Origin of the sequence: Pontibacter rufus, assembly GCF_015694705.1 — a bacterium.
In the GTDB taxonomy this organism is placed as follows: domain Bacteria; phylum Bacteroidota; class Bacteroidia; order Cytophagales; family Hymenobacteraceae; genus Pontibacter; species Pontibacter rufus.
Window position 1 is genome coordinate 115,343 of record NZ_JADQDR010000011.1, and the last position, 57,671, is coordinate 173,013.

The 57,671-nt window shown below is 48.8% G+C and carries 43 protein-coding genes and 1 riboswitch (2 of these 44 running past the window's edge); of the genes, 25 read left to right on the forward strand and 18 right to left on the reverse strand.

Translation table 11 applies throughout. The annotated features are described in order from the left end of the window. On the forward strand, window positions 1-235 hold the end of the coding sequence (locus tag I2I11_RS17535; protein WP_196269106.1) for an adenylate/guanylate cyclase domain-containing protein. The gene continues 812 nt to the left of window position 1, outside the view; the window shows 235 of its 1,047 coding nt (coding positions 813-1,047); the start codon falls outside the window, past its left edge; it ends in the stop codon at window positions 233-235. A gap of 178 nt (window positions 236-413) precedes the next feature. Beyond that, the gene (locus I2I11_RS17540) at window positions 414-704 is read left to right on the forward strand and encodes an isoamylase early set domain-containing protein (RefSeq protein WP_196269040.1); all 291 of its coding nucleotides are present in this window, start codon (window positions 414-416) and stop codon (window positions 702-704) included. 131 nt (window positions 705-835) lie between these two features. Here the strand turns inward: I2I11_RS17540 and I2I11_RS17545 are convergent, their stop codons facing one another. Beyond that, the gene (locus I2I11_RS17545; protein ID WP_196269041.1) at window positions 836-1,222 is read right to left on the reverse strand and encodes a hypothetical protein; all 387 of its coding nucleotides are present in this window, start codon (window positions 1,220-1,222) and stop codon (window positions 836-838) included. A gap of 487 nt (window positions 1,223-1,709) precedes the next feature. After that, the gene (locus I2I11_RS17550) at window positions 1,710-3,926 is read right to left on the reverse strand and encodes an acylase (RefSeq protein ID WP_196269042.1); all 2,217 of its coding nucleotides are present in this window, start codon (window positions 3,924-3,926) and stop codon (window positions 1,710-1,712) included. A gap of 59 nt (window positions 3,927-3,985) precedes the next feature. Here I2I11_RS17550 and I2I11_RS21450 point away from each other — a divergent pair, with 59 nt between their 5' ends. Next, window positions 3,986-4,120, forward strand: coding sequence for a hypothetical protein (locus I2I11_RS21450; RefSeq protein WP_255531393.1), 135 nt, complete (start codon window positions 3,986-3,988; stop codon window positions 4,118-4,120). A 269-nt stretch (window positions 4,121-4,389) separates the two neighbouring features. On the opposite strand, the gene I2I11_RS17555 is transcribed toward I2I11_RS21450, so the two are convergent. Beyond that, window positions 4,390-5,715: an MFS transporter gene (locus I2I11_RS17555; RefSeq protein ID WP_230680396.1), complete on the reverse strand. Its 1,326-nt coding sequence runs from the start codon at window positions 5,713-5,715 to the stop codon at window positions 4,390-4,392. Window positions 5,716-6,231: 516 nt separating this feature from the next. Between I2I11_RS17555 and I2I11_RS17560 the strand changes: the two genes are divergently transcribed. From I2I11_RS17560 to I2I11_RS17570, 3 genes are all read left to right on the forward strand, one after another. Beyond that, window positions 6,232-7,467: a multidrug effflux MFS transporter gene (locus I2I11_RS17560; protein ID WP_196269043.1), complete on the forward strand. Its 1,236-nt coding sequence runs from the start codon at window positions 6,232-6,234 to the stop codon at window positions 7,465-7,467. A 200-nt stretch (window positions 7,468-7,667) separates the two neighbouring features. Further along, window positions 7,668-9,497, forward strand: a complete 1,830-nt coding sequence (locus I2I11_RS17565; RefSeq protein WP_196269044.1) for a glycoside hydrolase family 2 protein — start codon at window positions 7,668-7,670, stop codon at window positions 9,495-9,497. 588 nt (window positions 9,498-10,085) lie between these two features. Beyond that, window positions 10,086-12,017, forward strand: coding sequence for a right-handed parallel beta-helix repeat-containing protein (locus I2I11_RS17570; protein WP_196269045.1), 1,932 nt, complete (start codon window positions 10,086-10,088; stop codon window positions 12,015-12,017). Between the two features lie 46 nt (window positions 12,018-12,063). On the opposite strand, the gene I2I11_RS17575 is transcribed toward I2I11_RS17570, so the two are convergent. Next, window positions 12,064-14,715, reverse strand: a complete 2,652-nt coding sequence (locus I2I11_RS17575; RefSeq protein ID WP_196269046.1) for an alpha-L-rhamnosidase-related protein — start codon at window positions 14,713-14,715, stop codon at window positions 12,064-12,066. Between the two features lie 273 nt (window positions 14,716-14,988). On the opposite strand from I2I11_RS17575, the gene I2I11_RS17580 reads away from it, so the two are divergent. From I2I11_RS17580 to I2I11_RS17595, 4 genes are all read left to right on the forward strand, one after another. Next, window positions 14,989-15,666 carry a response regulator transcription factor gene (locus tag I2I11_RS17580; protein WP_196269047.1) on the forward strand — a complete coding sequence of 226 codons (678 nt, stop codon included), beginning with the start codon at window positions 14,989-14,991 and terminating at the stop codon, window positions 15,664-15,666. After that, window positions 15,663-16,928, forward strand: a complete 1,266-nt coding sequence (locus I2I11_RS17585; protein ID WP_196269048.1) for a sensor histidine kinase — start codon at window positions 15,663-15,665, stop codon at window positions 16,926-16,928. Before I2I11_RS17580 ends, I2I11_RS17585 begins: the two co-directional genes overlap by 4 nt. A gap of 300 nt (window positions 16,929-17,228) precedes the next feature. Next, on the forward strand, window positions 17,229-17,672 hold the full coding sequence (locus I2I11_RS17590; protein ID WP_230680397.1) for a PepSY-like domain-containing protein: 444 nt from the start codon (window positions 17,229-17,231) through the stop codon (window positions 17,670-17,672). Window positions 17,673-17,764: 92 nt separating this feature from the next. Beyond that, a complete protein-coding gene (locus tag I2I11_RS17595) occupies window positions 17,765-18,667 on the forward strand; it encodes an SdiA-regulated domain-containing protein (RefSeq protein WP_196269049.1) in 903 nt (300 codons plus the stop codon). Between the two features lie 239 nt (window positions 18,668-18,906). Here I2I11_RS17595 and I2I11_RS17600 read toward each other — a convergent pair whose 3' ends face one another. The 6 genes from I2I11_RS17600 to I2I11_RS17625 all read right to left on the reverse strand — a co-directional run bounded on the left by I2I11_RS17600 (window position 18,907) and on the right by I2I11_RS17625 (window position 33,596). Beyond that, complete coding sequence (locus I2I11_RS17600; RefSeq protein WP_230680398.1) at window positions 18,907-20,913, reverse strand: hypothetical protein; 2,007 nt, start codon at window positions 20,911-20,913, stop codon at window positions 18,907-18,909. 19 nt (window positions 20,914-20,932) lie between these two features. Continuing rightward, a complete protein-coding gene (locus tag I2I11_RS17605; RefSeq protein WP_196269050.1) occupies window positions 20,933-22,804 on the reverse strand; it encodes a 3-keto-alpha-glucoside-1,2-lyase-like domain-containing protein in 1,872 nt (623 codons plus the stop codon). A gap of 56 nt (window positions 22,805-22,860) precedes the next feature. Beyond that, window positions 22,861-25,167, reverse strand: coding sequence for a GH92 family glycosyl hydrolase (locus I2I11_RS17610; protein WP_196269051.1), 2,307 nt, complete (start codon window positions 25,165-25,167; stop codon window positions 22,861-22,863). Between the two features lie 611 nt (window positions 25,168-25,778). Continuing rightward, the gene (locus I2I11_RS17615; protein ID WP_196269052.1) at window positions 25,779-27,467 is read right to left on the reverse strand and encodes a RagB/SusD family nutrient uptake outer membrane protein; all 1,689 of its coding nucleotides are present in this window, start codon (window positions 27,465-27,467) and stop codon (window positions 25,779-25,781) included. 31 nt (window positions 27,468-27,498) lie between these two features. Continuing rightward, the gene (locus I2I11_RS17620) at window positions 27,499-30,591 is read right to left on the reverse strand and encodes a SusC/RagA family TonB-linked outer membrane protein (RefSeq protein ID WP_196269053.1); all 3,093 of its coding nucleotides are present in this window, start codon (window positions 30,589-30,591) and stop codon (window positions 27,499-27,501) included. 803 nt (window positions 30,592-31,394) lie between these two features. Continuing rightward, window positions 31,395-33,596: a hypothetical protein gene (locus I2I11_RS17625; RefSeq protein WP_196269054.1), complete on the reverse strand. Its 2,202-nt coding sequence runs from the start codon at window positions 33,594-33,596 to the stop codon at window positions 31,395-31,397. Between the two features lie 235 nt (window positions 33,597-33,831). On the opposite strand from I2I11_RS17625, the gene I2I11_RS17630 reads away from it, so the two are divergent. Next, complete coding sequence (locus I2I11_RS17630) at window positions 33,832-34,029, forward strand: hypothetical protein (protein WP_196269055.1); 198 nt, start codon at window positions 33,832-33,834, stop codon at window positions 34,027-34,029. Window positions 34,030-34,235: 206 nt separating this feature from the next. Here the strand turns inward: I2I11_RS17630 and I2I11_RS17635 are convergent, their stop codons facing one another. From I2I11_RS17635 to I2I11_RS17650, 4 genes are all read right to left on the reverse strand, one after another. Continuing rightward, window positions 34,236-35,006: a 3-keto-disaccharide hydrolase gene (locus I2I11_RS17635; protein WP_196269056.1), complete on the reverse strand. Its 771-nt coding sequence runs from the start codon at window positions 35,004-35,006 to the stop codon at window positions 34,236-34,238. 282 nt (window positions 35,007-35,288) lie between these two features. After that, window positions 35,289-35,969, reverse strand: coding sequence for a gluconate 2-dehydrogenase subunit 3 family protein (locus I2I11_RS17640; RefSeq protein ID WP_196269057.1), 681 nt, complete (start codon window positions 35,967-35,969; stop codon window positions 35,289-35,291). Between the two features lie 21 nt (window positions 35,970-35,990). Beyond that, window positions 35,991-37,730 (reverse strand): GMC family oxidoreductase, encoded by a 1,740-nt coding sequence (locus I2I11_RS17645; RefSeq protein WP_196269058.1) that lies wholly within the window; start codon window positions 37,728-37,730, stop codon window positions 35,991-35,993. 355 nt (window positions 37,731-38,085) lie between these two features. Further along, on the reverse strand, window positions 38,086-39,123 hold the full coding sequence (locus I2I11_RS17650) for a LacI family DNA-binding transcriptional regulator (protein WP_196269059.1): 1,038 nt from the start codon (window positions 39,121-39,123) through the stop codon (window positions 38,086-38,088). A 267-nt stretch (window positions 39,124-39,390) separates the two neighbouring features. On the opposite strand from I2I11_RS17650, the gene I2I11_RS17655 reads away from it, so the two are divergent. The 14 genes from I2I11_RS17655 (at window position 39,391) to I2I11_RS17720 (ending at window position 51,690) form a co-directional block, all read left to right on the forward strand. Further along, window positions 39,391-40,368: an isoaspartyl peptidase/L-asparaginase family protein gene (locus I2I11_RS17655; protein ID WP_196269060.1), complete on the forward strand. Its 978-nt coding sequence runs from the start codon at window positions 39,391-39,393 to the stop codon at window positions 40,366-40,368. Window positions 40,369-40,398: 30 nt separating this feature from the next. Further along, window positions 40,399-40,962: a hypothetical protein gene (locus tag I2I11_RS17660; protein ID WP_196269061.1), complete on the forward strand. Its 564-nt coding sequence runs from the start codon at window positions 40,399-40,401 to the stop codon at window positions 40,960-40,962. A 115-nt stretch (window positions 40,963-41,077) separates the two neighbouring features. Next, on the forward strand, window positions 41,078-41,842 hold the full coding sequence (locus tag I2I11_RS17665) for a copper homeostasis protein CutC (protein ID WP_196269062.1): 765 nt from the start codon (window positions 41,078-41,080) through the stop codon (window positions 41,840-41,842). A 477-nt stretch (window positions 41,843-42,319) separates the two neighbouring features. Beyond that, window positions 42,320-42,871 carry a peptide-methionine (S)-S-oxide reductase MsrA gene (gene msrA / locus I2I11_RS17670; RefSeq protein WP_196269063.1) on the forward strand — a complete coding sequence of 184 codons (552 nt, stop codon included), beginning with the start codon at window positions 42,320-42,322 and terminating at the stop codon, window positions 42,869-42,871. A gap of 70 nt (window positions 42,872-42,941) precedes the next feature. Further along, complete coding sequence (locus tag I2I11_RS17675) at window positions 42,942-44,405, forward strand: M48 family metalloprotease (RefSeq protein ID WP_196269064.1); 1,464 nt, start codon at window positions 42,942-42,944, stop codon at window positions 44,403-44,405. Window positions 44,406-44,669: 264 nt separating this feature from the next. Then, entirely contained in the window at window positions 44,670-44,957 is a 288-nt protein-coding gene (locus tag I2I11_RS17680; protein WP_196269065.1) for a hypothetical protein, read from the forward strand. A 151-nt stretch (window positions 44,958-45,108) separates the two neighbouring features. After that, window positions 45,109-45,345: a hypothetical protein gene (locus I2I11_RS17685; RefSeq protein ID WP_196269066.1), complete on the forward strand. Its 237-nt coding sequence runs from the start codon at window positions 45,109-45,111 to the stop codon at window positions 45,343-45,345. Then, window positions 45,327-45,632, forward strand: coding sequence for a type II toxin-antitoxin system RelE/ParE family toxin (locus tag I2I11_RS17690; RefSeq protein WP_196269067.1), 306 nt, complete (start codon window positions 45,327-45,329; stop codon window positions 45,630-45,632). Before I2I11_RS17685 ends, I2I11_RS17690 begins: the two co-directional genes overlap by 19 nt. Window positions 45,633-45,789: 157 nt before the next feature. Continuing rightward, complete coding sequence (locus I2I11_RS17695) at window positions 45,790-46,026, forward strand: hypothetical protein (protein ID WP_196269068.1); 237 nt, start codon at window positions 45,790-45,792, stop codon at window positions 46,024-46,026. A gap of 275 nt (window positions 46,027-46,301) precedes the next feature. Continuing rightward, on the forward strand, window positions 46,302-46,856 hold the full coding sequence (gene msrB, locus I2I11_RS17700) for a peptide-methionine (R)-S-oxide reductase MsrB (protein ID WP_196269069.1): 555 nt from the start codon (window positions 46,302-46,304) through the stop codon (window positions 46,854-46,856). A gap of 54 nt (window positions 46,857-46,910) precedes the next feature. Next, a complete protein-coding gene (locus tag I2I11_RS17705; protein ID WP_196269070.1) occupies window positions 46,911-47,129 on the forward strand; it encodes a VF530 family protein in 219 nt (72 codons plus the stop codon). A gap of 273 nt (window positions 47,130-47,402) precedes the next feature. Continuing rightward, entirely contained in the window at window positions 47,403-48,848 is a 1,446-nt protein-coding gene (locus I2I11_RS17710; RefSeq protein WP_196269071.1) for an amidohydrolase family protein, read from the forward strand. 382 nt (window positions 48,849-49,230) lie between these two features. Next, window positions 49,231-49,333: riboswitch (SAM riboswitch) on the forward strand. A 330-nt stretch (window positions 49,334-49,663) separates the two neighbouring features. Next, window positions 49,664-50,647, forward strand: a complete 984-nt coding sequence (locus I2I11_RS17715; RefSeq protein WP_196269072.1) for an ATP-grasp domain-containing protein — start codon at window positions 49,664-49,666, stop codon at window positions 50,645-50,647. A 2-nt stretch (window positions 50,648-50,649) separates the two neighbouring features. After that, complete coding sequence (locus tag I2I11_RS17720; RefSeq protein ID WP_196269073.1) at window positions 50,650-51,690, forward strand: LLM class flavin-dependent oxidoreductase; 1,041 nt, start codon at window positions 50,650-50,652, stop codon at window positions 51,688-51,690. A gap of 288 nt (window positions 51,691-51,978) precedes the next feature. Here the strand turns inward: I2I11_RS17720 and I2I11_RS17725 are convergent, their stop codons facing one another. The 4 genes from I2I11_RS17725 to I2I11_RS17740 all read right to left on the reverse strand — a co-directional run. Continuing rightward, window positions 51,979-54,471, reverse strand: a complete 2,493-nt coding sequence (locus I2I11_RS17725; RefSeq protein WP_196269074.1) for a zinc-dependent metalloprotease — start codon at window positions 54,469-54,471, stop codon at window positions 51,979-51,981. A gap of 150 nt (window positions 54,472-54,621) precedes the next feature. Further along, window positions 54,622-55,137 carry a DinB family protein gene (locus tag I2I11_RS17730; protein ID WP_196269075.1) on the reverse strand — a complete coding sequence of 172 codons (516 nt, stop codon included), beginning with the start codon at window positions 55,135-55,137 and terminating at the stop codon, window positions 54,622-54,624. Window positions 55,138-55,181: 44 nt separating this feature from the next. Next, a complete protein-coding gene (locus I2I11_RS17735) occupies window positions 55,182-56,126 on the reverse strand; it encodes an NADP-dependent oxidoreductase (protein ID WP_196269076.1) in 945 nt (314 codons plus the stop codon). 128 nt (window positions 56,127-56,254) lie between these two features. Next, on the reverse strand, window positions 56,255-57,671 hold the 3' portion of the coding sequence (locus I2I11_RS17740) for a RecQ family ATP-dependent DNA helicase (RefSeq protein ID WP_196269077.1). It continues 503 nt past the right edge of the window; only the last 1,417 of its 1,920 coding nucleotides appear in the window; the start codon falls outside the window, past its right edge; the stop codon is at window positions 56,255-56,257.

Below are 57,671 nucleotides of genomic sequence, written 5' to 3' on the forward strand. Positions count from 1 at the left end.
CGAAATGATTTCAGGCAACATCGGTTCGGTTTCGCTCCGCCGGCTGGACTTTACGGTAATAGGAGATGCTGTAAATTTAGCACAGCGCCTGCAGTCTGCTGCTAAAGCAGGGCAAATCGTTATCACGGAAGAGGTATACGAAAAGGCCAAAACATCTTTCAGTTGTGAGAAAATAGGAGAAGTAAACCTTAAAAACAAAGCAAAGCCTGTTACCATATATGAGGTGGTGGAGTAATCCAGGCATTCGGGATTTATTTATACTTAAGCAATGGGTAGAAGCCCTCGAAAAAGGCAGGTATAAGCGGGTTGGCAAATTACGATTGCGTATGTAAATCGCAGCCCGGGTTAATTAATTGGGTTACTTCTTTTTAGGGTTTGTATAAAAGGCTATATTTTCTCAATAAAAACAAAATATGATAAAGAAAACATACTTCAAAACGAAAGATCATTGCAAGGTCAGGTTTACGGTAGACCACGAGAACGCAGAAACGGTTGAAATACTGGGGTTGCATAATGACTGGAATAACCCAACGCCGATGAGCAGAAAAAAAGGAGGCAGCTTTACTTACGAAACTTCTCTCCCGAAGAACAGCCAGCATGAGTTCAGATACCTGGTAAACAAGACGGAATGGATGAATGATCCGGAAGCGGACAGCCAGAAGCCTAACGAATTTGGCAGCAACAACAGTATACTATCGCTTTAAGAGGCCTTTACCTGAAAGTATAACCCTAATGATAACCGGGAGCCCATAGTAAAAAAGCCGCTTCATGTTAAATGAAGCGGCTTTTTGGATCAGTTTGTCTCGTCCTTTAACTTGCGTACCTGCCTGTTTATTCAGCTTTGCTTATTAGCCAGTCTGGAAATAAGATCATCTAAAATATCCTGGCTGTAGCCAATCTGCCGGGTGAACTCGAGGCAGAGATTGTATTCCCTTTCTTCTATCACACCATCCTGCAACATCATCAGCACCAATGTTTGCAGCTCCATCATTTTTTGCGGCCCATCCTTCGGGATGATAAAAGAGAGTGATGTCAGGTTATCCGTAATTGGGAGGGTGTCCTCTTCTGTTATACCCAGTTGCTGCCCTATCGAAACCAGAAAATCACTTTCCGCCTCATCTATGTACTTGTCAGCAATTGCAGCCATGATCAGGTTCTGAAAAAATGCCATTTTCTTTTCCTTCGTATCGAAGAATCTGTCTAATACTATATCCGTCATCATGTATAGAATTTAAGATTATTAAGAATTTAATCCGCAACCTGATATCCAAAGGCTATCCGCGCATGCAGATTTATTGCGCTACAAATTTAAATCTCCAACGACAGGCAACATGGGTTGCCTGCTCTATAAACGCAGAAATTAACAAAGCACACATACTGCTAATACAATTATTAATTCCTGTCGGCTGTGTCTTAAGCAAAAAGCCGCCTCAATAATCATTGAGGCGGCTTTACCACAGGATTTTAAATCTGTGAAATTATACTAATGAATGCTTCCGGCTTTCGGCGCTTCAGGTTCAGACTTAAGTATAAAGACAAAAGAAAGTATGACAAAGGACGAAAGACCCAAAGTGTGTAATACGTTATTATCCAGATAGTTATACTTGATTTTGCCTTTTTATACTTATACTTAATTCTGTCTGACTACCTATAATGCTGCAGCAGTACTTTTACACAACGGAAGCCTTCCCTGCTGACCAGGTAGAATATTATTTTTTTATACTTACCTTCTCTCCCGGATGGTACGTTGCTTCGGCCCGTCTCTCTACATCCTCACGGTAGTAGGCCACATCTTTAAAGGCAGCATCTGCATAGCGCTGGGCCTGATCATCAAAATGCGGCGAGTTGGGGTCACCACTTTCTCCGCCGGCAAGAAGGGTTTTTGCTTTTACTTTGTCACCGAACTCTACCACCGCGACAAAGCTGTTGCCGGATGTGCCATACAGCCGCTTGGTATCATAAGCCTTAGCGCCAAACGAAGCCAGTGCTCCCCAGCTTCCGGAAGCCATACCTATGGGCAGGCTGGGCAGGGCATCATTAAAGTCCTGCTTAATATCTCCGTTTATCCGCTGGTAGCGGTTAATCTCTCCCCAGGGAGTATTCCATTGGCCAAAATCAGCATCCAGCTGGTCTATAGTTTGGCGGAAGAGCGCCAGGCGTTCCTGCTCAGGCGAATCATTCGCATAATACTGAAAGCGTTCCATCAGATTCAGGCCTTCCGGGGCGCTGCCGTTTTTCAGGGAATTGGTTGCATAAAAATGGGCCAGCGACATGGCCACCGATTCTTTGGAAACAGCATAATCCCAGTTACGCATCACGTCAATGGCTTCCTTCAACTTTGGGTCAGCAGGCTTTTGCTTGTCATACGCCGCAACAAGCCCGGGAATAAGCACTTCGAACCCCGGCAGATACGGATCATAGGCCAGCTTTATCAGCTTGTCTAGTGTCAGATTATCGGCCTTCTTCAGCAGGCGGATCGCATGTATACCGCGGAAGTTCTCAGGCGACTGCGACATGTATACCGGATAATCTTCCTGTTTCGGGCTATAGGCGCCGGCGCTGGTGAACGGGGTGGAATTGCAGTTCTGAATCCAGCCATTGGGCGGGTTTATCACCCGGATGGTTTCTTCCAGCGGGTGCAGCCCATGCCAGTCTGTTTTCGGATTGCTGCCATCCACAGGCTTTGTATAGTCAAAGGAAGTATCGCGTACCGGGAAAAAGTTGCCATGGTAGTAGGCAATGTTGCCATCTGCATCGGCATACACCGTACCGTTCGATGAGTTTGTCCGCATCCGCATCATCTCGTTAAACTCTTCAAAATTATGCTTCTTGGTCCTGGTATACGATTGGATCAGCGCGTCTACGGGTTTCCACATCATGGCCGTCGCTACCCATTTGTCGCCGTTCCGGTGTGTGATGGGCCCGTGGTGGGTGCGGTAGGTGGTGAAGGTTTTTTGCTTTAATTCACCGCCCTCCTTGTAGGACAAGGTAACTTCAGCTGTTGTTACGGGCCGCAGTTCATTGCCATACTTATAGAATAGTTTGCCATCCTGCTTTACAATAGTTTCTTCAAACTCATCCATCACGTCGGCATAAGCGGAAGTATGCATCCAGCCGGTCTTTTCATTAAATCCCTGGTAGATAAAAAATTGTCCCCAGGTAACAGCGCCATAGGCATTCAGTCCTTCCTCGCTCACAGCATGCACTTCGCCACGAAAGAAAAAGGAAGTATGCGGGTTGATCAGCAGCATGGCATTGCCCGAGGCAGTATGTTTTCCGGATATTGCAAAGCCGTTCGAGCCTTTGGGTTCTTCGAGCAGCGCAGGATGCACCAGACCATCCCCGTAATTATTAAGTCCCAGCGACTTACCTGATTCATAAAAAGCTTTAATCCTGTCTGTTGAAATACTTTCGATGTCGCCGCCAATGGAACCTTCGCTGAAGTACATCGGCATCCAGGGCTCAAAGTGGGTCAGCAGTTTAGGCTTTACTTCGGGGTGCGTATACAGGTAATAATTAATACCATCGGCAAAGGCCACACAAAGTTTCCGGAGCCATTCCGGGCTTTTCTCATAGTTTGCGATGGCCTCTTCCTGTGTCATGTATAGTTTGGCGCGCAGATCGCTGTAGAGCATTTCTTTTCCCTCTACCTCCGCCAGCCGCCCGGTAGCCCAGGTATAGTTTCGCTCTACCCTGTTAAAATCATCCTCGCACTGCGCGTATAAAAGCCCGAAAACCGCATCTGCATCTGTCTTCCCATAGACGTGTGGCACGCCAAAATCATCGCGTATAATCGTAACCCGCTCCGCCTGCTCCTCCCATCTGTCCACTTCTTTAGAAGAAGCAACTTTTTCGCTTCCAACACAGGAGAAAAGAAAGGTAATGAAAAGGAGAAAGGGTGCTGTACACTTTAAATAATGTTTCATGAGGTGTTTTAAAGAAGTATACCAGGCACCAATTTAGTTAAAATTGTTAAGACGATTATGTGAAATTATACTTGTTGATTCGCGTATTGCTGTATGGAATGATTGTTTGCTACAAACTGGAGCAGCAGCTACAGCAATCCAAACATGAGGCGGTGGTGCAGGAGGCTTTGCAGGTGCAGGAAGAAGTTGTCTGAATTAGGGTTAGGATTAAAGGATGGACAGGATGGTATCGTATACGCGCTGGTGCGAGCTTGCAGCTCGTACTTCTTTTAATGTTCATGTAACGGGGAAGTACGAGCTGCAAGCTCGCACCAGCAAACCGCATCTGCAAAGAATCCTGTAAATCCCCTCATCCGGCAAATTCTGATTCGGACGAATATCCTGCCTTTGCTGGTGAAAACATGCGGCAAAGATGCTCCTGCAATAGCTTTAGGGCGGATTGCTAAACAGCTTTAGCAATCCATCAGGCCTTTCGCCAGTCCATATCATCCACAATAAGCGTCAGCAAGCCGCCGACAATCATGGAGCAGCCGCCCAGCACCAGGGCATAAATCGCTTCTCCGCCAAATAAGTTATCCATTACAAAGCCAAGTATGGCCCCGGCGATAATCTGCGGTATCACGATAAAGAAGTTGAACACACCCATGTAGTAGCCCATGCGGTTGGCCGGCAGCGCTCCCGCAAGTATGGCATACGGAATAGACAGAATACTGGCCCAGGCAATGCCCACCCCTACCATCGAGAGCAGCAGCATGGTGGGATCTGTGATAAAATAAATCGAAATCAAGCCTATTCCGCCCAGCACCAGGCATATCAGGTGGGTGAGTTTGCGGCTGGTAACATTGGCCAGCGCCGGCAGCAGCAGGGCAAAAACAGCCGAAATGCCGTTGTACACAGCAAAGCACACGCCTACCCAGTTTGCGCCCTGGTGGTACAGTGCAGAGGTAGGATCGCTGGTGCCGTATACGTGGCTGGTCAGGGCGCTCGTGGTATATATCCACATCGAAAAAAGGGCAAACCAGGAAAAAAATTGCACCACGGCCAATTGCAGCATGGTTTTAGGCATACTGAAAATACCGGATACGGTAGCTTTGATACCATCGCTCAAGCTGGTGTTCCGCTTCATTTCTTTATACTCCTCCATATCCTCCGGCGGATTTTCGCGGGTGCGGACAACGGTCCAGAGTACCGCAGAGATAAACACCACGCCGCCGATGTAGAAAGACCACTTTACAGAAGGCGGAATCTCCCCTTCTGGAGCGGTATTAGCTATACCAAACCAGTTGGTAAAAATATAAGGGAGTAACGAAGCCACTACGGCGCCAACCCCAATAAAAAAAGTTTGCATCGCAAACCCTGCAGTTCGCTGACTGGAGGGAAGCAAGTCGCCGACGAGCGCCCGGAAAGGCTCCATCGATACGTTGATGGACGTATCCAGGATCCAGAGCATGCCCACGGCCACCCACAGCACAGAAGCATTCGGCATCACAAACAAAGCCGCAGACGCCAGTATAGCGCCGACAAGAAAGAAAGGCCGGCGACGGCCCAGCACAGAAGACCACGTTTGATCGCTCAGGTACCCGATAATGGGCTGCACCACCAGGCCGGTAATAGGGGCCGCCAGCCAGTAAAGGGCTATTTCGGTGCCGCCAAGCGTTTCGAAAATGCGGCTGACGTTGGCATTTTGCAGGGCAAAGCCAAACTGAATGCCCAGAAAGCCGAAACTCATGTTCCAGATCTGCCAAAAGCTAAGTTTCTTTTTTTCCGTAGCCTGTACTGTTTGTGTCATATAGGAGGAAGTATAAATTAAGTGAAGTAAGATAAGTGTTTTAATGCTATGTGATAACACCTGTTGATTAATTTTTATCAGGCTTTGGAGGCGCTTATTTCGCGCTTGTCAAAGTATAGCTATAAGATTCTCCTTCTCCCGGTAAATTCAGCAAATGAACAAAACAGGGGCGCAGGAGGAAAAGGTTTGTTATCGCAGCTAAATCCATGGAGCCCGGACTTTGTACTTTAAACTGATGTTATGCAATGTTTAGAAAAGCCGTCCATTGCCGTAAGCACTGCCGTAGGGACATCGCGATCTGTCCTTGCAATAACCTGGCATTACGCGATTGATTTGGGAAAGGCTGCTTCTGCAATTGTTGGTTCGGGAACAGTTGGGGAACGATTGGACAGGTCACAACCTATACCTACGTAAAGAACGAACTTCAAAAGGCAACGAAGAATCCGGCTTGCGTAACGTTAGTTAAAGTACGCTAAACCTTTTTATTCCTATCTTTGCCGCTTCATTTGCCTTTTTATGACCCGTAAGAAATACATTTCACTTATTATCATCCTGGGAACGCTCACAGCCTTAGGGCCTTTTTCTATAGATATGTACCTGCCGGGCTTCCCGGCCATTGCCACAGATCTGGGCAGCACAGTCGCAGAAGTATCTCTTTCCCTGTCCAGCTTTTTTATTGGTATTTCTGCCGGCCAGTTGCTGTATGGCCCGCTTATGGACAGATTTGGCCGGAAGAAGCCGCTTTATATTGGTCTGGTGGGCTATCTGCTGGCTTCGGTGGCCTGTGCGTCCGCCAACACCATCGAAGCGCTGATTATACTGCGATTTATCCAGGCAGTGTGCAGTTGTGCCGCGGCGGTGGCCTCCGTAGCCATGGTACGCGATTTATTTCCGGTGGAAGACAACGCCAAAGTATTTTCGCTGCTGATGCTGGTGGTAGGCGTATCGCCCATGATTGCCCCGACTGTAGGTGGTTATGTAACTGCCGGTTTTGGCTGGGAGGCCGTTTTCCTGATTCTAGCAGGCATGGCGGCCGGTATACTGGCTGCCGTTTATTTCGGCCTGCCGGAGAGCAGCAAACCAGATCCCACTTATTCACTTAAGCCTAAACCCATACTTTCCAAGTTCCTGCTGGTCATCAAAGAGCCGCAGTTTTACACGTATGCCTTGTCGGGCGCTGTTTCGTTTGCAGGGCTGCTGGCTTATGTATCCGGTTCGCCGCTGCTGTTTATGGAAATCTTTGCGGTAAATGAAAAACAGTATGGCTGGATTTTCGCGTTTCTTTCCATCGGCCTGATTGGTGCCAGCCAGGTAAACAGCCTCCTGCTGCGCAGGTATCGCAGTGAGCAGATTATCGTTACAGCGCTTGTTTGCCAATTGTTTATCGGCGCCGTGTTGCTGCTCGGAACGATAATCGGCTGGCTGGGGCTCTTTGCGACCATCGGCTGTATTTTCCTGTTTTTGTGCTGCCTGGGCTTCACTTTCCCGAATGCATCTGCGCTGTCGCTGGCGCCCTTTACTAAAAATGCGGGAAGTGCCTCCGCACTGATGGGCGCCTCCCAGATGGGCATCGGGGCTTTGGCAACCGTTATCCTGAGCCTCTTCAGTAACCATTCCGCTGTACCTATGGCCGGCGTAATGGCAGCCTCCGCCCTGGTATCGCTGCTGATTTTACTGTTGGGCCAGAAGATTATTCAGGCAAGGGGCCTGCAATATGAGCCGGAAAATGCTGCTGCCGGATCGTTTCATTAATTTTGTTTCAGATTAAGATAGCAACGGGCTCGCGGATTAAAATAATCTAAGCAGAAGTGTTCCGTTATTGGAAGTCACCACATAGCAAAATCCCCATATTTCTTAGCTCTAATAAAAATGTTCCGGTAAAAATTATAGTCCGTGTGGCGTAAAACATCGTTTAAGATTGAAAACTCCGCGAGTACAATAATCTGTAAACTATGAATCCTACCCGTCAAAGCTTCAATACAACCGAAGGTACAGAAGACCTTGAATCTGATAAGCCGCAGCCAAATCCTTTGCCCAGAGCTGTACTGCGGCCAAACACACATTACCTGCTAGATGGCGAATGGTGCTTTGCCCTGGATAATGAAGATCGGGGGCTGCGTGAAGCCTGGTACCTAGGCCACCGGTACGAACATACGGCGCACTGGCCGGGCTCTGTGGAAGCCCACATGGCTGAAGCAAGAGGAAAGAATGCCCCAGCCTGGCAGGACAGGGTAATTGCCTGGTACGAGCGGGATTTTCCGCGACCGGAACTAAGTTCCTCCACTCCTTCCTTGTTTCAGCTTACCTTTGGCGCCTGCGGCTATGAAACCCGCGTGTGGCTCAACGGACGGCTGCTCAGCACCATTAACGGGGAAGAAGTGCATTACGGGGAGTATACTTCCTTTTCGTACGAGTTAGATGAAGAACATCTGCTGCCGGTTAACTATCTGACAGTGCGCATCGAGTCTTCTATGGATGCTGAGATCCCCCGCGGAAAACAGGAATCGCACGTTTACAAGCGCGGCGGTATCTGGTATCATACTTATACCGGTGCTGTGCGAAGTGTGTGGCTCGAAATAGTAGAGCGGAACCGCCTGCGTTCCAGGGTAGGCATCATCAGTGTAATCGAGGACTCGCTGGTGCGGGTTGGCCTTACCACCCGCATTCAGGACCCTGGCCTGTATACTTTAAGGCTCAAGATACTCGAACGCGAAGGGGATCAATCAGAGCCAATCACCATTTCAGACTTTCCTTTGCAATTGCAGGCTGGTCAAAAGCAACAATATGTGGTCGTGGACATGCCGGACGCAGAACTGTGGTCGCCGGATAATCCGCACCTGTACCGGCTTGTAGCACAGCTAATTGATCCGCATGGTTATACTTCTGAAATTGCAGCCCACTTTGGCCTGAGAAAGTTTGAGGCACGGGGCCGGCACCTGTATCTCAATAATGAGGAAATATACATTGACGGCATCCTTTACCAGCCAGGCACGGCCACTTACGAAGAAATGCGGCGCCACATGTATGCCATGAAAGCACTGGGCTGTAACCTTGTAAGGGTGCACATCGCCGGGGTAGACCCGCGCATCTATAACCTGGCAGACGAGATTGGCCTTTTGATGTGGGTAGAAGTACCCAGCCCGCACAGCTCCACGCCCAAAAGCCGCGTAAATCACCGGGCAGAGCTGCTGCGCATGCTTGCTTTGATCGAAACAAATCCCTCCATCGTTATCTGGAGCTTGTACAACGAAGACTGGGGCGCACAGGACATTGCCACTAATCCGAATACACGCCAGTATATTATCGATGCTTATCACTTCATGAAGGTCAAGTACCCGCAATTTCTGGTGGTAGATAATGACGGATGGCAACACATCTCTTTTGAAGGAAAGCTGAAATCGGACATACTAACAGCCCACCTTTACACCCCTGATCTGGAAAGATGGCAGGAGCTGCTTGATAAAATAACGGCAGGGCAGATGGAAGGCGTAGCGGCCTTTCCGCTTGTAGTGGGCGACCCGTACTTCTACAGTGGCCAAACGCCCATTATCGTGAGCGAATGGGGCGGCTTCGGCTTCTCAGATTACGGTGGCCCGCAGGGATTAGAAGAGCGTACCGAGCGTATTCGTTTATTTAAACAGGAACTGCGCAAGCGGGCTATCGCCGGAGACATTTATACCCAGGCAACCAACATCGAAGAAGAACGCAACGGCCTTATCAATCCCCTTACAGGAGAGTTATCTGTTCCGGCGGGTTTGCTTCGCTCAGAGGACGATGTATAATACCAGCCCGGATGCCGGTTTAGAAGCATTTTTTATTAATTGCCTTAATACCAGCCGGCTACTGCTGTAAACTATACTTATTGCTGCCAAACCCGGTAGGTTTTAAAACCTGCCGGGTTTGTTTTGCTATTCATTACTTCAGCGAACCTATCATAAACAAGTACGTCTTTTAAAATCAGTCTGCTATAAGCTGCTGCAGTTTGTTATACCTGCTTAATTGCCGCATTTTCCCGGAAGTTCCGAATACAAGTAACCGGACGAAATCAATGATATGATTTAAGCTTTATCAAGTATAAAGGCCTGACATCAAACACAAGCAAACATAAAGACTTGTGCTGAATGACCTGATGCTTATGACTTTTTACTGATAAAATTGAGGCTGGTACCAGTTTCTCTTCCGGCATGCTGGTACTGGTTTGTGTTAATTCGTTAGGAAATATGTTCAAAGTAAGTTAATTTCGTCATGCATCCCGAGCCTGCCGGAGCTTTTATTGCCACCCGATAACATTACCTGCTGACGATCCCAGGCGAGTATTGGGTCCGGATAAAGCGAAAAACAAAACTGCAGGATGTACAAAATTTATACGCATGTTTCGATTTATACTATCCCTGTGGCTCCTGCTACTTACGAGCGGCTCACTGCAGGCCGCCACTTATTATATCAGTGCGTTAGGCAAAGACAGCAACTCAGGAACATCTCCGGCGAAAGCCTGGGCAAGTATAGCAAAAGTTAACAGCACGCAGTTTGCACCCGGTGACACTATCCTGTTTGAAGGCGGAAAAACTTTTACAGGCGGCATATATTTTGGTACGGCAACAGCCGGAGCCATTGCCAAAGTAAAAGGTACCCCAGCCAACCCCATCACCTTAAGTTCTTATGGCACAGACCGCGCCATCATCAGTAGCGGCGCATCTAATGGCTTCAGGGGTTACAATACAGCCGGTTTCAGGATCAAAAATCTTGTATTCAAGGGGCCTGGGCGAACCAGTGAAAGCCTTAACGGGATAGAGTTTTACACCGATATACCTGATACACTGCTCAGCTATATCTCTATTGCGAATGTTGAAATCTATGGCTACAAAAATGCCGGCATTATTATCGGCAGCTGGGATGAGCTGACAGCCGGTTTCGGCAGCGTAACAATCAGCGACAGCAAAGTGCATGACAATGGAGATGCAGGGATTACGAGCTATGCGCAGGGCAGACTTGTTCACAAAAACTTTATTGTGCGCAACAACAAGGTGTATAACAATGCCGGGCAGCCGGACAAAACCGAATCGCATAGTGGTAACGGTATTGTTTTGGGTGATGTAGACGGCGCCGTGATAGAATATTGCGAGGCTTACAACAACGGCTGGCTAAATGCGTCGCCCTCAAACGGCCCGGTAGGTATCTGGGGTTACCGCTGCAACAACCTCGTTATACAATACAATGAATCGCACCACAACAGGACGGGCACTACAAAAGATGGCGGCGGGTTTGACCTGGATGGGGGCTGTACGAACAGCATCATGCAGTATAACTACTCGCACGACAATGAGGGCGCCGGTTTTTTGCTGGCACAGTACAAGGATGCCCCCCTGATGAAGGGAATTACCGTGCGCTACAACATCAGTGAGAACGACGGGCGCAGGAATAATTATGGCGCCATACACCTTTGGTCTACGGGTGCCAACGGAGGTATACAGGATTTAGATATTTACAACAACACCGTTTACGTCACACCCGCTACCAATGCTTCGCCTAAAGCCATTATGGTACAGAGCGGAGGATTTAAAGATGCCCGGATCAGAAACAACATTTTTCAGGTAACCGGCGAACTGGAAATTGTTCGGTTGGATAGCTTAACAGATGTACGTTTTGAAGGGAACGACTACTGGTCTGCCGACTCAACTTTTAAAATTTACTGGGCAGATACCACGTATAGTTCGCTCGGCGACTGGCGTTCGGCAACAAGACAGGAACAACACAATGGCGTCGCTTCCGGATATTCTCTTAACCCGGAACTTGCTGATCCGGGTAAAGGCGTTACCATAGGAGATCCCAAACTGCTGCATACATTAACCGGTTATACGCTCTTACCTTCCTCTGCCCTGATCGGCAAGGGCCTGGATCTAAAAGAACTGTATGGAATTGACCCAGGAGATCAGGACTTCTTCGGAAATGATATAACCGGATTGACCTACTTCAGTATTGGCGGGCACCAGCCCGATGCGGATGCCATACTGGGTGTTGACGACACCGCAGCCAATCCTACCATTGAACGGATAATCACCTATCCGAACCCGGTTAGAGATCATGCTACCATCAGGTTTTACCTGGACAAGAATACCGCTTTCTCACTGGATGTATACGACCTGCGCGGAACAAAAATCCGCCGCATCGGAGCGAGTTCAGGCGTGGCCGGGAACATTTACCAGTACAACCTCGATAGCCGCAACTTCGCAGAAGGCATATACCTGGTCCGGCTGGTAACGGGCAACCGGGTACGCACTGCAAAAGTGCTCGTTCAGAAGTAAGGGGCCCGTCAGATGCTGCGGTTCCGTCTACGGGTTACACATTACGCTATAGTTTTGTGATGCGCACGTAATCCAGCATGGCTTTGTTTACTTCTCCGTTCATGTTCTCGTTGGCTGGTTCAAATGACAGCGTGATGGTATGCGTTCCTTTGTCCAGTTTTACCTGTACCGAATTTGTATAGCCCCAGTCCGACCATTCGTCTGTTCCGCGCTGCGGCAGCACGATTGTTCCGGCAAAAGTATTGTCGGTTTTAAGTGTGCGTATGGCGCATTTGTTACTGGTGTTAATGGGCCCCGCGCCGTTGGCATACCTGAAATCGATGGCGTACACCCCTGCCTCCGGCACTGTTACCTTCATACTTAACGACGTATTTTTCTCTTTGCTTATCTCCACAAAACCATTTCCCGAATAGCCTTTATAAGGCAAAGGCGATTTGCCTGATATCTTTTCCAGCTCATATACTTGTATGGCCTCGTCCGTGGCAACTACCACCGGCTCGTTGGCAAATGAGGCCAGACCGCCTGCATCTATGGCAATTACCTGGTATTCCACATAGTCATCTGAAGCTGGCACAACGGCTTTTGTGTCTGTGGTTGTTAACAGCTCGACGCCGTTTTTCAGCACTTTATACCTGGCTGCTCCCTCCACGATTTTCCAGGATAAGGCACCGGCTGTGTAGGTTACCCCCGAAGGTGCCTCGGGCGAGAAAAGTACTTCTACCTGATTTACCTTTCCTTCCTCCAGCTCCTTATTTGCCAGCTCAATTTTTATTGTGTGGCTGCCTTCCAGGTTACCGGGTATTTCTGCTTTTGCCACGGCTTTATCATCCATGGTGATGGATTTTACCTCATTCCCATACCCTGTCATTGCAATATCAAGTATAGCTTTTCTATACCTGAAGTTGGTCAGCTTCCGCTCTCCTTTGAATGCTTCAGGCACAAAAGGTCTGAACACAAGACTGTTGGCCCGGAAATCCATACCAAAGAGCACCTTGTAAATCATACTCAGGTTACCGGAAAGGCTCCAGAGCATGTTGCTGGAGTTGATTTGCGTGCCCGCATAATCGCCGTTGCTGGCTACAAAGTTTTCCTTGTTGGTTAAAAACAGCGCGGCCGGACGGTAAATAGCGCTCATACTTTCCACAAGCGCCTGCTCGTTGCCCACTTTAGCTGCCGCCAGCGACCAGTACGACTGCACAAAAGGCCATACGGCATTGTTGTGATAAGGCGGGATATTGGGAATCTGCGGGTAAATATTCGGAATACCGAATGATGTAACCGGTGTGCTGGCCACGATAGTTTTCTGCTTTGCTGCATCGGCCACACCAAACAGCACACTTAATGCCTCGCCCAGTGCTTCGGCACGCGGCGAAAGTATTTTGAAGTTTCGGCCGTACAGGTATTGCCCATAGTAGCCTTTTTCAGGTATCCAGAGGTGCTCATTTACACCTTTTTTAATATTTTCAGCTATTTGCAGGTGCCGGGTTGCGGCTTCCTTGTCGTGCAGCATCTCTGCCATTTCAGCAAGTATGATGTTGGCCTGGTAATGCACCGCATTCGTGCCCAGGTTCTCCGATTCATAAATATCTGCCGGTTGCATCCATTCGGGGTACGTCTGCTCACGCCAATCCAGAAAAGAGGATTCGCCCCGCACCAGGCCCGTCCTGAAATCATACACGTTCTTTAAATCATCTCCGAGAGAGTTCTTAATAATCTGGTATGATTTCTTCAGCCAGTCCGCATCGCCCGTAACTTTGTAAAGCTCCCAGGCCGCAATCGCCCACACAATTCTGTCCGTAGAAACCGGATAGGCGCCGCCGGTGCCGGTATCCTGTATAATCCGGCCGTTCTCCACTTTGCGCATCAGGCTATACTTTGCTACTTTTGGCTGGAGCATAGCCATAGAAAGTATAATGCTATAGCTGATGTCGCGCGTCCAGACGCCGGCCCATTCTTTGCCTGTTCTGAAGGTACTGTCCGGCTCCACGGCATTTATCATCTCCTCCAGCGCCATATTATACAGCGCGTCCGTTATCACGTAGTCAGATGTATATTGCGGAAAAGCCGAAATGTCTTTCGACAACTGCCAGTGCGTAGCCGTTAGTTTATCTTCTTTGTTCGCATTCAGTACAAGTGCTGCTTCATAAATGCCATCCCCGTCCGGATCTTTCAGTTCCAGTTCCTGATGGTTGGCCAGGTTATCAAAATCCCAGGTCAGCGGATCAGTATTTCCGGCAATAAATACCCCTTTAAAATCTTCCTTGTATATTTTATCACCATTAAAAGCCGTGTAGTATCCCTGCTTTTCAAAGGCATCCAACACGGGTCGCATGTCCAGCCGGACATTGAACGTGGTATTAGGCGCTAAATAAGTATCAGGCGGAATGCTGGTGGTGTCCGTCAGTTGCTCCCCAAAGCGGATGAGCGGCGTTTCGCAGGTGCCGCCGCCTGCTATACATGCAAAGTGGTGGTCCTGGCCGGAGGGCATCTCATTGTCTTTGCCGTTGATGCTGAACTTAAACGTTAGCCGGGGGCTTTGGAACTCATTGGCCGGGCTCTGGTAATCCGATACTATCTCGGTAGGTGACAGCGCGACAGCGGAAAAAGGTGGCTGCACCACACTATCCGGGTAAAGGATATACGCTTCGGATTGCCAGATAGCAGCCTTTAGAGCTGGGTTTTCGCTGATCATATCCATAGGAGACTTGGGCGTTTGGCAGGCGGCGGGTACAAGCAGTACTAAAATTAAGCCTGATTTGGAAAGAATATGCTTCATCTGGTTTTGTCGGTGTTGCAGAACAGTATTGTCCTTATAGATACGGACAAAGGAAATAATTCTATGCTGCGTTTCATATTTTGTTCCGAGTTAAAAGTATAATCCCTGCGTAGAACCAGAATAAGCTCCTGTGTTGCCCCTGCCTCAGGTTTGTTCCAGTTTCATTCCAGAATTTACGTATAGCTTTAGCAGCTTATGAAGATTCTGGTAATTGAAGACGAACCTGACATGCTGGACAACATTGTCCGGTCGCTGGAAGCAGAGAAGTACGTGGTAGAAACAGCCGCCACTTTTGATGCGGCCCTGGAAAAAATACACCTCTATCAGTACGACTGCATCCTGCTGGATATTTCGCTGCCGGATGGCAACGGGCTGGCAATATTACAGGAGCTGAAAGAAATGGATGCAGCACAGGGCGTTATCATTGTATCGGCCCGCAACTCTGTAGACGACAAAGTGGCCGGCCTGAACCTGGGCGCCGACGATTACCTGCCCAAGCCTTTCCATATTGCCGAACTGCACGCGCGGGTAAAATCGGTGCTGCGCAGAAGGAAGTTTGAGGGCAGCCGCCTCATCGAACTGGGTAACCTGAAAGTAGATCCGGAAGAAAGAACGGTTTACGTAAATGATACGCTGCTGACTTTAAACCGCAAAGAGTATGACATCCTTTTATACTTTATCTCCAACAAAAACCGCCTGGTGAGCAAAACTGCGCTGGGTGAGCATGTATGGGGCGATCAGATTGATGAAGCCGATAGCTTTGATTTTATTTACTCACAGATAAAGAACCTGCGCAAGAAGCTGAAAGCGCAGGAGGCGCATCTTGAAATACAGGCCATTTACGGCATCGGCTATAAACTGCTGCTCACATGAAGCTCCTGAACCACACCCTCTCCTACTTCGCCGCCATCCTGTTTGTCGTTATCACCGGCTGGGCAGCTCTTTTTTACTACAACCTGCTCGACGAGATTTACGATAGCCTGGACGATGGCCTCGAAAATTACAAGCTGCTCATTATGCGGCATGCTGCAGCCGATAGCACCATCCTGCATAAAAGCAGCTTTGGCGAAGACAACTATGCCATCAAGCCCGTCGCTGCGCCGCAAGCCTTGGTTTTCACCGATGTGTACCGGGATACGGCCATGTTCATGGAGAACGAGCAGGATTTTGAGCCTGTCAGGATGCTGCAGACCGTGTTCCGGCAAAACGGCCGTTATTATGAGCTCCGTGTGGTAAACTCCATGGTTGAAACAGACGACCTGGTGGAGGACCTGCTGTATTCTATACTATGGCTGTACCTGGGGCTGCTAGCCAGCATTTTGATAATCAACAATTTACTTCTGAAAAAAATATGGCGGCCTTTTTACCTGCTGCTGCACCAACTTAAAGGGTTCCGGCTGGAGGACCAGGGTGCTGTCCGGTTTGAGGAAACAAAAGTGGAGGAGTTCCGGGAACTGAACGATGCCGTAGCAAAGCTGCTCAGAAACAACATCGATACCTACATCAGCCAGAAACAGTTTATTGAAAATGCCTCGCACGAATTACAAACGCCCCTCGCCATCAGTCTGAACAAACTGGAGCTTCTGATAGAGCAGAACAAGCTGACTGATGAGCAATTGCAGCTGCTGGCAAGCGTCGTAAACAACCTCGAACGTATGTCGCGGCTCAACAAGTCGCTCCTGCTCCTCTCTAAGATAGAGAACAGGCAGTTTGAGGATCAGGAAGAGGTTGACCTCAACAGCCTGGCTAAAACGTTGCTGGAGGACTTTGCCGATCAGGCTGCTTACAAAGGCGTTGCTGTTTCTCTGAAAGAGGATGGCAGGTGCCGCGTCCGTATGAACCCGGATTTGGCCGGTATCCTGCTTACCAACCTCATCAAAAACGCCATTGTGCACAATTACCAGGGAGGCTTTGTGCAGATTACGCTACAACCGTTGCAGTTAACAGTAGAAAACAGCAGCAAAAGCGGCGCCCTGGATGAACGCCGCATGTTTGCCCGTTTTCAGCGGGAGCACCAGAACGCGAATTCTACAGGTTTGGGGCTGCCTATCGCCAAAGCCATCACCGCGCGGTATGGTTTCCGGCTAAAGTATAGTTACCAAGGCAACCATGTGCTGGCAGTTCATTTTCAGTGAACCGCCCCGCAGGTGCTAATGGCTGGTTGTTTTATTGACAGGCTTTTGGTTCGGGGTTATCTAGCAGCAGGGCAGCATTAACCAAGTATAAACAGCAGCCTTTGCCAGGTATAACATCCCGCTGATCAGCAGGCTTTATACTTTGTTCCTTCAGCTTTTGCCCGCCCAAACCTTATGGCCGCCCCTATGTGATGAAACCGTAAAATATTTTTCCATTCCCAATTCTTTCCAGATTCAGGCCATACTTTAGTATCATAAATTAATTCTTCAATATTAAAATTACTTTCTAATATGAAACTAATGACGATTTTATGTGCCTCCCTGTTTATGTCGGTGTCGTTCACTTCCTGCCAGGGCGAGGATGTTGCGCCACAGGATGTGCCTTCGGTTGTAACCAATACTTTAATGAGTGCTTTCCCCAATGCCACAGATCTGGATTGGGAAAAAAAGAACGGGAGCTACGAAGCTGACTTTGATATCGACACAGTAGATTACGAGGCGCTGCTGGATGCTTCCGGCAAAATGCTACAGGTAAAACATGAGATTACAGAAGTGCAATTGCCTGAAACGGTTAAAAACACAATCAGTCAAAATTACAAAGACACGCGTATAGACGATGCGGAGATGGTAGAAAAAGGAAGCGATAAGTATTACCAGGTAGAACTGGAAAGCAGCGGACCGGATCAGAAACTTGTTTTTTCGGCGGATGGCGTTGTGCAAACAGACATAAGCTACTGGGATTAAAGTATCCCTTAAATAAGAGCATTAGCAGAACTTCCTGCTGATGCTTTTATAATTCTGCTACAATATTTTATCTATCTAAAACCGATTAAAACATGAAAACAAACATAATAAGCACCTTTATACTTGCTACGGCTGTAGGTATGGCCGCCTGCAATACAAACCTGGGCGATGAAACAGTAACAGAAACGGCCTCCTTTGCCGGTCTCGCTGCCAGCACATTGCCTGATAAAGCAGATATTGTCAGCCCGGCAGCCAAATGGGAATTGCCGAAGGAACTACGCGAAATTTCGGGCATTGCCCTGTTGCCAGGCAACATTATGGCCGGTGTGCAGGATGAGGAAGGAATTATATATTTATATGATCTGAGCAAAAAAGCCATTGTTGATAAGATAAGTTTTGGCAAGCCCGGCGATTATGAAGGCATCGTAGTTGTGGGCGGCGACGCTTTTATTTTGCGCAGTGATGGCGCTATCCTGGAAGTTGCTGATTTCAGGAACGGAAAACCAAAAGCGATAGAACATGAAACCGTGCTGGCATCTTCGCAGAATACAGAGGGCATGGCCTACGACAAAGCCGGCAACCGCCTCCTGATTGCCTGCAAGGGCCACGACGAAAGGCTGGGTAACAACAAAGGAATTTATGCTTTTACCTTAGCCGATAAAACGATGCATGCCAATCCCGTTATCATCATACCGCTGGATCAGTCTAAACTGGCGGATAGCGGCAAAAAACGCAAAAACAAGTATGATGTCCTGCAGCCGTCTTCACTGGAAATACACCCCCTGACAGGTGAACTATACTTACTGGATGCAAAGAACTTTTACCTGCTGACCATTGACAAAAAAGGTACTATCAAAAAGCTGGTTAACCTTGACAAATCGTTGCTTCGGCAGCCCGAAGGATTAACATTTGGCAGCAATGGCGAGATGTATATTGCCAGCGAAGGCAGCAAAAAAGGAAACGGCGTTCTGCTGAAGTATGCTGCAGGAATCTGATAAAGAACTGCAACACCACAAAAGCAAATCCTAGAGCAATCATCAAAGTATAATTTATACTTTGGCACCGCTGGGCTATACTTGCCCGGCGCTCGGCATAAGTATGATTCAGCTGATGAGGCTGCATTAAAGTATAGGATATGCTGACTTTACAGGTAGCACTTCACCTGAACAAAGAAGCGCTGCCGGGAAATTTGACAATTTCCCGGCAGCGCTTCTTTGTTGATTTAAATGACAAGCTATTTAGCTGATGCGCTACCCTTGTCGTTCAGTGAGTTGATCCAGCTAGCTATTTTGAGGGCATCCTTCTTGGGCACCTGCGGCATAGGCGGCATTTCTGTCGCATAATCCGGCCAGTTCTGCGGCTGAGGGTTATGGATCAGCTCCACAATCTTCTCGTTGGTATAGCCGCGCTTGGCAACGTCGGTATAGGCCGGGCCGATTTGCTTTTTGGTCGGGTTATGGCAGGCCAGACACGTATACTTGGCCAGCAAGCCCTTTACCTCCTCGTAAGTTGGGGCAGTGGCAGTTGCTTTTGCCGCCGCTTTTTTGGCAGCCGGCTTAGCCGCTGCCGGAGAAGACTTTTTAGCTGAAGAGGCAGCTGTAGCCTTGCTTTTTGGCGTTGCGGCAGAGTTCCTGGTGCTAACCTCGCTCATAGACAGCTTTTTGCCTTCAGGAATATTGTTCAAAGTATAATAAGCTGTCGGGTGCACCAGTGAGTAAGAATTCTCTTTGGCACGTACGCCATTAAGCGTAATGTTATGGATGTAGTAGCGGCGCAGGTTGTCAACAATCAGGCGTGCCTTCATGCCATCATCCGAAACCTTCACACCCTTAATTACACATTCTTCTGTGTTTACCGGCGGGCTTCCGTAAACCGGGTGGTACTTGTAGATAAAACTCGACACGTTGTAAGAAGCAATGTCTTCGGCAGATTTTTTATCTACAGGCTTGGTGAATTCTATTTCAAACCCGTCTGGCATGGCGCGAACAGCGCGCATCTCGAAAGGCACACTGTTGTTCCATACAACGCGCTGCAGGCCCTGGTTGGCATCGCCGGCTGATCCCCAGCCACGGTTGGTTTCACCCACGAACAGGGAGCCATCCTGGGCCCATGCCATGCGCAGTACGCCCGATTTAAAGCCGGTTCTGAATAGGAACGCCGCGCCCTGGTATTCTCCGTTTACTTTTTCGAGAAACACGCGCGAAATAAGGCTCATGCCCTGATCACCGATTAGTACCTGCCCGCCAAACGGCCCGAAATTACCTTCCGGGATCTGCAGCGGCTCTGAGTTGGAAATACCCAGGATTCCGTGGGGCAACCAGACAGCTGGTGTCTGCAGCTGGGGGAAGAACTTTTTCATCTCATACAGGGAGACAAAATCCTCATTTACCACGTTCTCGGGTTTGATATAACGGCCATTCTCGTCTTTCACCTGGCGCGGGTCAACTTTTGCATATAGCTGCTCCGTTGTTAGCTTAACCGGTGAGTTCGGCATACCGGCCCAGCGCAAGCCAGCCGGGTGACCGGTGAAAGCACCCTTTGGTACATACCAGAGACCACCGGAACCCATCCAGTCGCCCTGGTTGTCAGTATAAAAGAATTCACCGTTGATCAATCCGGGACCAGCCGGTGAGCGCATACCTGTAGCCCAGGGCTGCATTTTTCCATCCTCCGTAATGTTCATCGTCCATCCGCGCCAGGGCACACGGCTTTCCCCGCGCCACCATTCCTCATCGCCGAAGGCCACGTTGCCTGTTACGAAAAAGGAACCGTCCGGCGCAATCTTAGGGCCGAAGCTGTACTCGTGGTAATGGCCGGATAGTGGCCAGGCATATACTGTTTCGTATACATCTGCCTTGCCATCCATGTCGGTATCTACCAGCTTGGTGAGTTCGCCGCGCTGGGCACAGTACAGGTTGCCGTCTTTGTAGGCCAGGCCCAGGATTTCGTGCAGCCCGGATGCAAACTTGCGGAAGTATGGCCGCTGGCTGGTCGGGTTCTCCACGATAAATACATCGCCGCGGCGCGTTGAAATTCCCAAATCACCATTCGGCAGCGTAACCAGCCCGCCCACTTCAAGCAGCGCTCCCTCTGGCGAGCTTACGCCCCTTATACTGAAAAAGTCTTCTTCCATGGGCGATTCCTGCGCTACCGCCGAAGCGCTGAAACCTGTTATCGTTGCTGCAGCCAGCAGAAACTGCAGGGCGGCATGGCGGTAAGTTTTTATATGCGTATGTTTCATGAGTAAGAATAATCTGATGTTAGAAAAGGATAGAATAGCGCAGCTTTCCGTTTACCGGCACAATCAGCTCTTTCTGGCCGTTGGCATCCCGTATAACAGGCTTTGCTCCGCCGGTATCATCCAATCTGATATAGTATGATTTGCCATCCACCAGGTACATATCTTTGGAGAAAGGCTCAATGGTGCTTCCTTCTGCCAAACGGGCATAAAGGTTCTGACCTGGATTTTGTACCGTAATCTCGCGGCTGATTCCTTTTCCTCCATCCAGCACCCTGATAGCATCCTGCACAGTTGTGCCGTACAGCAGGTAGCGGAAAGTCGGCTGGTCGTTTTTGTCCATGGCATAACCTTTGGGGCGATAGCTGCTGCCGGTGGTGTCTGTTACCCAGGCAGCCTGCGGAGAGGCCAGGCGGGCCAGTGCCAAAGCCGGCAGGCCAAAATTCTGCACCGTGCCAACCGGGCGGGATGTGCCGTTGCCACGGCTATACCACATCGGTGTTGCATCCAGAAAGCCGCCGCGCCATACCTGTACCACGTTGCCTTTGTCCATATCATAAGTATAATGTACTTGATCAGGACTTCCGACATTTACCGCATGCACTACCCTGAAACCGGATCTGCCATTGTTCTCGACAGGCAGGTCCATAAAGCTGCGCAGGATGGTATTGACAGGCGCATTAACCAGTATCGGGCCCTCCTGATCATTATTACCGCCTACAACCGGATCGCCCATTACGTATTCCCGGATACCAGGACCGATAACGGCCAGCCCGACCGCCGGCTTGCCCCACTCCACCAGCTTGGTGTACAGCAGCTCAAAAGGCATATCACCGGCAGGCAGCGTTATGGTGGCCCGCTGGTTTCTGGCATCTATCGGAATAACAGTTTTGTTGTTGATACGCATCAACCCTCTGCCGCCTGAAGCATTCAGGTTAAAAGTATATTCTCCCGGCTCTTTTACGCGGAGTGTGCCGGTATAGCGCACAACAAAATTATTGGGGAATGGGCTGATTTCGGAGGTCAGGGCTACAGATGTTCCTTCTGCTTCTGGCGGAATACTGTCGTACACAGATGCTACATCATACTTGCCTTTAAATACCTGGTACTTCAGGTCTACAAGTTCCGGACGCGGTTTGCCATAGTTGGTGATTTGTATGTTACGGAAAGCCACGGCGCCATGATCGCCCTGCAGGCGCAGCGGCCCTGTTGCCACCTCGTTGTTGCCGATAGCGCCGCGCGTAGGCCCGAAAAGCTCCACATTTTCATGTATGAGAACCCCGTTCAGTTCGGCGCGCAATATTTTGGCATTCTCTGTTTTTTTCCCGCTGGCATCAAAGCGCGGCGCCTGGAACGAGATTTTCAGGTGTTGCCACAAGCCGGGTGCCAGGGTTACGTTCTGGCGGGGCGCATAGCCCTGGTACCCTTTCTGCCCATCGGGGCGGCTTTCGTCCCAGCGTTCGTAAATGGCGCCATTGCTGGCGGAGGTAGGCGCCTGGTTACCCCAGCTGTCTGCCAGCTGCACTTCGTACCGGCCCTGCAGGTATACGCCGGAGTTGGAGCCGGCAGCCATCATGTAATCAAGCTCTATATCAAAGTCACCATACTCCGCTTTGGTGAGCAGGTCAGATCCCTTTGCTCTTCTGCGCGGCTCGTTTACAAGTATGCCGGTACCATCGGTCAGGTCAAATTCGTTGGTTTCGTCAAGTTCTGCCTGCACGTCTCCGGCAATCTGCCAGCTTTTTCCGGGATTCTGAAAGGCAGATAGGTTATCGAGCGGAATTGCATCCGGCTGACTTGCTGCAGGCTGCGCCAGGGCAACGCCTGCGCTGCAGATCCAGGCTACACCAGCCAGCAGCAAGCTCTTATAGGGTGTGGTTTGATGTTTAATCATGTTACAGTTTTAAATTAAATAATAGGATTCTTATTAAGCGGCCGTTTAGCCGGTTTCTATTTCTTCGTTAATGGCTTCTCCCAGGAAGAAAATGAGTATGGGAAAGCCTCCGGCTTTGTGCCACGGCTTTTGTTGGGCTCCGGCCCCATTATAAAGGTGAGCTTGCCGCCTTTCTGAATGTCTTCCTGGGTGATGTAGTTCTTTTCATACTTCCTGCCGTTGAGCTTAGTACGCTGCACATAAAGGTTCTCGGCACTGTTTTCCGGGGCTGCTATCACAAACGTTTTGCCGTTCTCCAGCTGCAGGGTCGTTTTGCGGAACAGCGGCGCACCGAGCACGTACTGGTTTGTGGCCGGGGTAACCGGGTAAAAGCCCATGGCCGAGAACACGTACCAGGCCGATGTCTGCCCGTTGTCCTCGTCCCCTATGTAGCCATCGGGCGTAGGCTTGTACATGCGGTTCATGGTCTGGCGTACCCAGTATTGCGTTTTCCAGGGCTCGCCGGCATAGTTGTAAAGGTAAATCATGTGCTGGATAGGCTGGTTGCCGTGCGCGTACTGTCCCATGTTGGCTATCTGCATCTCGCGTATTTCGTGTATCACGCCGCCATAGTAGCTGTCGTCAAACACCGGCGGCAGCGAAAAGACTGAGTCCAGCTTGGCCACGAAGTTCTTCCGGCCGCCCATCAAATCTATCAGCCCCTGCACATCATGAAACACCGACCAGCTGTAATGCCAGCTGTTGCCCTCGGTAAAGGCATCGCCCCACTTAAAGGGATTAAAGGGAGACTGGAAGCTGCCGTCCTTGTTCTTGCCCCGCATCAGGCCGGTGCTCGGGTCAAACAGGTGGCGGTAGTTCTGGCTGCGCTGCGCGTACAGGTCTATCTCTGCCTGCGGCCGGTGCAGGGCTTTGGCCAGCTGGTAAATAGCAAAGTCATCGTAGGCATACTCCAGGGTGCGCGCCGCATTTTCGTTGATACCTACATCATAGGGCACATAGCCCAGCTTGTTGTAATAATCCACGCCTTTGCGGCCTACCGCTGAGATAGGGCCTTCGTTGTTGGCCCCGTGCAGCAGCGCCTCATAAAGGGTGTTGATGTCGTAACCACGCAGGCCTTTGATGTAAGCATCGGCCACAACCGAGGCTGAGTTATTGCCTACCATGATGTCGGCATAGCCGGGGCTGGACCACTCGGGCAGCCAGCCGCCTTCTTTGTAGTCGTTGATCAACCCTTCTTGCATCTCTTTGTTGATGGAAGGGTACACCAGGTTCAGAAATGGATAAAGCGCCCGGAAGGTATCCCAGAAGCCGGTGCCGGCAAACATGTAGCCCGGGTGCGTCTGCCCGTCGTAAGGGCTGTAGTGGACAATCTTTCCGGCGGCATCCAACTCATACAACCGCTGCGGGAAAAAGAGCGTGCGGTAAAGGCAGGAGTAGAAAGTGCGCAGTTGCTCCAGAGTACCGCCCTCTACTTTGATGCGGCTCAGGGTCTTGTGCCATACATCCTTTGCCTTCTGCTTGGTCTGCTCAAAGCTGTCATTGGCCAGTTCCCGCTTCAGGTTCAGTTCGGCCTGTTCGTAGCTGATAAAAGAGGAAGCTACTTTCAGGTTTACCTGCTCGCCTTTGGTTGTCTTAAAACCGATAAGGGCGCCGGCGTGATCGGCCTTCATTTCCAGCGCATTTTTTACCAGCGTGGTGTCGTGCCAGGTATAAGCCAGGGTAAAAGGCTTGTCGAGATAAATGACAAAGTAGTTTTTGAAGTTTTTGGGGTTGCTGCGGGCATTTTTGGTCGTGTAGCCGATGATTTTGTTTTCTTTGGGCAGCACCTTTACATACGAGCCTTTGTCCAAAGCATCCACCACAATAAAGGAGCTGTCGGCCCGCGGAAAGGTAAAGCGGAACTGTGCCGCACGCTCCGTAGGCGTAATTTCCGTGGTTACGTCATGATCAGCCAGGTAGACGCTGTAGTAGTATGGCTTTACGATTTCGGCTTTGTGAGAGAACCAACTGGCCCGGTCATCCTCGTTGAAGCTGGCTTTGCCTGTAACGGGCATAATGGCAAACTGGCCATAGTCGTTCATCCAGGGCGACGGCTGGTGGGTTTGCTTAAAGCCACGGATTTTGTCGGCATCATAAGTATAGGCCCAGCCGCTGCCCATACTGCCTGTTTGCGGCATCCAGAAGTTCATTCCCCAAGGCAGGGCAATGGCCGGGTAGGTGTTGCCGTTCGACAGGCTCGGTTTCGAGTCTGTGCCCATCAAAGGGTTCACCAATTCCTCGGGAGCATCAACTTCTGAAACTATCTGTGCGTGGGAGAAGGTATAAATAAACAGCCCCAGCACGGCAATAATAGCTCTTTTCATGTAAGACTTCTTGTGTGATGTATGCAGCTATAAAACAGGCTGCTAAGGTAGTTTTTTGTTGTAACTTGATTCAACTATAATTTCCTGTCAATCTGCTATACTACAAGGTATAGACATTGCAAATTACCCTCATCATAGTTCTAATATTTACTCGGGAGCAAATTTCTCTTGTAAACCGGCTCTGGCACATACAATAGCTAACAACATCTCAGGCAAAATTCAAAGCATAAACCTTGAACATAACTATCTGTGCAGCATGAGCTTAACCTATTCTATGATCCTGCAAGTATACATCCCGGTTTTGTTGCGGAGAGTTTATCAGCGAACGTTATATCCGCATAATCAGCCTACTCATGCTCGCCAACAGGATTCCCGGAATTTTTAACTTTCAGAAGGACAGCCTCTGTTTATACTTTCAAATTTTTATACAGCTACTTACAAATTCCGATCTGTAAAGGTAAATGTGCTGTTTAGTAAAAAGGGGCACTTTCTGAGGTGCCCCTTTTTATAATTGGTAAGCTAAGAGGTAAATTAAAAACGGTGATCAATGCAGTTAAGTATACTAAGTATAAGCTGCTTTAATTATCAGTCACCATCTTCTCTCCCGTTCTTTAATACCCGTTTGGTTTTAATAATGGGTTAGTATTTAAAGCACGTGTTGGTATAGGAAATACGCTCCTATCTGCTGCATCCGCCGGTTTATCCCACCATTCCTGGCCGAACCTGTCCCAGCGAACCAGGTCGGTTCTACGGTGGCGCTCGCCCAGGAACTCACGGCTCAGCTCGTCCACAAATTCATCATCTGTCAGCATTCCCGGATTAGCTGCATAACTATGAGCAGGCCATGCTGCATCTGTAAAGTTCCGTCTGCGTACCGCATCGAGCATCTGAGCCGCAGTTGCCTTGTCGCCGGCACGGTATTTGGCCTCTGCTATGGCATAGTACATCTCTGCCAGGCGGATTTCGGGAGCTGAATTGAACTGGAACTGACCCTCGGACTCCGGCAACCACGGGAATTTGATGAATCGCACGCCGGAGTTCTCTTCGCCAGTGCTCACGTGTGAACCTTTAGCAAGACCGCTCGCTCCTTCAGAAAAGCGGCCAATCTGGTCAACATAAAACAGCGGCTTGCCATTGTACTCTTCGGTGCCGTTCACCATGGTAGTGCTATCGAACCCGAAGCCCTTGTCGTAGTTGTAAGCATATTGCTGCCCTATGAGGAAGAACCCATCGTACAGGTTGTCTTTATCCGTTGTTCTGAAAGGTTGTTTACGCTTGTCACCATCAGCATAGGTTTCATACGGTATGCCCAACTCATAATTGTACAGATTACCTTGTAGGTCACGCGAAGGCGTTAAGGTGATGCCGTTCCATCCACCCCAGTCGTTATCCAGCGAATACCTGGCCTGGTAGTGCATCATGGCGTTATACATCCAGCTGAACTCATAGATGTTTCTGGCATGCGGGAACTCAAAGATGTTCTCCGGTGATCTGTAGCCGTCGATGCCCGATCTGAAAGGGCCTCTGTAATCCGGGTCAAGGCTATAGGTACCATACTTGCCGTCTATAACATCCTGCGCTACCTGGGCAGCCTGGTCATACATAGGCGTACCAATCCATTTTTCAGCATTCAGATATAGGCGTACCAACAAAGCGGCGGCGCCTCCCTGATCCCAATGCCCCACAACACCATTCTGCGGCAGACCCTGTATCGACTCCTTCAGTTCGGTCTCAATAAAGGTAAATACCTCCTGTGGCGACGAGGCAGGCAGGGGCTCCTGCAAAGAGGCATCAGTAGAGATCGGCACACTGCGGAACTGGTCAATCAGGAACAGGTAAAACCAGGCACGCAGAGTTCTCAACTCAGAGATATGCTGTGCCTTGTCGACATCTGTCATACCAAATTTTGAGTAATCTAGGCCTTCAAAGTCACTGATAAAAACGTTACACTGCCCAATGCCTTGATAGGGACCAGTCCAGCCGCCATAAATATGGTTGTCATCCGCAGTCCATTCGTGGTGGTGCAACCGGATCCAGTCGCCGCCATCATAACCATGCTTTCCTTTTTGTGCCCACACAAAATTATCAGAAGTCAGCTCCGAAAGTATCCAACGGTCGCCATCCCACCCATTCCAATGGGCATGCTCATAGGGGCGCACTAGCGCCGCCATTACCGAGTTCTTATCCTGGTAGTAAGTTTCGGTCACTAGTGTACTAAACGCTTCCTCCTCCAGGTCAGTACAGGCCGGCGCTGCAAGCAAAAGAAGCATGGCCGAGCCTAGTATTTTTATTTTGTTCATATCTTCAACTTATTAAAGTTATTTATGAGTATTAAAAAGAGATCACTACGCCAAGTGCATAATTCCTGGCAATAGGATACACATCTAAGCTACCGTAACCGGCAGTCAGGCCTGTTACCCCAATTGCCGCCGGGTCAAGGCCACTGTAATTGGTAAGTGTAAATACGTTACGCACGGTGCCGTAAATTCGGAAGTTTTTAATGCGCTCTACTCCTAGCTTAGGTGTCCAGCCCAGCGTCAGGTTATCCAGCTTAAAGTAGTTACCGCTCTCCAGGAAGTAGTCTGTGATTACTTTACCTGACTTGATCTGGCCGTTGCGGGTGTAGGCGTCTTCCAAAAGATTCACACCTGGCTCAGCCTGTAGGCCGTAATACATTTGGTATAGATTCAAAACGTCATAATCGAAGCGGCCAAGGAAGAACAGCGACAAGTCGAAGCTCTTGTAAGCAATCCTGTTACCCCATGAAAGCTCGTACTTGGGCGTTCCGTTTCCGATAAAAGTTCTATCTCTGTCTATGTTTCCTTCGGTGGTTGCATCTATTTTCTCGCCGCCTTCTTCCCCATTTTTCCAGATCAGGATGTTACCATCCGCATCTACGCCGGCATACTTATAGCCATAGAAGCTACCCAACTCGGTGCCTTCGTACAGGCGGTAAGCCGGGCCAGGATTACCAGGTGAAGGCAGGTTTTGCAAGTCCTGAAAATTGGCTGTATACGGGCCTTTAGACCAGGAAACCAGCCGGGTTTTGGTATAAGAGGCAGTCACATTAGTGCTATAGGTAAAATCGTCAGTTTCAACAGCATCCCAGTTCACGTACAGTTCCACTCCTTTAGAACTCATCGTCCCGGCATTCACTATCATCTGGTCGTGCAGTTTTGGTGGCACGGGCACCGTGTAGCTGGAGATTAAGTCTTTACTCCTGCGGTCGAATAGATCAAAGGTGCCATCTACTTTGTTATTGAACAAGGTAAAGTCCAGGCCTAAGTCATAGGAGATCGCTTTTTCCCAGCGCAAATCTGGATTCAGGTTATTAGCGGGGCCATATACTCTGATAAATTCCCCATCATAATTGGGATATCTGCCATAGCCTGTGTACCTGGCCAGCGAAGTATAACGTGGGAAAACTGAACGGCCGGCTACGCCATACGATGCACGAAGCTTTAGCTCGTCAATCGCCTCTATGCCCTCAATGGCAGGCAGGCTGGACATGCGCCAGGCGGCTGACAGGGACGGGAAACTTCCCCACTTGTTATTGGCTCCGAACTTGGTATTGCCTTCATAACGGTAAGAAGCAGTCAGGAAGTAAGTATCTTTGAAATTGTAGTTCAAGCGACCCAGGAAGGCAATAACTTTTTCTTTTTCTCTGTAAGAGTCCATTCCTAAGCGTCCTTCTTCGAGATTCCAGCTACCGGCATCCAAATTGTTGTAGCCAAAAGCATCAGATGGAAAATCGGCGTTCTCGGCCCAGAAATCTTGATAATTGAACTCCTGATAAGTATAGCCGCCCATAGCTGTCAGGTTATGCTCACCAATGGAAGTATTATAGTTACCGAGCCATTCAAACGTATAATCCGTCCACTTTTCGTTCTCTAGGCGGGCTCGCCCTGTGCGGTTACTAGTAATAGACTCTGCCGCCTGGGAAGTATAGTACTCCCTGCCTAAGCGGTCATGCCCTTGGCGCGCCAATTTGATCTCAGTGTTCAGGTTATCCAGCAGATTCAATCTAAAAGTGAGATCTACAACAGAGTACTCCTGGTCTGCACCGTTTTCTCTAGCCAGCAAATTCTGTACGGGATTGTACGTATCATACCCGAGTAGTGTGTTATACATGCTTGGATCGTTTGGATCCATAATCGGGATAGTCGGATTGAGCTTTACGGCCTGGCTAAATGCACCATAGTTGGTATACTCTTCGTTTGCAACTCTGTAAGACATATTGCCGTTCACCTCCAGGAAACCCTGCATAGCGCGCTGAAAGAAACTTGCCCGGAGGCCGTACTCCTTGCGATCAGAGGCAATATCCAGGCCGGTTTTGGCACGATAGTTTCCGGAAATGCGGAACTGGGTGTTTTCACTTCCACCGCTGACAGCCAGGTTATGGTTTTGGCCGAAGTTATCTTCTCTAATCAGTTCATCGTACCAGTCCGTTCTGGCCCCAAAATCCTGATCCCGATCATGTGCCAGAAATTCTTCCGGGGAAAGTATATCAGGCCTGGCCGCCACGACATCGTGTTCCACATAACTGTCGTAGGTTACTGTTACCTCGCCAGCCTTGCCGCGCTTAGTCTGCACAAGAATCACACCGTTAGCGCCTCGCGAGCCGTAGATAGCGGATGCGGCCGCATCCTTCAGTACTGTAATGGAGGCTATATCCTGCTGGGCCAGATTGCGCAGATCGCCGTTCGGCATGCCGTCTATCACTACGAGTGGGCTATTGGCGCCATCATTAGTTAAAATGGTACCTGCCCCCCGTATCTGAATGCCAGCCGTTGCGCTTGCATTCGGATCGGCAGCGGCAGTACTAGACACAGTCAGACCAGCCACCTTGCCCTGTATCATTTGCAAGGGACTGTTGAAAGCGCCCTGCTGGAACTCGTCGGCGGTAACCGTGGTAATGGCACTACTCACCTCTTTCTTTTGCATGGTACCGTAGCCTACTACCACTACTTCTTCAAGCGCCTCTGCGTCGGTACTTAAGGAAACGTCTATTACCGTCTTATTGCCGATAGGCACCTCCTGATCCTTATAGCCAATATAAGAGAACACCAGCGTACCGTTTTCCTGCCCGTCCGGAATCGTCAGTTCATAGGCACCGTCGGCATTGGTGCTTACGCCTAATGATGTTCCTTTCAGCACTACCGTTACTCCCGGTAGCGGCATACCTTTTTCGTCTGTTACAGTTCCTCTTACCTGTATCTCATATCTGGAGAGGTAATCAGCAGCAATGCCATTGCCGGAAGCTGGCACCATCGAGGGAATTTCAACAGGCGGCTTTACAGCTGCGTGGCTTTGGGTAGCAGTCAGAGCTGCACACATAGTAAAAGAAAGGAAACCGGTACAGAGCATCCGTCCCCTTCCTCTTACATAGCCACTATCAAACAAGGTTGTAAATGGTTGTTTCATAGAATTACATTATTAAATACTAATTGAGAATTACTAAACCGTTTTAGCAGAAATTAACAACAGACACCGTTACCGGGTTTGTTACCGAAATGTAGAAAAACTTTAATCCTGAATACTTAAGCAAGCTAAATTTCATTGCGAAGGTATTAAATAGATTAACAAAATTATTTATACCCACTGCAGGTGGTCAAAAACTTAATGCTTAAAGAATAAACACAAAAGCTTTGATAAAAACTTACAACTTAAGAAACCCTTTAATAAGCCTCTATTATTAGCCTAAATTTAGGAACATAAATGAAAAACAAAAAACTTTATCCATAATTCTTCTTAAAGCGTGTGTTTCGCCGGTATAACTTCTTAGCGGCTACGGTCTGATAAATAAGTGCAGCAGCAAGTCTAATTGGGACACAACGGTTAAAGTAAGCACCATGAAGAAAATTTCTAAACCTTTGAAACACGTTGTGCTTGTTAAAACATGCCAATGATTTAAAGCCGCAGAGATGGGAAAGTGAACCTTGACGATTATGTAATGCTGCTGCCTCCTTTTCGTCCCAACCTTAGGGTTAGAGATGAGAAGTAAAACAATGTCTCACCTCCCGACCAGGAGCATTTTATACTTATACAGCAAAGCGCTTCCGTCAATTTATTAGTTGCTACAACCTAGGGAAGATTCGCTGCTTTTAACGGCAATTTATACTTTATATAAAGGCACAGGTATCAAGTGGGGCATCCCAAGTATAGACAGCTCATGCCGAACCGATAAAAGCTTAAAGTATCATACAACTTTGTCTCTATATCTATACTTACCAGGATAAACTTACCTTAATACCATCAGGACTATTCTCAAAACTTAAATAACAAGTTCCTGATGCTGCATCCCATGCGGTTTTCACATCGCTTATCTGCTCTCCTTTGCTATTAGTAAGCTTAATATCTTTAGGGGATGCTGGTAGCAGTATGCGCATGCTGTTTATCGTTTTAGCAGGGCTTTTTGCAGTAAATTTGTAACTACCGCTATTTGCTTTTTCATCATAAATTCTTGAGGCTGAAGCTAAAACCTGAGGTTTCTTTTTATCCTGAATTCTGCTGATGTTATATAGAAAAGCCTGACTGCCGGGGTTTATAACCTTTTGAGTCAAGACTGGTAGCGCCGGATCAAAAAGGTCAATTACCGGCCCTTTAACTGTATAGGATTTATTACTTATACTTTCATCCATTACTGAGACAATATCATAAGGGCCTCTTTCTAAGTATAAATTATTCTTAAAAGTTAAATCTCCTCCCCTGGCATCGGTTTCATAAGCTTCTTTTATAGTTGCGATATACCCCGATGCGGCATTTGGTTCCATCACAAATTTTTTTGGATTTTGCCTGATCACATACACAGCACCTTTCCCAACGGTGAATTTTTCCTTTGTTGCAGCAGGATTTATACCTAATCGTTTAAATAAATCCTCGGAAGGCGCCTTATATTTATTTTCTTTCGTGTTCCACCATTCCATTACAGTTTGGTAAGGGTCATCATCCCGGCCGCAATACACCAGCACCCCACCTTTCTTTACCCACTCAGCAAGACTTTTATGCACATCCGGCGACATGGGCTTCATATTGGAATAACTCATCACCAAAACCTTGATATCTTTTAAAGAAGCGTCGAGCCCCAGATTTTCCATATGCACTGTCTGCACCGGCACGCCCCGCTTCAGCAACGGCAGTGTTTGTCCGTAAAAGTTGGAGAATTGCGGATCTTCAAATCCGTTATGTGTCGGAAAGCGCTGAAACATCAACGAATTGCCCATCAGCACGCCAATTCCATTCACGCCCGACACACGATTATCTGATAAAGGCATATCATTTAATGCATTTATCATTACCTGCATTTGTGTTGAATAATATTTCGGTATCAACACGCTGCTATCGCTGTTTGCCACTTTATAAGGCTTGGTATAAATGCGCTCCGGCCACGGCATTACTTCATAATCAGCTACCATCGGGTATAATAATTGCGCTGTGAACGTGGCTTCATAATTACGTTTATAATCGCTCCAGTCGCGTCGCCTGTCCTCTATAGGGTCGGTCAGGAAAAATACTTTGCGACCGGTTGGTGCCGTCATCGAGACCATAGAGCCATATTCCAGAAAAGCATTCTCAAATACTCTTTCTTTAGATAGCCCGTTAAAATACGTTGGCTCTCTCGAAGTACCGGTCCAAACCTGGGCTATATAGCCATCTATACCCGGCAATGAGGCGAGACAGGCTTCAGGGCTGACGATTTGCCAGGATGAGTAATTTACCAGCGAATGTGTGGGGACATAAAATTTAATATCCATGCCTTTACTTTTGCCATACGCTTTCCCATAAGATGAGACCTCCTTCAGGGCATTGTAATACAAATGATATTTTAGCTTGCTTGAGAGATAAGTATTTTCAGGTGACAAGTGCTGCGCTTTCCAGGGGAAGCCATAATATTTCTGCCATTCATCTTTAAAAGCCGAGCTATACCCTGCTCTTGCCCAGAACTCAGGTTCTTCCAGGTAAATTGAGCTGATTCCTGCATCAATAACTTTTTTGATGACAGCAGTTTTCATGTACTCAATAAATGATTGTACAGGCACAATATAGGGTATGTTCCTGCCATGCCAGATGGTGTCTCCATCCATTTCAACCTGCCCTTCGCCAAGGTGGTTCTTACCATCCCATTTACCTAAAAAGTAATCCTGATAGGAACCCCATGCTATTCCAGTCATGAAATGCGTATTATATCCATGATCTCTCCAGGATTTTACGCGCTCTTCAAATGTCATTCTCTGGCGGCCGTCAGATGGATTCCCATTGACGCCATAAACAATAGCAACATCCGACCGAATATCAATCTCGGGCATCCATGGACTGCTTGTCTGGAATGCTGTCTTTTCTTTTAGAACAGGCGCGTCCTCCTTTCTTTGCTGCGCATTTACAGTATAAGCTATACAAAGGATATAGAAAAAAATTATAGTTTTTTTCATGTTAAAGATTTTAAAGGACGAATGTATAGATGCTTTTTCATTTAAGGGATCTTAATCTTTAAGCTTTATTATAATTATAATTTTAAACCATAATCAATACAGACACCTCCTGTAAGGCAAGTATAGAAACAGCAGGAATCAGGTATGGAACCGTATGCATGGTAGCTGAGGCATGAGATCTGTTCCTTTTAACTCCTGACGCGTATACTTTATTTGTTTAACAAAGCAATCTGGTATGAAAAAGATAATGAAGTTAAGCCTTTTGGTATTTCTATTAACCGCTTTTACCGCCTGTGGCAGCCAGAATGGCAACACAGCAGAACAGGCAGGAACCGGAGCAGAAGCGGATACTACCCTGAATTCAACTATAGATGCAGACACATCTGTGACACTGGACCCCGATACAGCGCTGTACCATGACATGACGCTATAGCTTATAGCCGAAGAAAAAGCTCCGCCTGTAAACGCAGCAAGTGAATGGGAACCACGGACTACGCGCAGCTATGCCAGATGTTCGGTACCGGCACTACACAAAACAGCCTTCTTTATGCGCAGGAAAGATTTTTATTTTTTCTGCGCATAAAGAAGGCTGTTTATACTGTCTCTTATAGAGAACCAACAACTGCTTACGTTTGCCTGTTATAGTTCTCTTACCCAGATGTTGCGGTAGCTTATGGGTTCGCTTTTATCGCCGTGGGCCTGTAGCTTTATAGGAGCCGGTCCATGTTTTTTGTAAGATGGTTTGCCGATATACTGGGTTGGCCCCAGCAGTTCCACATTGTTTTCAACGAGCACACCGTTAAATAAAACGGTTACCCGCGCAGGTGTTTTCACTGAGCCATCCTCTTTGAAAGTAGGCGCTTTCCAGAACACGTCATAGCTTTGCCATTCGCCCGGCTTTTTGGCAGGGTTTGACAGGGGTATAAACTGCTTGTAAATGCTGCCGGCCATGCCGTTCACATAGGTCTTGTTGTTGTAAGAATCCAGCACCTGCAGTTCGTAACCCGCATCGCCTTTGCCTGTTGAAGCCAGAAAAACACCGCTGTTGCCGCGCGCCTGCCCTTCGCCCGTAATGTTTTCCGGAATGCGCCATTCCAAATGCAATTGGTAATCCTTGAAATCCTGTTTGGTCTCGATGTTACCGGTTTCTTTATTTACTGTAAGTATACCGTTGGCCACTGTCCATTTTGCCGGCTTGGTCCTGTCGTCCGTCATCACCCATTTATCCAGGTTCTTGCCATCAAACAAAACAATGGCATCCGAGGGCGCCTCAATAACTACTTTGCCGGGTGTTACAACTTCGGGTACGGGTTCCCATACTTCTGTATCTTCTGGTTTTGCTTTTTGCTGTGCTTTTGCCATAAAAAAACTGCCGGCCAACAGGGCGGTTAATACTAGTTTGTAGGTCATGGTATGATGATTTGATGATTATAAAATAGGCTTGTAGATCCGTAGCTGTGCTCTTTAATGAAAAAGGTTCAGGCAAAATATACCTTGCATCTCGTTCGCTGTTATACCAGGCGTAATTTGCGCTGAAACAAAGTATAAGCTTTAAATATTAAGTAGCTGTACAAAGATAGTTTTAAAGTATAAACACATGCAGTCCTTCTCCTGTCTTTCCAGAGAATAACGAACATAAAGTTTTATACTTGTGATTCATCCGCTATTTTGTTCAGTTTCAGAACTCCCGGATTATGCCTGCCGGTCAAATGTAATGCACTCCCGCAATTCTTTGTCTGTATAAGCCAGGTTGTGCTTTTTTAACACATCTTCCGGTACGCCTTTCCACTGGTTCGGGCGGTTGCCCATGTAACCGATATCTTCCACACCCATTTCAGACGTGAAAAAGCCGGTTGCCGTCAGGTTGCGCATCAGGTTAAAGAAAGCTACACCTTTCTGCATTTCCGGCTTAGCTCTTTCAGGATAAGCAATGGCATCCACCATTTCCAGTTGCTGTTTTTCGCTGCAATCGGTAAATGGTTTGTCATAACGGTTCTGGCATTGTATGTCAAGCCATCGCAGGCCGCTGCGCATAGGTGTCTTGTTCTCCGGTTTGTCCTTCACGATAAATTCAATAAAATCCGGCACGCCGGCGTCGGACGCACTGCCGCTTACCTCATCTTTCGGAATGATGATGTCGCCCAGTACCGTTATGGTGGCCATCTCATGCTCGGTGAAGAAGTCTTCAGATCTTATTTTCTTTAAACGCGCAATCTCCTCTTTCATCCGGCCAGCTTTGGAGGCATCGGGCGTTTTTACAACTTCTGCAACTGTTTGCTCTTCAGTTTTGGTGTTGCTGTCGCAGGATTCTAAAAGAAAAGTGGAGGAAACAGTAGTCAGCACAAGGGCTTTCAGGGATTCTCTTCTGTCCATAAGCTAGTATGTTAAACCTGATTAGAGATTTTGCTTTTTCATTTCATCAATAATATACTCCGAAGCCCGCATAGACAAGGCCATGATGGTCCAGGTGATATTTTTATCACCCTGCGACACAAACTGGCCGCCATCCACGCAAAACAGGTTCTTGCAATCATGCGCCTGGCTCCATTTGTTCAGGGCCGATTTTTTAGGGTCATTTCCCATCCGCACCGTGCCCGCTTCGTGTATGATTTTGCCCGGCACCTGCAAGCCCCAGTTATTATGCGGCCCGGCATCGCCGCCAGAGGTAATGATAGCGCCCATTTCGTGCAGAATCTCTTTGAAGGTCTGGTTCATGTGTTTCGCCTGGTTGATCTCGTAATCAGAATACTTCACGTTAAACCGCAGCACAGGGATGCCATATATATCGACCACGTTGGGATCAATTTCGCAGTAATTACTTTCTAAAGCAAGGGCTTCGCCGCGACCGGCCATGCCGACACCTGCGCCATACATAAACCGGTAATCTTCTTTCAGTGATTTGCCATAGCCGCCTGCTTCCTTGGTTTTGCCATGCATCTCAAGTTTCCCGTTCAATCCTTCTATACCCCATCCGAAGCCATAGGCAGGTTGCTGCATACCGCCCCAATACTCAATGTGATAGCCCCTCGGGAAATCGAGTTTTTTGTTATCCAGCCACCAGGGTGTGTACACGTGCATGCCGCCTACGCCATCTTCGTTGTAACGTTTGCGGCCCATCAGTTCGGGCAATACGCCGCTCACAGAGGCACCGGTTGAGTCGTGTAAATATTTACCCACTACATCGCTAGAGTTGGCCAGTCCGTTCTGGTGACGGCGCGAAACGGAGTTGAGCAATAACCGGGCGCTTTCGCAGGCACTGGCGGCAAGTATCACCACCCGCCCATCTACCTGGTACTCCATCATATCATCCTTATCGACATAAGATACGCCTGTTGCCAGCCCATCGGCATTGGTTACAACCTCGCGTGCCATGGCATTGGGTATCACATCCACATTTCCGGTGGCTACGGCAGGCTTTACCAGGCAGGACGATGAAGAGAAGTCAGCGTATACTTTGCAGCTGCGGCCGCACTGCGCGCAGTAAAAACACTGCCCGCGCTCGTCGTTTATTTTTTTGGTGAGAATAGATAAGCGCGAAGGAATAACCGGAATGCCAATTCCGTTCGCGGCCTTTTTTATTTTCAGTTCGTGCAGGCGCGGCAGCGGGGGTGGCAGGAAAATACCATCAGGCTCATTTTCCAGCCCTTCGTTGGTACCGAATACGCCTATCAGCCTGTCTACTTTGTCATAGAATGGCTTTACATCCTCATAGCCGATTGGCCAGTCCTCGCCCAGGCCGTCTATACTTTTATGCTTGAAATCCTTAGGCCCGAAGCGGAGCGAGATGCGCCCCCAGTGGTTGGTTCTTCCGCCCAGCATTCTGGCGCGCCACCAGTCCCACTCGGTGCCTTCTGCTTTTGTATAAGGCTCTCCGTCTATTTCCCATCCCCAGTAGCAACCGTCAAAGTCGCCGAAAGGACGGAACTTGGTGGAGGCACCCCTTCGCGGAGATTCCCAGGGGTTTTTCAGCTGCGCTGAATCAGTAGCCGGATCAAACATGGGCCCGGCTTCGAGCAGGCATACCTTTAAGCCCGACTTAGCCAATGTATAAGCCGCCATGCCGCCGCCGGCGCCGGAGCCTACTATAACTGCATCATACTTCTTTGGTTGTTCTTTAATCTGGAAAGCTGCCATAAAAACTATGCGAATCAAGGGTGAAAGGAGGACAGATACAGCATTAAACTATTGTGGCTCAGCGTATCAAGTATAAAGCATTTGCCACAGTTTTTGCCAAATCTACCATTTGCCACTGCTATAATATATATTTACAGCATCAAAAGCAATGTTTCAACAGCAATTTACTTCCTGCCAGTACCACAAACTAAAATTACAGGCCCGTTTATGCCTCAGGCAGCAGCTTCGATCGTGGCCGTTTACAAGGCGTAAATCATCCATGCACATCTGGGAAAACGCACAAAATATCTTCCGGGCAGCATAATCGCTGGACGGCTTCAGCTCTTTTTCCGCTTCCGGCCGCTATACTTAAAAATCAAAGAGAAACAGGGTTGCGATGCAACTCGGAGGACTCCCTGATGATTAATTTAGCAGGCAGAACAATCTCCTGGATGTTGCTTCCGATATCAGATCCATCCAAAGAATTTAACATCAGGCGGATAATTTGCCTGGAGATTTCTTCTACCGGCTGGGCAATTGCCGTAATTGGCGGGTTGTGCAGCTTAAAGAGATCATGATCATCAAAAGATACCACCCCAATATCAGACGGGATATGCAGGTTCAGGGTTTTGAGGGCCTGCAATCCCCAGATGCCGATGTAATTGGTGCCAAACAATACAGCATCGGTTTCTCTATGCGCTTTCAGGTAGGAGGCTATCCGGGTAATGTTCTGTGTGGCAGAATCATCAAAGTTCAGTTTCAGCACCGAAACGGGCAGGCCCTGCGCCTCCATGGCTTGCTCGTAGCCCCGCAGGCGATCCACCATCTGGGTTTGTTCTGAATCCAGGGTAACAAAGGCCACGTGCCGGAAACCCTGCGCAGTGAGGTGACTAACGGCGTGATGTGTGCTGTTGGCATTATCAATCACCACGTAACTGGATTTCAGCGCAGGCAGAAAACGGTCAGCCAGTATTACAGGAATATTGTCGTCTATCAGCAGTTTAATGTCCTCCTCCACTCCCTCTGGCGGCGTTATGATATATCCGTCGATAAGCCTGTCTCTGAACATCCTGATCAGATCACGGGTTTTTTCCACTTTGTTTTCTGTGCTGCAGTAAAGAATGCGGTAACCTTTGTTGTGGGCTTCTTCTTCGATAAGGCGGGCTACCTGCGCAAAAAAAACATTTGAAATATCCTCCACCATCAGGCAGATAATTTTAGACTTACCCGTTCTTAAGCCCTGCGCAATTGAGTTTGGCTTAAAACCAACTTCTTCCACAAAAGCCAGCACTTTCCTGGTTAGGCTTTCACTGATTCTTTTCTCCTTTGCTTTTCCGTTCAGTATAAAAGAAACCGTTGTAACTGAAACACCCAACTGATTCCCAATGTCGCGGATTGAAAGCTTCTTACTCATGCTCTGTTCTTCAGAAAGTCCTTTAAAAATATTTGCACCAGCGCAGCAGGCAAGTATAGATATATTATTTCAACTATTTATACATATTTTTACGGCAATAGTTGTGGCCTATCCTGCCCATCTGAAGTATAAAGGCAGCAATATTTCTGCGCCAATTTTAAGTATGGCTTTTAAATATGCCACATAAGCGTTAAATAGTGCTTTGTTAGCATCTGTCGGAGCGTTTACCCTCTCCTTCATTAAACAGCACATACCGGATAAATACTTATGAACAGCAGAAGAAATTTTCTCAGATTGTCGGCCTGGGGCGCCACCATGGCAAGCGGCCTCTACCCTATTGGCAAAGCGTTTGCCGGCTCTCCGGGAAAAGGAAAAATGAACAAGCCCGTGGTTATCTCTACCTGGAACCACGGCATTCCGGCCAATGCGGCCGCCTGGGAAATCTTATCGCAGGGCGGGCAGGCGCTGGATGCCGTAGAAGCAGGCGTGCGGGTGCCCGAAGGAGACCCGAATGTAAGAACCGTAGGTTATGGCGGCTTCCCCGATCGGGAAGGCCATGTAACGTTGGATGCCTGCATTATGGACAAAGACAGCAACTGCGGCTCGGTCGCCTTTCTGGAGCACATCAAACACCCGATATCGGTTGCCCGCAAGGTAATGGAAGAAACGCCACACGTCATGCTGGTCGGCGAAGGTGCTTTGCAGTTTGCTCTGGCACAGGGTTTTCAGAAAGAAGACCTCCTGACGCCCGAATCTTATAAAGACTGGCAACAATGGCTGAAGGAATCGAAGTATAAACCGGTCATCAACATCGAAAACCACGACACCATCGGGATGCTGGCGCTGGATGCGCAGGGTAACCTGGCGGGCGCCTGCACTACCAGCGGCGCCGCTTACAAAATGCACGGCCGCGTAGGAGACTCGCCCATTATCGGTGCCGGTCTGTTTGTTGATAACGAAGTAGGAGCCGCCACAGCCACAGGCTTGGGAGAAGCCGTGATCCGGATGGTCGGCAGCCACTTGGTGGTGGAACTGATGCGCCAGGGCAACTCGCCGGAGCAGGCCTGCAAACTGGCGGTAGAGCGCATTATTGCCAAACAAAAGGATGTAAAGGATCTGCAGGTCGGGTTTATTGCCCTCAACAAGCAGGGCGAGTATGGCGGCTACTGCATACAAAAAGGATTCGATTACGCCGTTCGCGACAAATCCGGCAGCACATTAACAAACGCCAAAAGCAAGTTGTAAGCAGGCAGTTAGTTGTAGGGAATAGGAATTATGAAAGTAGAGACTTTTCATATTGCTGCATGGGGAGAGCCAGAAACAGGTCTCGTCATTGACGAAAATGACGAATGGGTTCTGGTCAAGTATATACCAGTGGATTATCAGATAGACGGCTATAAAATCTATAAGAAAATCTTCATTGAAGAAAGAAAGCATTCGTCTAAAGAAGCAGCCATAGATAAAGAAGCAGCCATAGAAAAAGTTCTACAGCTTAAAGAAGTTAAAGCAGAATACCCAGAAGGATTCAACTTCGGCTCCAACATTAATCTGTTTGGCTCAACTGTTCACCTATTGAGATGGTCAGAGCAAAAGTATGGTCTGTTCGAGTTTCAAGACAACAACGAAGCAGAAGTCTTCTATGGCAAAATATCAGAGGTAACAGATAGTCTTTTAAGAATAGATATGGTTAAATCAGATGGTTCTGTGGAAAAAAAGTATGACTATGAATTTGAAGTAGATGAAATTAGAGCCATTGCTTTTGAGTCAGATTACTTCCTGTCTATGAAGTTGCTATGGCAAGATAAAATGAAGAACAACTCGCTACAACAAAACCTATAAGTTAGCTGTGACACCTTAAAGCAGAGACGATTAAAACGATGGCCTTCTATTTAGCAAGACCCTGTATACCAGCGTTTCAAATTTATACATCTTCAATTTTCAAATTAACTTAAGTATGGCCGGGCAGAAACTAGTGGCAGAGATTTGTGTTGATTCGGCACACGCTGCCATCGCGGCCGAACAGGGCGGTGCGCAGCGTGTGGAGTTATGCGACAGCCTGATAGAAGGAGGCACCACGCCCAGCGCAGGTATGATAGCCCTGACGCGGGCGCATATAAGTATTGGGCTGCACGTGCTCATCCGGCCCCGGCGAGGTGATTTTTTATACTCTGATCTGGAGTTCGACATCATGAAGCATGATATAGAAGTGGCTAAGAAGCTCGGGGCCGACGGGGTCGTGCTTGGCATCTTAAAAGCCGATGGCAACATAGATACAGCCAGAACGGGCGAGCTGATGACGCTTGCTTATCCGCTCAGCATCACCTTTCACCGGGCTTTTGATTTAACGCCTGATCCGTTCCGGGCACTCGATGATTTGCTGCAGCTAAAAGCAGACCGGCTGCTGACTTCCGGCCAGCAGCCCACGGCGCTTGCGGGCGCGCAACTTATCAGCGAACTGGTAAAAAAAGCAAACGACCGGATAATCATTATGCCCGGCGCAGGTATAAATGAGCAGAACGTACAGCAGCTTATCACCCAAACGGGCGCAGGCGAATACCATACTTCGGCCCGCAGCAGGACGGATGGTGACATGCTTTTCCGGCGAAACGATCTTTTTATGGCCAGCGCGACGCCCTTGTCGGAGTATGAGCATTTTGCTGCAGATGCTGCTAAAGTATCTGCCATCCGGGCTGCTGCCGAAGCGGCCCTGCAGCCCTGACAAGTACAGGCAGGTATAAAATCAGCTTACAAATTCCTTTCTCTTATTATACCGGCAAGCGGCGCCTATTTTGGTTACTGCGGCTTGCCGGTGCGCCTGCTGCTTTGGCACAAAATATCAATGTTCATTCCGTACGCCGGTGTTGTGCCGCTAAGTAGCCGACGCTTCGGGCATTTGTCCGCTTCACTCCTGATATACAGGCGCTGCTGATTTGCAAAAGAAATCAGGAGTCGGCTACGCCTTTTTCCGGGCGCGCAATCATGTATGGTTGTGTCCTCTATGCTGCAACCTTTATCCCTCCGGAAAACAGCTACTGTATTATTCCGTTAAAGTAAACAGTTGTGTACCAACCTGCAGGGCAGGCTGCCGAATATGTTTCTTTCAGGCAAAGTACAGCCCTGCCTGCAGGTCTCCAGAGTAGGCACGGTATACTTATACAGGTATATTTTTATCAGATTAACTTAAACCAACCGAGGAATGAATAAGATAACGGAACAGGATAAACAGTATGAACTGGCAACTTTTGCAGGCGGGTGCTTCTGGTGTATGGTAAAACCTTTTGACACCTGGCCCGGTGTTATAAAAGTGGTGTCGGGCTATACCGGCGGAGAGGTAGAAAACCCGACCTATGAGCAGGTATGCTCCGATACAACAGGCCATTATGAGGCTGTGCAAATCACCTTTGACCCGGCTATTATACCCTACACCGAGTTGCTGTCGGTATTCTGGGAGCAGATTGACCCGACAGATGCCGGTGGACAGTTTGCCGATCGTGGCTCTTCCTACCAGACTGCTATTTTTTACCACAATGAAGCGCAAAAAAAGATGGCAGAGCAATCAAAGCAGGAGCTGGCACAAAGCGGTAAATTTAATGCTCCCATCGTAACACCCATACTTCCGGCCAGGCCCTTTTATCCTGCAGAAACTTATCATCAGGATTATTACAAGAAAAACCCGCTGCACTACCAGCGCTACAGCATCGGCTCCGGCCGGGCGGCTTTTGTGGAAAGAAACCGGAAAAGAACATAGTAGCCACAAGGCTCCTGTTTATACGCTGCTCCCCAACACCTGAATAAATGTTTAACTAAATAGAGGTAACATGCGCAAACATACTTTTAATCTCTTCCTGATTTCTGTTTTTCTCCTGTTTAACTCCTGCGCCACCAACCCGGTAACAGGCGGAAGGGATTTCATACTTGTATCCGAAGAGCAGGAAATTGCCATGGGCCGGGAGGCAGATCCGCAGATTGTCGCACAATTCGGACTTTATGAGGATCCGGAACTGCAAAAGTTTATTCAGGAAAAAGGACAGCAGATGGCTGCCATCTCGCACCGGCCCAACATCAAGTATGAATTTAAGATCCTCGATTCGCCCGTGATTAATGCTTTTGCTGTGCCGGGCGGCTACGTATACTTTACGCGGGGCATCATGGCGTATTTCAACAACGAAGCCCAGTTTGCCGGTGTGCTGGGCCACGAAATAGGCCATATTGCCGCCCGCCATTCGGCGCAGCAGCAAAGCAAAGCCGTACTGGCGCAGGTCGGGCTGATTGCCGGGATGGTGATATCACCTGAATTTGCGCAGTTTGCTGACGCCGCCTCACAGGGCGTGAGCCTGTTGTTTCTGAAATTCGGGCGGGATGATGAGCGTGAGTCGGATTTGCTGGGCGTAGAATATTCTACCAAAATAGGCTACGACGCCACCGAAATGGCCGACTTCTTCCTGACGCTGCAACGACAGCAGGAACAAAGCGGTGCAGCCCCCATTCCTGATTTCCTTTCCACACACCCAAACCCAGGCGACAGGTATGTGCGGGTGCATGAACTGGCAGCCGAATGGAAACTAAAGGAAAATGTAACCAAGGCAGAGATAAACAGGAACGATTACCTCAGAATGATAGATGGAATAATTTATGGTGAAGATCCAAAGCAGGGTTTCGTCGAAAATAACGTTTTCTATCATCCGGTGCTCAAATTCCAGTTCCAGATACCGCCCACCTGGAGCCACATGAACAGCCCGCAGCAGGTACAACTGGCGCCAAAAGATGGCAAGGCCGTGATGATACTAACACTGGCACCGGGCGAAACACTGGAAGCAGCGGCACAGCAGATGCTGCAACAATACAAGTTGCAGCCTGTAGATTCTAAAAGCGTAACCGTAAACGGGCTTCCTGCACTGGCCATCGTTGCTGATCAGCAGCCGGAGCAGCAGCAGGGACAACAACAGCAACAGCCAGCTGTCCGGACGCTTACGTACCTGATACAGTATGGCGGCAATATTTACAGCGTGATGGGCATTACGAGCGCCGCAGATTTCGATGCCTATTTCCAGACCTTTAGCAACACCATGCAAAGCTTTAAATCCCTGACAGATCCTGCTAAGCTCAACAAGCAGGCCGAACGTGTACAGATAAAGACAATACAGCAAAGCGGCACATTGGCACAGGCGCTAAAAACGTTTAAAGTGCCGGATGCCAGAATGGAAGAACTGGCCATACTTAACGGCATGGAACTTACCGACAAGGTAGAAAAAGGAATGCTAATCAAAGTAATCGGGACTTAGGAAATAGCTGATTTTATTGAATACAGCTATAACCAGCAAGTATAAGAAGCTCTTTGTTAAACGGAGGTATGATTGTGAATTCCTGATGCTAGATGGTGTCCGATAAGAGAAGGCTTGTTATGTTATAGGAACCAGTAAAATTCTGATGAGAAAACAGGCAGTTATTCTCCGTACAAAAGCGTAGGTTTATGTTTAGCAGATAGTTAGTGGGCAAATTGCAAGTTAAGAATGCTTTCCAAATGACTAAAAAGAATAACTAAAACGATGAAAGACGCACCAGACATAGTTGGTGGAGCAAAGGTTATACTTTATGCTTTTGTAGAAGGAAGAAGGGCTACGGGAAAAATTGTACACATCCATATCGGAAAATCAGTAAACCCCACTGTTGGACTTGCTATCTGTAAATATGAAAATGAAGAAGGCTTTTACCTGTTCGGTTGTGATTCGAATTGGGAATCTGTAACCGATACGTGGCATGAAACAATAGATGATGCGATAGAGCAAGCAGAATGGGAGTATGAAGATTTATCAGGGGCTTGGGTAAAGAAATAAAAGAAAAACATGTAACAACACAATGCATGCCCAACCTTCGCTATCGCTTCAGGCTCAGCATGCACGCGGCTCGTTGGGGCTTATACTGAATAAAATAAACTAACTTCATTCTTATAGATTCAGTACATTTATACTGATAATTTAGTAAACCATGGAAGCTAATAATCTAAAAAATATACTTATCCAGCGCATCCAAGCTATCAATGATGAAGCTTTTTTAAATGCGCTTAAAATACTCACGGACGCTAAAGTCGCAACAGATTATTATAGTCTTAGCCAATTTGAGCAAGAGAAAATAAACAAAGCAAGACAGCAATACACAAACGGTGAAACCTATTCTCAGGAAGAAATAAAGCGAGATATAGATTCATGGCTAAAAAGCGCATAGTCTGGTCTAAAGAAGCCCGGCTTGATTTCAAAGCAACTTTAGAATTCTACAACGAAAGGAACGGGAGCAGTACCTATAGTAGAAAGCTGGCAGACGAGATTGTCAATATTATAGAAAAGCTTCAAATTAATAATTTCTTGGGCTCCAAGACATCTGAACCTCAAGTGCGTGTTCTGGTGAAGGGCACCTTTTCCATCTTTTACGAATTGAAAGAAGAAGAAATATTAATTTTGGTAATCTGGGACACCAGAAGAAATCCTGATGAATTGGAAAAGTACCTGCTCTAGGCTAGTGCAACCTTAACCCCCGCTCCGCTGCAGGCTTCAGCTGCACAAATCCGTTACTTGCAATTAAAATTTTAATATTGATTGAATAGTTAGTCATAAAATTTAGGCAATGTATTCAAGGGAGCTTTCTGAGAACCTTCATGAAGCACATGAATTAATGGAGAATATTATCAATACAAACAAAAGTATCATTGATGATGGACAGCTTAATGTATTTAAAGTAATGACATTAACATTAAAAGAAATAAGAGACAAGGTAGATAATCAGCAGTCTTTAGATAGACAGCTATTAAACGATTTTGGCAAGGCTTTGTCAATATCAGTTAAAGTGTTTGACGGCACTCGTATTGATGATTTGTTATGGAACATCAACACAGAGCTTAAGAAGAGATAAAATTTTAATGAAAATCATCTACTAACAAGGCACATAAATCAAGCTTCGGCTATGCTTTGCTCACTTTATGTACTAACCATAGGGGATATTAGAAGTAATAACAGTGACAGCGATATTTCATTAATTTGGATAAAAGAAAATTACGGTCTTGCCTCTTAAATCTATAAAACACCTCCCCGTCCATTCTCCCGCACAATTTTTGTATAAGAAAGTATGGCAATGGCAATCTGCTCCTGCCGCTACATCGTTAGTTAAACACAGCTTTACAAAACACCATGATCAAGCAATTCATACTTATACTTGCCCTGTCAGTCTTTTTGCTGCCAGGTTGCCAGAGCCAGAGCAAGCCGCTCCCGGTAAACCAAAAGCAAACCACCGCGCAGGCACAACACCCGAAGAATCCCTACTATTCCCGCACCGACACCACAAAGCTGAACCTGCCGGACGCCACCTGGAAAAAGGTGCTGCCAAATGATGTATACCAGGTAGCGCGGAACAAGGCCACCGAGCGGGCCTTTACCGGAAAGTACTGGAACGCCACAGGCATCGGCACTTATTATTGCGCTGCCTGCGGAAACGCCCTGTTCCGCTCCGATGCCAAGTTCGCGAGCGAGTGCGGCTGGCCCAGCTTCTTTGAGCCAATCAGGAAAAACGGCGTCATCTACCAGCCCGACCATTCGTACGGCATGGACAGAACGGAAGTGTTGTGCGGCCGTTGCGAGGCGCACCTGGGCCATTTATTCGATGATGGGCCGCCGCCCACCGGCAAGCGCTTCTGCATGAACTCGCTTGTGCTGGATTTTGAACCCGGCAAGCCGCTCGGCTTCTAGTCTAAATTTCTTTGCCGCGGCAGCGTATCGGCAGAATTTGTTATTTTTGCACCGATGGCAGAAGAACAGAAAAATAACCCGCTGCACGGCAAAACACTCCAGGCGATACTCGAACACCTGGTGGATTATTATGGCTGGGAACACCTGGGCTATAAAATTAACATCAACTGCTTTAAGCACGACCCAAGTATAAAATCGAGCCTGACATTTTTGCGTAAAACACCCTGGGCACGCCAGAAAGTGGAAGAACTATACCTGAAAACTATCCGCTGAGGCAAAACAAGGCAGGGAATTTTGCAAAAGAATGGAACACCTCCTATGAAGTATGTTCGTGAGCCTAGTGCCGCCGCTTCGGTGCTTTGCCTGCAACTCTAAACCTCCCGCGTCAGGCTCTCCTCCAGGAGAGATTTCCCGTGTTTCGAACCATATGGATTTATAATCCAGTTAGTTTACTTTTATATGATATAAAAGTATAGCTGCCATACATCCGCATATCTGCCTGATTTCCTTATCTTGCTATACTATTTATCCGAAATATTAAATCTAATGCAACTACAAAAGCCGCCATACCTCCTATTGCTTTTTTTGCTGAGTGCCTGCCTTTGTAGCTGCAATGCGCTCAGGCAAACCCATAGCTATGATTTGCTGCTGACGCACGCCAATGTAGTGGATGTGGAACAGGGCCAGGTGCTGAAAAATAAAACTGTCGTAATCGACAAAGGCACCATCGTGGAGATAGCTGATGGCGGCGAAGCTAAAAAGTATAGAGCTGCCACCACTCTGGAGGCAAAAGGCAAGTACCTGATCCCCGGCCTCTGGGACAACCACGTGCACCTGCGCGGCGGTGAGGCGCTGGAGGCTGAAAACAGAAACCTGCTGCCCCTTTATATCGCCAATGGCATTACGACCGTGCGCGACGCGGGCGGCGATTTATACCCTGCTGTGCGGGAATGGCGCCGGCAGATAGAGGCCGGCAAGCTGGCCGGTCCCCATATTATTTCTGCCGGGCCTAAGCTGGATGGGCCCAAGCCGACCTGGGCCGGCTCTATCGAAGTAGCGACTGTCGCCGAAGTGCCTGCCGCCCTCGACTCACTGCAAAAACTGGGGGTAGACTTTGTGAAGATCTATGATAGCACGATTTCAGGAGATGTTTTCCAGGCGATTGTAAAGGAGGCGGAGGCAAGGGGCATGCTTACAGCAGGACACATGCCGTTTACGGCCAAACTCGGCGAAGCCATCGACAACGGCCTTGATATAACAGAGCATCTATACTACGCTTTCAAAGCGGGATCTCCCCGGGAAGACAGCATCACGAGCGTTATCCGGGCCAGCGCCAAAACCGATAAACCCGTTGGCTTTTACACAGCCCTTCACTGGCTTTACGATACCTACGCCCCGGCTACGGCACAACAGCTCTTCCGGAAAATGGCTGCGCACCACACCGCCGTTACGCCGACTTTATACATCAGCCGCGTGCTCAACCACCTGCAGCAGGACGACCACAGCCACGATGATTACCTGGCTTATATAGGTGATGGCATTATCAAAACCTATGACGGCAGAATCAACAGCGCCAAGCGGCAATCGCCGGAAGCCGTAGCTTTTGCGCGCAATCTGAATGCAAAGTTTCAAGGTATGGTTCCGGCCATGCAGGCCGCAGGCGTAACCATTCTGGCAGGCTCCGATGCCGGCGCTTTCAACTCGTATATATACCCCGGGCCGTCACTGCACAAAGAACTGGAACTGCTGCAGGAGGCCGGCCTTACTCCTGCCCAGTCTTTAAGAACAGCTACCATTAATGGCGCAAACGTGATGGGCAAAGCGGATAAGTATGGCACCGTTGCCACCGGCAAAGCGGCCGATCTGGTGCTGCTGGACAAGAACCCCCTGGAAGACATCCGGAATACACAGGCCATACATGCTGTAATCTTCGACGGCAAAGTATATACTTCCGCAGAACTGAAACAGCTGCTGGAATGGCTGAAAAAATAAGCAGCCTGTTAATCCAGCTTATACCTGATATTATGCCCAGTTTACTTTTGTCCCCCTTTAAAATGGGCAGGGGGATGATTTACTTCTGCGGGCAGGTATTTATACTTCAACATGAAGTATAAATGAGGTGTATTTTTAAGTGTGTAAGTATGAAGACAAGTATAAGCTGTGCAAGTATAGCTCGGGTAGTGATTATCTCCTGCCTCCTTCAAAGGGAGACTTTTTGGAATGCGGCACTTGAAGGCAGCAATAGTAAGCATGCATAAAGTTGGTGAAGACTTTTAATATCAATGTTGCTACATTATTCCTGGTGCAAAACTTGTTTTTGTCAACTTTGGCAGCCAATTTTGCATCTGTAAAGTCAATTACCCTCACAGTAGTTGGTTTATAAAGAAGAAGGGAGAGATCAGGCTCTGTGAACTTCTAGCAACCAGTTAAAAAACCAGGTGCTACATCCTGCCTAAATAGTTTAGGGCCTATAAATTACGAAAATGCAACACACCACTATCTCTTTTTCTGCCGCTCCGGCAGATCGGTTTACCCGGGTTCTCAACGGTAACACTTCATTTTATACTTCTCCGGCACACTGTTGTTTCTGCTAATGCTGCGTTGGTTTCAGGCGGATGGTGCGTAATTTATTCCTTCTGCCAGTTTTTACCCCGTGCAGCTAAGGAACAAACTATCGCCTGTTTGCAACCGTATACCTTGTTCCTTCCTGCTTTAACCTATATAAGGCTAAACCCTCACCATAGTTATTTAACACAACCTGTAGCGCGTTATACTTCCGCTGCTTTTAACATATAAAACAAACATTTATGTCGACATACAACTCCAATAAACCCATAGCTATTTTCCATGAGCACCCGGACTGGTTCCGCCCCTTGTTCAACGAACTGGATGCCCGTGGCATCGCCTACGAGCGCCTGAACGCCGCCGCCCATACCTATGACCCGGCGCAGCAGGAAGTGCCTTACAGCCTCTTTTTTAACCGCATGAGCCCTTCGGCTTACCTGCGCAACAACGAAAACGGCATTTTTTATACTTTAAACCTGCTGGCATACTTAGAATCTACGGGCGTGCCGGTCATAAACGGCTACAAAGCGTTTCAATACGAAACCTCCAAAGCGCTGCAAATAACGTTGCTCGAAAAATTGGGCCTGCCTTACCCGAAAGCCCGCATCATCAACCATGCATCGCAGGCGGTAAAGGCTTCTGAAGGTCTGCGCTTTCCGGTGGTGGTGAAGGCCAATATCGGCGGCAGCGGCGCCGGCATTGTGCGCTACGATTCTGCGGAGGAACTGGAACAAGCAGTAGCTGCTGGCGAAGTAAAGCTCGGCATCGACCACACGGCCCTGGTGCAGGAGTACATTCAGGCCCGCGAGGGGCACATTACGCGCGTAGAAACGCTGGGTGGCAAGTACCTGTACGGCATCAATGTGTATACTTCCGGCGAAAGTTTTAACCTCTGCCCTGCCGACATCTGCCAGACGACCAACGGCAAAGAGCTGGCCCGCAATGCCTGCGCCCTGGATGCCCCGAAGAACGGCATGCGCGTGGAGGCTTATACGCCGCCGCAAGAGGTGATTAATAACATAGAGCGCATTATGCAGGAAGCGGGGATTGATGTAGGCGGCATCGAGTACATGGTAGACGACCGCGACGGCCAGATTTACTACTACGACATCAACGCCCTGTCTAACTTTGTGGCGGATGCCGTGAATGTGATTGGCTTTAACCCGCACGCGCGTCTGGTGGATTTCCTGGAGAAGAAAGCGCAACTTAAACTACAGGAGGTATAGCTATGGAGTTCGGATATTGGTTACCTGTTTTTGGCGGATGGCTCCGCAATGTTCCGGATGAGGGCATGGATACCTCCTGGAATTACATTAAAAAGCTGGCGCAGAAGAGCGAAGACTGGGGCTATAGTCTGTCCCTGATTGCTGAATTATACTTAAACGACATCAAAGGCCAGGAAGCGCCCGCTCTGGATGCCTGGTCTACGGCAGCGGCCCTGGCAGCTGTAACCGAGCAACTGGAGATAATGGTGGCCGTGCGCCCCACGTTCCACAACCCGGCGCTGCTGGCCAAACAAGCCGCCAACATCGACCTCATCAGCAACGGCCGTCTGTCGCTGAATGTGGTGTCGAGCTGGTGGCGCGATGAAGCAACCAAGTATGGCATCCAGTTTGAACAGCACGACGACCGCTACGCCCGCACCAGCGAATGGCTGGACATTGTAACCAGCGTGTGGGAGCGCGACCATGTTACCTACAATGGCAAATACTATAAAGTAGAAGACAACGTGCTGCAGCCCAAGCCCGCCAGAAAGCCCTTTATTTATGCCGGAGGCGAGTCGGAAGCAGCTAAAACCATGATCAGCACCCAGTGTGACGGCTACGTGATGCACGGCGATACCCCGGAGAAAATCGGGGAACGCATAGCCGACATGCGTCGTCGTCGCGAAGCGCTGGGCCTCCCGCCGATGAAGTTCGGCGTGGCCGCTTACAGTATTGTGCGCGACTCGGAAGCAGAAGTAAAAGCCGAATTGGATCGCATCACAAACGTGCAGGCCTCCGCCGCCGGTTATGATAATTACCAGCAATGGCTGGCGGGCACACAGCTGGAACAGCAGGTATCGCTGCAGGATTATTCGGTATCGAACCGTGGCCTGCGCACCGGCCTGGCAGGTACACCTGCCCAGATTCAGGACCGCATTGCCGCATTTGAAGCAGTCGGCGTAGACTTTTTCCTGCTGCAATGCAGTCCGCAGTTAGAGGAGATGGAGCGATTTTCTGATTCTGTGATCAAAGCGTTCTCTGCTGAAAAACAACAAACGGCTTAACAAGCAAACAACTATATATACCTAACTAACCCGACCTGAACCCCGTTGCCCAAAGCTGCGGGGTTCTTTTTTGTGCAAGTAGCAGCGATATAAGTTTTATCGGCAACCTCTTTGGCCTTTAAACCAGTACAAACACTGCTTTATAGGCTAAAGAAGTATAACGCAACACATCCTGACGAAAACCACCTCACCCTAATCATGCCATACATGAAAAACTGCTGCGATGTCAGGCTGTTAGGGGCGGATACCTATAACAGAAAAGCCCTTCTGGTTAGAAGGGCTTTTCTGTTATGCCGGGTTGTGCTTCGGATTCAGAATATTTTCAATCCTCACTATCGCATCATCTATATGATACCTGGTGAGGTCGCTGGAATAATGGCTCCGGGCGCTCTTTAACTGGCTTTGCAGTTTCACCAGCTCTCCGCGCACAATAGAGCGTATGTCAGACTGGCTGAGATCTACGGGTGTTCCGTTACGGCTGCTTCTGGTTTCTGATTTCGGTTCTTCGTTTAGCAGGTAATCCATCCTGTCCAGGTAAGCCTTTTGCAGGTTTCTGCGGAAGATGTCTACCTGCGCGCCGCTATAGATTTCGCTCCAGATACCATGCTGCAGCTGGCGCACCATATCAAGGGCGTTGTAGTCTACATGATTCACTTCATTCTCCATCAGGCGGGTCATTCTGTCTGCCGATAGCAGGTTGTTGAGATGGCGGACCTGCAGGCTGCGGATGTTCTCTACGTAGCTGGCATGGTGAATATTCCTGCTGATTTTTGACTGATGGAGCCAATCAGGTGAAGAAAAGGCGTTCTTCAGCAGCCAATCCAGCGAGGCTGTTTGCTCTTTGGCAGCAACCGGTGTATAAACAAACCCCTCCTGGTTGGGCTTCAGGCGGTTTTCGTTCACACCACCCACATTGGTTACCACATGGCCAATGTAGCGGCTCCATACGCCTAACAGCTCGTCATACAGCTCTTCCAGATCGTCATAGTTGTTGGTTTCGGCAGCCGTCCAGTCATACAGGTTCGGCGCAACACGCTTCAGGTTCTTCATGCCGTAGGTGCTGGCTTTTACGATATCAGCGCCTATACCTTCTGTCTGGCTTCCGGGGTCGTAACCGCCGCTGCCGCTGCCAAACTGGTAAATCGGATTGCCGGACTTGTCGTTTATCCATTTGGAAAGTACCGGCACTTCTGCTTCCGGCGTTTTGGCTTCTGGCAGATAGCGGTAGCCCCAGTTAATGGCATAATGGTCGTAAGGGCCTAACTGGCGGACAAAGCGGATATTCTTATCGCCCGGCTGAGCCACATAGTTATAGCGCGCATAATCCATGATGGTAGCAGCAATACCATACTTTTGCGTAAACCTGCCCGAACGCAGGGAATCGGTTGGGTAGGCGGAGCTGGCCTTCATGTTGTGCGGCAAACCCAGGGCGTGGCCAACTTCGTGCGTAATCACCTCTTTCATCATTTCACCCAAATCATCCATAGGCGTATCCAAGGTGCGGGCACTTGGGTTAGCAGCTCCGGTCTCCAGCAGGTACCGATTTCTGTAGGAGCGCAGGTGGTTGTGGTACCAGATAATGTCACTTTCGATAATCTCACCTGAACGCGGATCAGACACGCTCGGGCCCATGGCGTTGCGGGTAGTGCTGGCTACGTAGCGTATTACAGAGTAGCGCACATCTTCGGGGCTGAAATCAGGGTCTTCCTCCGGCGAAGGTGGATCTTTGGCAATGATGGCGTTCTTAAAACCAGCCGTCTCGAAAGCCTGCTGCCACTGCTCCACGCCGGCTTTAATGTAGGGCCGCAGCTTTTCAGGTGTGGCCGGGTCGAGATAGTATACAATAGGCTTCACCGGCTCTACAAGTTCGCCTCTTTTATAAGCTTCTATATCTTTCGGCACCAGGTTCCAGCGGCGGATGTAAGTCTTCTCGTCGGCCTTCAGCGCTTCAGAACCATAATCGTACTGGCTGATATTGAAGTACCCGACGCGGTAATCGTTGATACGGGGCTGCATCGGCACTTTCGGCAACAATACCATCGACTGGTTCATCATCAGGCTGATAGAACCGGTGGCGGCATTAGAGGGTGGCTCGGCAGCATCATAAGTAAAATCCTGCTTCACCTCTATGTTCAGCGGAAAGCTTTTGGCGCTGTGAATAAAACTCCTGTCATTGTCCAGTTTGCTGACTTTGTATGTTTTTCGCATTTCAGCATCGAGGCCGCTGAACGCTTTCACATCACTCTGCAAAAGTTTAGTAACATCAATCACATAACCTGCTGAATCCTTAGACAGCGCCGCGATATCAAAGGCATAAATCGTAGGCTGATAATTGTTCGCCTTCACAGAAAGGCTGATCGGCAGAGAGTCGGCGGCATAGGCATTATAGGATTTTGTTTTCAGGACGATCTTGTCCTCAAACTTTTGCCACACCACCATTTGCTCGTTTACCGAAGAACCTGCGTTTACATACCCACCGCCAAGTCCGGATGGCAGATCGGCAAAGCGGCTTATCCAAAGGAAGTCGCGCTGCAGCAGGGAGTCCGGTATTTCGTAGTAATATTTATCGTTGACCCTGTGGATGGTGAAAACACCTTTGTCTGACACAGCGTCTTTTGTAATTACCTCATCGTAGCTCCTGATACCACTTTTGGAGGCAGGTTTGGGCTTTTCTGTTTTTGCGGTTTCGCTCTGTGGCTGTGCAGCTTTTGTACTGGAGCAGGAGGTTTGGGTGAGGGCCACAAGCAGGGCCATACTGATGACCTGGTAGATTTTTAGCATTTTGCGGAAATGGTATCAGACTTAAAACAAACGCAGCACACCCGGCTTTAGAGCGGACATGCCCTTAAAGATAAGCCTAAATTCAGGAATTCTCTAACAGGCGCAGGAGCCGGATGTATTTTCCGACCTGAAAGCTGCCCGGCTGCGGGCTTAAGCGCCTTGCAGTACGCGCGCTGTTACTAGCAGTTGCCCCACATGCCGCTGTGTATGCTCCGCGGCATGCACCAGTAACACTAAAACCGTGGAAGGAATCTTCGCCCGCCCGACACCGCGTGGTGCCAGCAGTTGCTGATCATCCGTATGTCGAAGTTGATCCAGGGCTTTGCTCACCTGCCGGTCAAACGCCCGCACCAAATCCTGCACATTCCCCTCCTGCTCCGGCACTTTTCCTTCTGCTCTCAACGCCACAAGCTGCTCCTCCGTGAGTTGTTCGCCACGCGCATAGGTGAACAGCCTGTCCAGTACGCCACGCAAATGTTGTAAGTGAAAGCCAGGCGATGCCACACCGACAGGCTTTTCCCACAGCAGATCATCCGGGAAGCCCTGCATCAGCTTTTCTACTTCCTCGCGTGCCTGCAGCAGCGCATGTGCCACAGGTTGCAATAGTCCGGGTATGCCGGGTATTGGTCCGCGCAGCCATACTTCTTGTTTCTCAGGTGTTGCCATACTTGCTATTTGTTCCGGGTATAGGTAGAGCCGGTTGTCTTCAGCTATCCGACTGTTACCACTACCTTGCCTATGGTTTTCCGAGTTTCTACCTGTTTGTGTGCTTCGGCCATATCCTCAAAACTAAAAACATGCGAGACATGCGACCGGATGATGCCCGCTTCCAGCAGTTCTGCCAGCTTGGTTTCATCCTCGCCACTCGAGTGCACAAGGTAGTTCCTGGCTTCAATGTTCCGCGCCTTCGCTGCTGCCTGCACGGCCTCGGTGGCTCCTCCTAAAATGGATATTATCTTTCCGCCGTCTTTGAGCGTTGCCAGCGATCTGCGCGTATTCTCCTCTCCCAACGAATCAAGCACGATGTCCGCGTCCATTACCACATCTTCTACCTTATACTTATGGTAATCAATCTGCTCATCGGCGCCCATCGTTCTCAGGAAATCATGGTTCTCTTCAGAGGCAGTACCTATTACAGTAGCCTGAAAATACTTGGCAATCTGAACCGCAAAATGGCCTACACCACCTGCTGCGGCATGTATGAGCACCCGCTGCCCTGCCTTTATTCCGGCTTCATGCACCAGCACCTGCCATGCGGTGAGAGCGGCCAGGGTGGCAGCGGCCGCTTCATGGTGCGAAACATTGGCCGGCTTGTGCGCCAGGTGCTTTTCCGGCGCTGCCACGTATTCGGCATAGGCCTTACCGCTCCCCGGAAAATTCACCATGCCGAACACCTCATCTCCTTCTTTAAAATAATTTACCTCCTCGCCCACTGCCACCACTTCACCTAAAATATCCCAGCCCACAATTACCGGCGGGTTTTCTTTCAGGGTATTGTAAAAGGCTTTCCCTTCGCGGGTTTTCGTATCCACGGGATTAATGCTGATAGCCCGTACCTTTACCAGCACTTCGCCTGCCTGAGGGATTGGTTTATCTGTTTCCTGTAGTTGCAGGTTTTCCGGTGCGCCTGGCTCGTTTAAAACTAATGCTTTCATAGTATAAATCTTTCTGATACATCCGTAATCTATACTTATACAAACCTGTACAAACGCAAAAGGTTACCTGTAGCCGTCATCGTATTCCGGCTTGTTTAAGCTATGCTTGTGCCGGCAGCAGGAACGGATCAGGGGTTCTGACTTTCTACGACAAGCCTTCCGCTTTCCTTATACTTCAGCCTGCCCAGATCCAGCAACTCCCGGATCAGTTGCGTGATGGTATCGGCGTGTTTCGGCTCAAACCGCTGCACCAGCTCCTTTGGTAAGTATGGCTTCTGTTGTGCCACTACCAGCAGCTCTTTCCGTAACTTTTCCTGTTGCTCCGTTTCGCGCTCCTTTTTACGCTCGGCCAGACAATAATCGCAGATGCGGCAGCGGGTGTCCGATATCTCGCCGAAGTAGGCCAGCAACAGCTGGGTGCGGCAACGATCAGTTGTTGCTACATAGCGGCCCATCTCTTTCGCCTGATGCTGTGCCTGCTCGCGCAGTGTTTTCAGCCTTTTTATATCCAGGTTCAAGGTGCCGGAATCCTGGCGGGGTGCCGTAAATACCAGTTGGGGCGCATCGTGCTGCGGCTCATACATGAGCACCTGCAGTTTGTGCAGGTAGGCCAGCTTCTGCCGCACTTCTGCTTCCGGCTCCTGTAGCTGCTGCGCCAGCCGGTGCTCCGATATTTTAATAAAATTGGTAAAAACCTCGCCGCCATACATGCGCAAGATCATGCGGATAAGCGCATCGTGTGCGGGGTTGGCCAGCTGGAAATCGTAGAGCGCTGTATTGTCTGTTGTGATGAAAACCCGCGAAGGCGTGTAATACCCTTCATTCAGCTGCAGATATCCTTCCTGCTCCAGGCGCTTGATAGCATGATGCACTTCCAGCGCCTGCAGCTTATAGGTTTTGGAAAATGCTGCCAGGTCAAAGTCAAAGCTGCTCATCAAGCCGCTGCCCACGGCGAGCTGGTAATAATTGGCCAGGCACTGGTATACCCTCCGGATAAATTCTACAGGCGGGTGCGCTTCCGCCACTTTCTGCAACAGCGCAGCGGCATCGTTCGGGGCACACAAAATAACGGCATACGCATACCGCTCATCACGGCCGGCGCGGCCTGCTTCCTGGTAATAGGCTTCCAGGCTTTCAGGCAAATCCAGGTGCACCACCAGCCGCACATCCGGCTTGTCGATGCCCATTCCGAACGCATTGGTGGCTACGATTACACGCACTTTGTCGCTTATCCAGAGCTGCTGCGCCTGGCTGCGTTCTTCAAATTTGAGCCCAGCGTGGTAAGCCGCGGCCGCAATACGGTGCTGTTGCAGCAATTTTGCTATCTCTACGGTTTGCCGGCGACTGCGCACATAAACAATACTTTGGCCCGACATGCGTTGCAGAATCTCGAGCAGGCGGCCGGTTTTGTTTTCGGTATAAAGGCAGGAGTACGACAGGTTGGCGCGGGCAAAGCTTTTCTGAAAAACGTTCGGCTTTGGGAAAAGGAGCTTTTTCTGGATGTCTTGCTTTACTTTTTCAGTAGCGGTGGCGGTAAGGGCGATG

Excerpts from the sequence above, each read along its gene's own strand:
- I2I11_RS17540 (WP_196269040.1), top strand. The coding sequence starts at position 414 with ATGATAAAGAAAACATACTTCAAAACGAAAGATCATTGCAAGGTCAGG.
- I2I11_RS17545 (WP_196269041.1), bottom strand. The coding sequence starts at position 1,222 with ATGATGACGGATATAGTATTAGACAGATTCTTCGATACGAAGGAAAAG.
- I2I11_RS17550 (WP_196269042.1), bottom strand. The coding sequence starts at position 3,926 with ATGAAACATTATTTAAAGTGTACAGCACCCTTTCTCCTTTTCATTACC.
- I2I11_RS17555 (WP_230680396.1), bottom strand. The coding sequence starts at position 5,715 with ATGACACAAACAGTACAGGCTACGGAAAAAAAGAAACTTAGCTTTTGG.
- I2I11_RS17560 (WP_196269043.1), top strand. The coding sequence starts at position 6,232 with ATGACCCGTAAGAAATACATTTCACTTATTATCATCCTGGGAACGCTC.
- I2I11_RS17565 (WP_196269044.1), top strand. The coding sequence starts at position 7,668 with ATGAATCCTACCCGTCAAAGCTTCAATACAACCGAAGGTACAGAAGAC.
- I2I11_RS17570 (WP_196269045.1), top strand. The coding sequence starts at position 10,086 with ATGTTTCGATTTATACTATCCCTGTGGCTCCTGCTACTTACGAGCGGC.
- I2I11_RS17575 (WP_196269046.1), bottom strand. The coding sequence starts at position 14,715 with ATGGATATGATCAGCGAAAACCCAGCTCTAAAGGCTGCTATCTGGCAA.
- I2I11_RS17580 (WP_196269047.1), top strand. The coding sequence starts at position 14,989 with ATGAAGATTCTGGTAATTGAAGACGAACCTGACATGCTGGACAACATT.
- I2I11_RS17585 (WP_196269048.1), top strand. The coding sequence starts at position 15,663 with ATGAAGCTCCTGAACCACACCCTCTCCTACTTCGCCGCCATCCTGTTT.
- I2I11_RS17590 (WP_230680397.1), top strand. The coding sequence starts at position 17,229 with ATGACGATTTTATGTGCCTCCCTGTTTATGTCGGTGTCGTTCACTTCC.
- I2I11_RS17595 (WP_196269049.1), top strand. The coding sequence starts at position 17,765 with ATGAAAACAAACATAATAAGCACCTTTATACTTGCTACGGCTGTAGGT.
- I2I11_RS17600 (WP_230680398.1), bottom strand. The coding sequence starts at position 20,913 with ATGAAACATACGCATATAAAAACTTACCGCCATGCCGCCCTGCAGTTT.
- I2I11_RS17605 (WP_196269050.1), bottom strand. The coding sequence starts at position 22,804 with ATGATTAAACATCAAACCACACCCTATAAGAGCTTGCTGCTGGCTGGT.
- I2I11_RS17610 (WP_196269051.1), bottom strand. The coding sequence starts at position 25,167 with ATGAAAAGAGCTATTATTGCCGTGCTGGGGCTGTTTATTTATACCTTC.
- I2I11_RS17615 (WP_196269052.1), bottom strand. The coding sequence starts at position 27,467 with ATGAACAAAATAAAAATACTAGGCTCGGCCATGCTTCTTTTGCTTGCA.
- I2I11_RS17620 (WP_196269053.1), bottom strand. The coding sequence starts at position 30,591 with ATGAAACAACCATTTACAACCTTGTTTGATAGTGGCTATGTAAGAGGA.
- I2I11_RS17625 (WP_196269054.1), bottom strand. The coding sequence starts at position 33,596 with ATGAAAAAAACTATAATTTTTTTCTATATCCTTTGTATAGCTTATACT.
- I2I11_RS17630 (WP_196269055.1), top strand. The coding sequence starts at position 33,832 with ATGAAAAAGATAATGAAGTTAAGCCTTTTGGTATTTCTATTAACCGCT.
- I2I11_RS17635 (WP_196269056.1), bottom strand. The coding sequence starts at position 35,006 with ATGACCTACAAACTAGTATTAACCGCCCTGTTGGCCGGCAGTTTTTTT.
- I2I11_RS17640 (WP_196269057.1), bottom strand. The coding sequence starts at position 35,969 with ATGGACAGAAGAGAATCCCTGAAAGCCCTTGTGCTGACTACTGTTTCC.
- I2I11_RS17645 (WP_196269058.1), bottom strand. The coding sequence starts at position 37,730 with ATGGCAGCTTTCCAGATTAAAGAACAACCAAAGAAGTATGATGCAGTT.
- I2I11_RS17650 (WP_196269059.1), bottom strand. The coding sequence starts at position 39,123 with ATGAGTAAGAAGCTTTCAATCCGCGACATTGGGAATCAGTTGGGTGTT.
- I2I11_RS17655 (WP_196269060.1), top strand. The coding sequence starts at position 39,391 with ATGAACAGCAGAAGAAATTTTCTCAGATTGTCGGCCTGGGGCGCCACC.
- I2I11_RS17660 (WP_196269061.1), top strand. The coding sequence starts at position 40,399 with ATGAAAGTAGAGACTTTTCATATTGCTGCATGGGGAGAGCCAGAAACA.
- I2I11_RS17665 (WP_196269062.1), top strand. The coding sequence starts at position 41,078 with ATGGCCGGGCAGAAACTAGTGGCAGAGATTTGTGTTGATTCGGCACAC.
- msrA (WP_196269063.1), top strand. The coding sequence starts at position 42,320 with ATGAATAAGATAACGGAACAGGATAAACAGTATGAACTGGCAACTTTT.
- I2I11_RS17675 (WP_196269064.1), top strand. The coding sequence starts at position 42,942 with ATGCGCAAACATACTTTTAATCTCTTCCTGATTTCTGTTTTTCTCCTG.
- I2I11_RS17680 (WP_196269065.1), top strand. The coding sequence starts at position 44,670 with ATGAAAGACGCACCAGACATAGTTGGTGGAGCAAAGGTTATACTTTAT.
- I2I11_RS17685 (WP_196269066.1), top strand. The coding sequence starts at position 45,109 with ATGGAAGCTAATAATCTAAAAAATATACTTATCCAGCGCATCCAAGCT.
- I2I11_RS17690 (WP_196269067.1), top strand. The coding sequence starts at position 45,327 with ATGGCTAAAAAGCGCATAGTCTGGTCTAAAGAAGCCCGGCTTGATTTC.
- I2I11_RS17695 (WP_196269068.1), top strand. The coding sequence starts at position 45,790 with ATGGAGAATATTATCAATACAAACAAAAGTATCATTGATGATGGACAG.
- msrB (WP_196269069.1), top strand. The coding sequence starts at position 46,302 with ATGATCAAGCAATTCATACTTATACTTGCCCTGTCAGTCTTTTTGCTG.
- I2I11_RS17705 (WP_196269070.1), top strand. The coding sequence starts at position 46,911 with ATGGCAGAAGAACAGAAAAATAACCCGCTGCACGGCAAAACACTCCAG.
- I2I11_RS17710 (WP_196269071.1), top strand. The coding sequence starts at position 47,403 with ATGCAACTACAAAAGCCGCCATACCTCCTATTGCTTTTTTTGCTGAGT.
- I2I11_RS17715 (WP_196269072.1), top strand. The coding sequence starts at position 49,664 with ATGTCGACATACAACTCCAATAAACCCATAGCTATTTTCCATGAGCAC.
- I2I11_RS17720 (WP_196269073.1), top strand. The coding sequence starts at position 50,650 with ATGGAGTTCGGATATTGGTTACCTGTTTTTGGCGGATGGCTCCGCAAT.
- I2I11_RS17725 (WP_196269074.1), bottom strand. The coding sequence starts at position 54,471 with ATGCTAAAAATCTACCAGGTCATCAGTATGGCCCTGCTTGTGGCCCTC.
- I2I11_RS17730 (WP_196269075.1), bottom strand. The coding sequence starts at position 55,137 with ATGGCAACACCTGAGAAACAAGAAGTATGGCTGCGCGGACCAATACCC.
- I2I11_RS17735 (WP_196269076.1), bottom strand. The coding sequence starts at position 56,126 with ATGAAAGCATTAGTTTTAAACGAGCCAGGCGCACCGGAAAACCTGCAA.